At 65.2% G+C, this 56,270-nt stretch carries 58 protein-coding genes (2 of these 58 cut by a window edge); 34 read left to right on the top strand and 24 right to left on the bottom strand.

Features of this window, described 5'->3' with window-relative positions; translation table 11 throughout:
* On the top strand, window positions 1-514 hold the end of the coding sequence (locus tag HGB41_RS15220) for a sensor domain-containing diguanylate cyclase (RefSeq protein ID WP_229423054.1). The gene continues 1,154 nt to the left of window position 1, outside the view; only the last 514 of its 1,668 coding nucleotides appear in the window; the start codon falls outside the window, past its left edge; it ends in the stop codon at window positions 512-514.
* A gap of 43 nt (window positions 515-557) precedes the next feature.
* On the opposite strand, the gene HGB41_RS15215 is transcribed toward HGB41_RS15220, so the two are convergent.
* From HGB41_RS15215 to dusA, 4 genes are all read right to left on the bottom strand, one after another.
* Window positions 558-995, bottom strand: a complete 438-nt coding sequence (locus HGB41_RS15215) for a YXWGXW repeat-containing protein (protein WP_171085895.1) — start codon at window positions 993-995, stop codon at window positions 558-560.
* Between the two features lie 211 nt (window positions 996-1,206).
* Entirely contained in the window at window positions 1,207-1,551 is a 345-nt protein-coding gene (locus tag HGB41_RS15210; protein ID WP_171085894.1) for an energy transducer TonB, read from the bottom strand.
* Window positions 1,552-1,630: 79 nt separating this feature from the next.
* Window positions 1,631-3,406, bottom strand: a complete 1,776-nt coding sequence (locus tag HGB41_RS15205; protein ID WP_229423053.1) for a methyl-accepting chemotaxis protein — start codon at window positions 3,404-3,406, stop codon at window positions 1,631-1,633.
* 340 nt (window positions 3,407-3,746) lie between these two features.
* Window positions 3,747-4,796: a tRNA dihydrouridine(20/20a) synthase DusA gene (dusA, locus tag HGB41_RS15200; protein ID WP_267874200.1), complete on the bottom strand. Its 1,050-nt coding sequence runs from the start codon at window positions 4,794-4,796 to the stop codon at window positions 3,747-3,749.
* Window positions 4,797-5,053: 257 nt separating this feature from the next.
* Here dusA and HGB41_RS15195 point away from each other — a divergent pair, with 257 nt between their 5' ends.
* From HGB41_RS15195 to HGB41_RS15180, 4 genes are all read left to right on the top strand, one after another.
* A complete protein-coding gene (locus HGB41_RS15195) occupies window positions 5,054-7,222 on the top strand; it encodes an O-linked N-acetylglucosamine transferase, SPINDLY family protein (protein ID WP_171085892.1) in 2,169 nt (722 codons plus the stop codon).
* Window positions 7,223-7,440: 218 nt separating this feature from the next.
* The gene (locus HGB41_RS15190; protein ID WP_171085890.1) at window positions 7,441-8,292 is read left to right on the top strand and encodes a flagellin N-terminal helical domain-containing protein; all 852 of its coding nucleotides are present in this window, start codon (window positions 7,441-7,443) and stop codon (window positions 8,290-8,292) included.
* Between the two features lie 112 nt (window positions 8,293-8,404).
* On the top strand, window positions 8,405-9,310 hold the full coding sequence (locus tag HGB41_RS15185) for a hypothetical protein (protein ID WP_212760970.1): 906 nt from the start codon (window positions 8,405-8,407) through the stop codon (window positions 9,308-9,310).
* Window positions 9,311-9,323: 13 nt separating this feature from the next.
* Window positions 9,324-9,929 carry an acyltransferase gene (locus HGB41_RS15180; protein ID WP_229423052.1) on the top strand — a complete coding sequence of 202 codons (606 nt, stop codon included), beginning with the start codon at window positions 9,324-9,326 and terminating at the stop codon, window positions 9,927-9,929.
* 15 nt (window positions 9,930-9,944) lie between these two features.
* Here HGB41_RS15180 and HGB41_RS15175 read toward each other — a convergent pair whose 3' ends face one another.
* From HGB41_RS15175 to HGB41_RS15140, 8 genes are read right to left on the bottom strand one after another with little or no spacing between them, the layout of a single operon-like run.
* A complete protein-coding gene (locus HGB41_RS15175; RefSeq protein WP_171085888.1) occupies window positions 9,945-11,096 on the bottom strand; it encodes a DegT/DnrJ/EryC1/StrS family aminotransferase in 1,152 nt (383 codons plus the stop codon).
* A 44-nt stretch (window positions 11,097-11,140) separates the two neighbouring features.
* A complete protein-coding gene (locus tag HGB41_RS15170) occupies window positions 11,141-13,234 on the bottom strand; it encodes a flagellar biosynthesis protein FlhA (RefSeq protein WP_171085886.1) in 2,094 nt (697 codons plus the stop codon).
* On the bottom strand, window positions 13,231-14,370 hold the full coding sequence (gene flhB, locus HGB41_RS15165; protein ID WP_171085884.1) for a flagellar type III secretion system protein FlhB: 1,140 nt from the start codon (window positions 14,368-14,370) through the stop codon (window positions 13,231-13,233). The genes HGB41_RS15170 and flhB overlap by 4 nt, the downstream gene beginning before the upstream one ends.
* Window positions 14,360-15,139: a flagellar biosynthetic protein FliR gene (gene fliR, locus HGB41_RS15160; RefSeq protein ID WP_171085882.1), complete on the bottom strand. Its 780-nt coding sequence runs from the start codon at window positions 15,137-15,139 to the stop codon at window positions 14,360-14,362. Before fliR ends, flhB begins: the two co-directional genes overlap by 11 nt.
* Window positions 15,140-15,156: 17 nt before the next feature.
* On the bottom strand, window positions 15,157-15,426 hold the full coding sequence (gene fliQ, locus HGB41_RS15155) for a flagellar biosynthesis protein FliQ (RefSeq protein WP_171085879.1): 270 nt from the start codon (window positions 15,424-15,426) through the stop codon (window positions 15,157-15,159).
* A 22-nt stretch (window positions 15,427-15,448) separates the two neighbouring features.
* Entirely contained in the window at window positions 15,449-16,240 is a 792-nt protein-coding gene (gene fliP, locus HGB41_RS15150; protein ID WP_229423051.1) for a flagellar type III secretion system pore protein FliP, read from the bottom strand.
* Complete coding sequence (locus HGB41_RS15145; RefSeq protein WP_171085877.1) at window positions 16,237-16,596, bottom strand: FliM/FliN family flagellar motor switch protein; 360 nt, start codon at window positions 16,594-16,596, stop codon at window positions 16,237-16,239. Before HGB41_RS15145 ends, fliP begins: the two co-directional genes overlap by 4 nt.
* Window positions 16,596-17,510: a FliM/FliN family flagellar motor C-terminal domain-containing protein gene (locus HGB41_RS15140; RefSeq protein WP_229423050.1), complete on the bottom strand. Its 915-nt coding sequence runs from the start codon at window positions 17,508-17,510 to the stop codon at window positions 16,596-16,598. Before HGB41_RS15140 ends, HGB41_RS15145 begins: the two co-directional genes overlap by 1 nt.
* A gap of 326 nt (window positions 17,511-17,836) precedes the next feature.
* Between HGB41_RS15140 and fliE the strand changes: the two genes are divergently transcribed.
* The 17 genes from fliE (at window position 17,837) to HGB41_RS15055 (ending at window position 31,408) form a co-directional block, all read left to right on the top strand.
* Entirely contained in the window at window positions 17,837-18,184 is a 348-nt protein-coding gene (gene fliE, locus HGB41_RS15135; protein WP_171085868.1) for a flagellar hook-basal body complex protein FliE, read from the top strand.
* A 25-nt stretch (window positions 18,185-18,209) separates the two neighbouring features.
* Window positions 18,210-19,925 carry a flagellar basal-body MS-ring/collar protein FliF gene (fliF, locus tag HGB41_RS15130; RefSeq protein WP_171085866.1) on the top strand — a complete coding sequence of 572 codons (1,716 nt, stop codon included), beginning with the start codon at window positions 18,210-18,212 and terminating at the stop codon, window positions 19,923-19,925.
* On the top strand, window positions 19,909-20,931 hold the full coding sequence (locus tag HGB41_RS15125) for a flagellar motor switch protein FliG (protein WP_171085864.1): 1,023 nt from the start codon (window positions 19,909-19,911) through the stop codon (window positions 20,929-20,931). Before fliF ends, HGB41_RS15125 begins: the two co-directional genes overlap by 17 nt.
* A complete protein-coding gene (gene fliH / locus HGB41_RS15120; RefSeq protein ID WP_171085862.1) occupies window positions 20,928-21,617 on the top strand; it encodes a flagellar assembly protein FliH in 690 nt (229 codons plus the stop codon). The genes HGB41_RS15125 and fliH overlap by 4 nt, the downstream gene beginning before the upstream one ends.
* Window positions 21,614-22,930, top strand: coding sequence for a flagellar protein export ATPase FliI (fliI, locus tag HGB41_RS15115; RefSeq protein WP_171085860.1), 1,317 nt, complete (start codon window positions 21,614-21,616; stop codon window positions 22,928-22,930). The genes fliH and fliI overlap by 4 nt, the downstream gene beginning before the upstream one ends.
* On the top strand, window positions 22,927-23,364 hold the full coding sequence (locus tag HGB41_RS15110; RefSeq protein ID WP_171085858.1) for a flagellar FliJ family protein: 438 nt from the start codon (window positions 22,927-22,929) through the stop codon (window positions 23,362-23,364). The genes fliI and HGB41_RS15110 overlap by 4 nt, the downstream gene beginning before the upstream one ends.
* A 63-nt stretch (window positions 23,365-23,427) precedes the next feature.
* Window positions 23,428-24,825 (top strand): flagellar filament capping protein FliD, encoded by a 1,398-nt coding sequence (gene fliD / locus HGB41_RS15105; protein ID WP_171085856.1) that lies wholly within the window; start codon window positions 23,428-23,430, stop codon window positions 24,823-24,825.
* A gap of 38 nt (window positions 24,826-24,863) precedes the next feature.
* On the top strand, window positions 24,864-25,253 hold the full coding sequence (fliS, locus tag HGB41_RS15100) for a flagellar export chaperone FliS (protein ID WP_171085854.1): 390 nt from the start codon (window positions 24,864-24,866) through the stop codon (window positions 25,251-25,253).
* A complete protein-coding gene (locus HGB41_RS15095; protein ID WP_171085851.1) occupies window positions 25,246-25,563 on the top strand; it encodes a hypothetical protein in 318 nt (105 codons plus the stop codon). Before fliS ends, HGB41_RS15095 begins: the two co-directional genes overlap by 8 nt.
* Before the next feature lie 8 nt (window positions 25,564-25,571).
* On the top strand, window positions 25,572-26,807 hold the full coding sequence (locus HGB41_RS15090) for a flagellar hook-length control protein FliK (protein WP_171085847.1): 1,236 nt from the start codon (window positions 25,572-25,574) through the stop codon (window positions 26,805-26,807).
* Between the two features lie 10 nt (window positions 26,808-26,817).
* A complete protein-coding gene (locus HGB41_RS15085) occupies window positions 26,818-27,276 on the top strand; it encodes a flagellar basal body-associated FliL family protein (protein WP_171085845.1) in 459 nt (152 codons plus the stop codon).
* Window positions 27,277-27,301: 25 nt separating this feature from the next.
* Window positions 27,302-28,042, top strand: a complete 741-nt coding sequence (locus tag HGB41_RS15080; RefSeq protein WP_171085843.1) for a FliA/WhiG family RNA polymerase sigma factor — start codon at window positions 27,302-27,304, stop codon at window positions 28,040-28,042.
* Window positions 28,043-28,087: 45 nt separating this feature from the next.
* Complete coding sequence (motA, locus tag HGB41_RS15075; protein ID WP_171085841.1) at window positions 28,088-28,999, top strand: flagellar motor stator protein MotA; 912 nt, start codon at window positions 28,088-28,090, stop codon at window positions 28,997-28,999.
* 2 nt (window positions 29,000-29,001) lie between these two features.
* Entirely contained in the window at window positions 29,002-29,940 is a 939-nt protein-coding gene (locus HGB41_RS15070; RefSeq protein ID WP_171085839.1) for a flagellar motor protein MotB, read from the top strand.
* 4 nt (window positions 29,941-29,944) lie between these two features.
* Window positions 29,945-30,253, top strand: a complete 309-nt coding sequence (gene flgM / locus HGB41_RS15065; protein ID WP_171085837.1) for a flagellar biosynthesis anti-sigma factor FlgM — start codon at window positions 29,945-29,947, stop codon at window positions 30,251-30,253.
* Between the two features lie 5 nt (window positions 30,254-30,258).
* Window positions 30,259-30,678: a flagellar export chaperone FlgN gene (flgN, locus tag HGB41_RS15060; protein WP_229423048.1), complete on the top strand. Its 420-nt coding sequence runs from the start codon at window positions 30,259-30,261 to the stop codon at window positions 30,676-30,678.
* A complete protein-coding gene (locus HGB41_RS15055; protein WP_171085833.1) occupies window positions 30,665-31,408 on the top strand; it encodes a glycoside hydrolase family 73 protein in 744 nt (247 codons plus the stop codon). The genes flgN and HGB41_RS15055 overlap by 14 nt, the downstream gene beginning before the upstream one ends.
* A 2-nt stretch (window positions 31,409-31,410) precedes the next feature.
* On the opposite strand, the gene flgA is transcribed toward HGB41_RS15055, so the two are convergent.
* Window positions 31,411-31,956 carry a flagellar basal body P-ring formation chaperone FlgA gene (flgA, locus tag HGB41_RS15050; RefSeq protein ID WP_371868528.1) on the bottom strand — a complete coding sequence of 182 codons (546 nt, stop codon included), beginning with the start codon at window positions 31,954-31,956 and terminating at the stop codon, window positions 31,411-31,413.
* Window positions 31,957-32,201: 245 nt separating this feature from the next.
* On the opposite strand from flgA, the gene flgB reads away from it, so the two are divergent.
* From flgB to HGB41_RS14990, 12 genes are all read left to right on the top strand, one after another.
* On the top strand, window positions 32,202-32,561 hold the full coding sequence (gene flgB / locus HGB41_RS15045; protein ID WP_171085830.1) for a flagellar basal body rod protein FlgB: 360 nt from the start codon (window positions 32,202-32,204) through the stop codon (window positions 32,559-32,561).
* Between the two features lie 14 nt (window positions 32,562-32,575).
* The gene (flgC, locus tag HGB41_RS15040; RefSeq protein ID WP_171085827.1) at window positions 32,576-32,980 is read left to right on the top strand and encodes a flagellar basal body rod protein FlgC; all 405 of its coding nucleotides are present in this window, start codon (window positions 32,576-32,578) and stop codon (window positions 32,978-32,980) included.
* Between the two features lie 4 nt (window positions 32,981-32,984).
* A complete protein-coding gene (locus tag HGB41_RS15035; RefSeq protein ID WP_171085826.1) occupies window positions 32,985-33,671 on the top strand; it encodes a flagellar hook capping FlgD N-terminal domain-containing protein in 687 nt (228 codons plus the stop codon).
* A gap of 11 nt (window positions 33,672-33,682) precedes the next feature.
* Window positions 33,683-34,873: a flagellar hook protein FlgE gene (locus HGB41_RS15030; protein WP_171085824.1), complete on the top strand. Its 1,191-nt coding sequence runs from the start codon at window positions 33,683-33,685 to the stop codon at window positions 34,871-34,873.
* 19 nt (window positions 34,874-34,892) lie between these two features.
* A complete protein-coding gene (locus HGB41_RS15025) occupies window positions 34,893-35,621 on the top strand; it encodes a flagellar basal body rod protein FlgF (RefSeq protein WP_171085822.1) in 729 nt (242 codons plus the stop codon).
* A gap of 62 nt (window positions 35,622-35,683) precedes the next feature.
* Window positions 35,684-36,469 (top strand): flagellar basal-body rod protein FlgG, encoded by a 786-nt coding sequence (flgG, locus tag HGB41_RS15020; RefSeq protein WP_171085820.1) that lies wholly within the window; start codon window positions 35,684-35,686, stop codon window positions 36,467-36,469.
* Window positions 36,470-37,120, top strand: a complete 651-nt coding sequence (flgH, locus tag HGB41_RS15015) for a flagellar basal body L-ring protein FlgH (RefSeq protein WP_171085818.1) — start codon at window positions 36,470-36,472, stop codon at window positions 37,118-37,120.
* Window positions 37,121-37,166: 46 nt separating this feature from the next.
* Window positions 37,167-38,252 (top strand): flagellar basal body P-ring protein FlgI, encoded by a 1,086-nt coding sequence (locus HGB41_RS15010; protein ID WP_229423046.1) that lies wholly within the window; start codon window positions 37,167-37,169, stop codon window positions 38,250-38,252.
* Window positions 38,252-38,611, top strand: a complete 360-nt coding sequence (locus HGB41_RS15005; protein WP_171085814.1) for a rod-binding protein — start codon at window positions 38,252-38,254, stop codon at window positions 38,609-38,611. Before HGB41_RS15010 ends, HGB41_RS15005 begins: the two co-directional genes overlap by 1 nt.
* A 95-nt stretch (window positions 38,612-38,706) precedes the next feature.
* Window positions 38,707-40,098 carry a flagellar hook-associated protein FlgK gene (gene flgK, locus HGB41_RS15000; protein ID WP_171085812.1) on the top strand — a complete coding sequence of 464 codons (1,392 nt, stop codon included), beginning with the start codon at window positions 38,707-38,709 and terminating at the stop codon, window positions 40,096-40,098.
* Between the two features lie 11 nt (window positions 40,099-40,109).
* The gene (gene flgL / locus HGB41_RS14995) at window positions 40,110-41,021 is read left to right on the top strand and encodes a flagellar hook-associated protein FlgL (RefSeq protein WP_171085810.1); all 912 of its coding nucleotides are present in this window, start codon (window positions 40,110-40,112) and stop codon (window positions 41,019-41,021) included.
* Window positions 41,022-41,027: 6 nt separating this feature from the next.
* On the top strand, window positions 41,028-42,029 hold the full coding sequence (locus HGB41_RS14990; RefSeq protein WP_171085809.1) for a hypothetical protein: 1,002 nt from the start codon (window positions 41,028-41,030) through the stop codon (window positions 42,027-42,029).
* A 45-nt stretch (window positions 42,030-42,074) separates the two neighbouring features.
* Here the strand turns inward: HGB41_RS14990 and HGB41_RS14985 are convergent, their stop codons facing one another.
* The 11 genes from HGB41_RS14985 to HGB41_RS14935 form a co-directional block, all read right to left on the bottom strand.
* A complete protein-coding gene (locus HGB41_RS14985; RefSeq protein ID WP_171085807.1) occupies window positions 42,075-42,269 on the bottom strand; it encodes a hypothetical protein in 195 nt (64 codons plus the stop codon).
* A gap of 16 nt (window positions 42,270-42,285) precedes the next feature.
* Entirely contained in the window at window positions 42,286-44,118 is a 1,833-nt protein-coding gene (gene typA, locus HGB41_RS14980) for a translational GTPase TypA (RefSeq protein ID WP_171085805.1), read from the bottom strand.
* Between the two features lie 383 nt (window positions 44,119-44,501).
* Window positions 44,502-45,422, bottom strand: a complete 921-nt coding sequence (gene truB, locus HGB41_RS14975; RefSeq protein ID WP_171085802.1) for a tRNA pseudouridine(55) synthase TruB — start codon at window positions 45,420-45,422, stop codon at window positions 44,502-44,504.
* Window positions 45,419-45,898, bottom strand: a complete 480-nt coding sequence (gene rbfA, locus HGB41_RS14970) for a 30S ribosome-binding factor RbfA (protein ID WP_171085801.1) — start codon at window positions 45,896-45,898, stop codon at window positions 45,419-45,421. The genes truB and rbfA overlap by 4 nt, the downstream gene beginning before the upstream one ends.
* Window positions 45,899-46,229: 331 nt before the next feature.
* On the bottom strand, window positions 46,230-49,064 hold the full coding sequence (gene infB / locus HGB41_RS14965; RefSeq protein WP_171085799.1) for a translation initiation factor IF-2: 2,835 nt from the start codon (window positions 49,062-49,064) through the stop codon (window positions 46,230-46,232).
* Window positions 49,065-49,110: 46 nt separating this feature from the next.
* Complete coding sequence (nusA, locus tag HGB41_RS14960) at window positions 49,111-50,676, bottom strand: transcription termination factor NusA (RefSeq protein WP_171085797.1); 1,566 nt, start codon at window positions 50,674-50,676, stop codon at window positions 49,111-49,113.
* Window positions 50,673-51,161 carry a ribosome maturation factor RimP gene (gene rimP / locus HGB41_RS14955; RefSeq protein WP_171085795.1) on the bottom strand — a complete coding sequence of 163 codons (489 nt, stop codon included), beginning with the start codon at window positions 51,159-51,161 and terminating at the stop codon, window positions 50,673-50,675. Before rimP ends, nusA begins: the two co-directional genes overlap by 4 nt.
* 325 nt (window positions 51,162-51,486) lie before the next feature.
* Window positions 51,487-53,433 (bottom strand): 23S rRNA pseudouridine(2605) synthase RluB, encoded by a 1,947-nt coding sequence (gene rluB / locus HGB41_RS14950; protein WP_171086333.1) that lies wholly within the window; start codon window positions 53,431-53,433, stop codon window positions 51,487-51,489.
* On the bottom strand, window positions 53,420-54,190 hold the full coding sequence (gene scpB / locus HGB41_RS14945; protein ID WP_171085793.1) for an SMC-Scp complex subunit ScpB: 771 nt from the start codon (window positions 54,188-54,190) through the stop codon (window positions 53,420-53,422). Before scpB ends, rluB begins: the two co-directional genes overlap by 14 nt.
* Window positions 54,191-54,623: 433 nt before the next feature.
* Window positions 54,624-55,652, bottom strand: coding sequence for a glucokinase (locus HGB41_RS14940; protein ID WP_171085791.1), 1,029 nt, complete (start codon window positions 55,650-55,652; stop codon window positions 54,624-54,626).
* Window positions 55,653-55,798: 146 nt separating this feature from the next.
* Window positions 55,799-56,270, bottom strand: partial view of a rhodanese-like domain-containing protein gene (locus HGB41_RS14935; RefSeq protein WP_171085789.1) — the end only. The gene runs 482 nt beyond the window's last position; only the last 472 of its 954 coding nucleotides appear in the window; its start codon lies off the right edge, out of view; the stop codon is at window positions 55,799-55,801.

The raw sequence follows: 56,270 nt of genomic DNA, 5'->3' as shown, positions 1-56,270 counted from the left end.
CCGGCGCCATTTCGAAGACGTCTTCCGGGTGGAACTCAAACGGGCAGCGCGAACCGGTGCGCCGCTCTCCCTGGTGCTGGTCGACATCGATTTCTTCAAGAAATACAATGACCGCTATGGCCACGTTGCCGGCGACGCCTGCCTGCGCCAGGTGGCCGCCACCCTGCGCGACGGCCTGGCGCGGCCGACCGACCTGGCGGCGCGTTACGGCGGCGAGGAATTCGCGATCCTGTTGCCGGGAACGGGCGCGGTCGGCGCCCGCTACGTGGCCGAGCGCCTGCGGCTGGCCATCTTCGAACTCGGCATCGAGCACGCCGATAATCCGGCCGGCACCGCCACCATCAGCGCAGGGGCCGCGACCTTCCATGCTTCCCCTGGCGAAACCGGCGACCGGATTGCCTTCATCACGCGGGCCGATGTCCTGCTCTACCGTGCAAAGGATACCGGGCGCAACCGCGTCTGCAGCGACCTCGACAACGCCGAATCGGCCGACGCGCCGTCGTTCTGCATATAAAAAAACCGCCTGCGGTGCAGGCGGTTCATTTACTTCTTACATCTTAGTAACGGTTCGGGTTGTTCGGGCGGGCATCGTCGCGGTTGCGGATGCCGTCGCCGTCGCGGTCACGGTCGTTGGCATTGCGGACGCCATCGCCGTCACGGTCACGGCGTGCTACGCGTTCGCCACGCTGCCAGCCGCCACGCTCGAGGTACCAGCCGTTACGGTCCTGGCGCCACTCCGGTTGGGCATACGCATAGCCGCTGCGGGCACGTTCCCAATGGCCACGTTCCCAGGTATGGCGGCGGCCGTTCCAGGCCCAGTAGCCAGGGACCCACACATGGCCGCGGCGTGCTGCCGGGATGGCTTCATGGCGTGGCGCCGGCGGCGCCTTCTGGACGATGATTACTTCGGTGCGGCCCTGTGCCTGGGCCTGGACCGGTGCGAAGGCGGCGGTGCTGATGAGGACAGCTGCGGTAGCGGCAAGAATGGTCTTCATGGTGCTTCTCCTTCTGGTTGTGTTGGGTCTACTATAGCCAGCCTCAACCGCGCACGGGAGAAATGATAGAAGTGCTTACAATCGATACATGTCGCTACGAAAGTGTAACGGTGAGTGTGAATGATCTAACGAACAGTCCGCGGCGCTGCCCGACAAAAAAACAGCCGGCGCAATGGCCGGCTGATTTTTTTACAGATGGAAAAAAACCGGATTAGTCCAGCTTCCATGCGTAGTCGACCTTGGTCCAGGTGGCGGCTGGTGCGCCGTCCTTGGTGCCCGGCTTGAACTTGCACGACGACAGGCCTTTGAGGGCTGCCTTGTCCAGGTTCTTGAAGCCGCTCGACTTTTCAAGCTTCGATTCGTTGACGGTGCCGTCAGCGCCGACCAGGAAGGATGCCGAAGTGGTGCCCTGCTCTTCGTTCATCAGCGATGCTTTCGGGTATTCGACTGCGCACTTCTTCGGGTCGAACGATGCCGGCACTTCAGCGGCGAAAGTTGCGCCGGCTGCGGTGGCCAGGGTCATTGCAGCGATCAGCTTCATGGTCAGGTTTTTCATATAATTTTCCAGTAAGGTTTTGATTAAGGTTGGCAGTCTTTACTGCTTGCCGGCCCGCTGGACCGGCGCTTCGTCTCTCTTAGAATTCTTCCCACTCGTCGTTGCCGGCGGTGGCTGCTGCTTTCTTTGGCCTGGCGGCCGGTGCAGCTGCGGCGTCTTGCGCTGCCGCTGCGGGTTTCTTCACGGCCGGCTTTTTCAGGGCCGGGGCCGGGCGCTTGACGGCTGCCGGACGCACCACCACTGCGGTGCTGGTCACGACTGGCGCCTGTGCTTCGGCCTGCTGCTCGCCTTCGGTCAGCTTGAAGATGCTGACGACGCGGGTCAGTTCGCTGGCCTGGTCCTGCATGCTCTGCGCTGCGGCAGCGGCTTCTTCGACCAGGGCGGCATTCTGCTGGGTCATGCTGTCCATCTCGATGATCGACAGGTTCACCTGTTCGATACCGGCGCTCTGCTCGGCGCTGGCGTTGGCGATTTCGCTCATGATGTCGGTCACGCGTTTCACGCTCGCCACCACTTCGTCCATCGTCACGCCGGCCTGGCCGACCAGCTTGCTGCCGCGTTCGACCTTCTCGACGGAATCACCGATCAGGGTCTTGATTTCTTTTGCTGCCGCAGCCGAACGCTGGGCCAGGTTACGCACTTCCGAAGCCACCACCGCGAAACCGCGGCCTTGCTCACCGGCACGGGCTGCTTCCACAGCGGCGTTCAGCGCCAGGATATTGGTCTGGAAGGCGATGCCATCGATCACGCTGATGATGTCGGCGATCTTGTTGGCCGAGGTGTTGATCTCGCCCATCGTGCCAACCACCTGCGACACCACTTCACCACCCTTGAGCGCCACGTTCGAGGCAGTTGCGGCCAGGGCGTTGGCTTCACGGGCATTGTCCGCGTTCTGCTTGACGGTCGAGGTCAGTTCTTCCATCGCCGAGGCAGTCTTTTCCAGCGAGCTGGCCTGCAGTTCGGTACGCGAGGACAGGTCGATGTTGCCGGCAGCGATTTCACGCGAGGCGGTGCCGATGGTCTCGGTGCCGCGGCGCACTTGCTCGACAATGCCGACCAGGCTGTTGCGCATTTCTTTCATTTCCACCAGCAGGCTGCCACGGTCCGACGCATCGGTCTCGATGGCGATCGACAGGTCGCCATGGGCGATGCTGCTGGCGATGCTGGCGGTGTAGGCTGGTTCGCCGCCGAGCTGCTTGCGCAGGCTGCGGCTGATCACCCAGGCTGCCGCGATGCCCATGGCAACGGCGGTCAGGAGCATGACGATCATGAAGTTACGGGCATTGGCGAAGGCGTCCTGGGCATCGGCCGCGGCTTGCGCATTCTGCTTTTCTTCGAAGGTGGCCAGCTGGTCCAGCGCTTCGGTCCACTTCTTCTGCACCGGGCGCACTTCGCGGATCATGACGCGGGTGGCGTCCATCGCGTTATTGGCCAGGTACAGTTCCGAGGCCTTGGCAATCGCCGGCATCGCTGCGCCTTCGAATTCCTTGACCTGGGCCAGCAGGGTCTTTTCCTTTTCGCTGGCGTGGGCCGCGAAGATCGCCGACAGCTTCTTCTGGGCTTCGTCGTACTTGCGGGTCTGTTCCTTGAACTTGACCATTTCCGGTTCCATGTCGGCCGGGTCGGTCATCAGCGTCAGGACGCGCAGCGCGGCGACGCGTTCGCCGACGTTGTTGCGCATGTCGGTGACGAGGCTGGTCGAAACGTTGTTCACGCTCACCACCTGGTCGAGCCGGTCCTGGATCTGCGACATGCGCAGGATGCCAACACCCGTGACGGCGATCAGCAACACCAGCACCAGCGCAAAGCCGAGTGCAAGGCGGGTACCGACCTTCAAGTTATTCAAAAAAGCCATTCTTGTTCTTCCCTGTATCTAATGATCGAATTCGCCCGGATCGCTGCGCCGTGCGACGCGTCATGTTCGTCCATACGACCGCAACATGTTTCCAACAGGATAAATCAAAAATTCTGCTCGGCAACTCGAAATCGACCGTCGCCTGAAGTTTGTTTCGGCTCAACAACAGAATTGATAATGATCAATGCCGTGGGAGCGAGAGAAATTATCCGATTACTCTTGCCGCTCGGCAAGCTTTAGAGTGCTTGTCTATACAATCCGGGGCAATAGTGTGGCAATTTGCCCACAAGAAACAAAAAAGCGTACCGAAGTACGCCCTTTTGGAGAGAAGGAAGACTGTTCAGGCTAGGCTGGGCATGCGCGCAGCGGCTTCCAGCAGCAGTGCCGGGTCGGCGCCGGCCAGCTTTTTGGAATCGGACAGCGTCTGGCGGAATGCGCGGGCGCCGGGCAAGCCGGTCATGATGCCCAGCATGTGGCGGGTGATGCTGTTGAGCTTGAGGCCATGGCTGCCGTACAGGCGCAGCTGTTCGGCGATATACGGGATCATCGCTTCCAGCACTTGCTGGCGGGTCTTCGGCACGGCTGCGTCGCCGTAGAACAGAATGTCCCAGGTCGCCATCACCCAGGGGTTGTGATACGCCTCGCGGCCCAGCATGACGCCGTCCACATGGGCCAGGTGCTGCGCGATCTCGGCATCGGTCTTCACGCCGCCGTTGATGATGATTTCCAGTCCAGGGAACTCGCGCTTGAGCTGGTAGGCCACTTCGTAGCGCAGCGGCGGGATTTCGCGGTTTTCCTTCGGCGACAGGCCCTTCAGCACGGCATTGCGGGCATGCACGATGAAGGTCGAGCAGCCGGCATCGGCGATCGTGCCGACGAAATCGCGCACGAAACCGTATTCCTCGTTGTAGTCGATGCCGATGCGGTGCTTGACGGTGACGTCGATCGACACCGCATCGCGCATCGCCTTGACGCAGTCGGCCACCAATTGCGGCTCGCCCATCAGGCAGGCGCCGAAAGCGCCCTTCTGCACGCGCTCCGACGGGCAGCCGCAGTTGAGGTTGATTTCCTTGTAGCCCCACTGCTCGCCCAGCTTCGCGCTCTTGGCAAGGTCGGCCGGGTCGCTGCCGCCCAGCTGCAGTGCCACCGGGTGCTCGACGCCGTCGTAGCGCAGGTGGCGCTCGACGTCGCCATACACCAGCGCCCCGGTAGTCACCATCTCGGTGTACAGCCAGGTGTGGCGGGTGATCTGGCGATGGAAGACGCGGCAGTGGCGGTCGGTCCAGTCCATCATCGGGGCGACCGAAAGCCGCCTGCCCGTCGCTGGTGTCGATGGCGAAGCGCCGGGCAAGCCCGCGCCGGCTGCGTCAATGCTGATTGAGGAACTCATGCGTGAAGGTCTGTCCGCCGGGCGTTGGAAAACCCGACATCTTACGGCAAACGCGCAGAATCGGCCAAACCCGGCCAGGCCGCTTCCTTGCTTCCGCTTCACTCTTGCACCACTGCTGCAGGAAACCGAAGCCGCTTTGCCAACAAAGGTAAATTTTTTCGCTGTCACCGCAACAATCTCATCCCCTATAGTGCGGTCCCGATTTACAATCGCGGCTATTGCCGCACAGAAACCGGCCACACTGGACCTACTTTCCGATGACCCTGACTGCCCCCACTCCTGCTCCCGACCAGCTCGACCAGCACCGCCGCGCCGTGCGCCGCAATCCGCGCGACAGCAACGCCCATGCCCTGCTCGGCCTGGCCCTCCTGAAAGGGCACCAGCTCGACGAGGGCGTGGCGAGCCTGCGCCGTGCGCTCGAACTGAACCCGAAAGTGCGTGGCCTGCAGCCGGTGCTGGCCGCGGCCCTGTTCGAACTCGGGCGCAATGAAGAAGCGGTCGCGGCCTATCGCGTCGCGCTGCGTTTCCACGATGACGCCGACCTGCACCAGGGCCTGGCCGCTGCACTCCTGCGCCTTGGCCGGGCGGCCGAGGGCGAAGCCGCCGCGCGCCGCGCAGCCGAACTGGCGCCCGCGCACAGTGCGCCGCTGCTGGTGCTCGCCGGCGTGCTCCATTCGCTCGGGAACAGGGATGAGGCCGCGGTTTGCCTGCGGCGCGTGCTCGCCATCGAACCGGAGCATGTCGACGCGCGTGCCGACCTGGGCAACATCCTGTTCTACCAGCAACGCCATGCGGAAGCGGCCGAATATTTCCGCGCCGTCGTCGCGCAGCAGCCCGGCCACGTGGCCGCGGTCCTGCACCTGGCCCATTGCGACCGCGTCCTGAAGCGCCATGACGCGGCTGTCGAAGGCTTCGAACGCGCCATTGCCCTGGCCCCGGGCAGGCCGGATGTCCTGGTCGACCTGAGCAATGCCTTGCGCGCCCAGGGCAAGCTCGGCGAGGCAGCGGCAACCCTGCGCCGCGCCCTCGAACTGGCGCCGGACAACGTCCAGGTGCTGCATGGCCTGGTCGGGATGTGCTTCAACCTGGGCGAATGGCAGGAAGCGCTGCGCCTGGCCCGGCGCGCGTTCGAGATCGAGCCGTCGCCGGCGGCGCACAGCGTGATGCTGTTCATCCTGAGCCACTGCTGTTTCGATCCGGACGAACTCACCCGCGAACACTTCGCGTTCGGCCAGCGCTGGGAGCCCGCACTGCGCGCACTGCGCCGGCCGCACGCCAACGGGCGCGATCCCGGGCGGCGCCTGCGAGTCGGCTTCGTATCGGGCGACCTGTATGAACATGCCGTGGCCACCTTCGTGGCGCCGGTATTCGAGGCGCTCAAGGATAGCGGGCAAGTGGCGCTCCACGTCTATTACAACAACACGGTCGACGACCGCAAGACCGCGGAGCTGCGCGCCTGCACCGCCGGCTGGCAGGTGATCGCGCACCTGGATGATGCCGCCGCCGAGGAGCTGATCCGCGCGGACGGCATCGACATCCTGATCGACCTGTCTGGCCATTCGGCCCTGAACCGCCTGGCGCTGTTCATGCGCAAGCCCGCCCCGGTGCAGGCCAGCTGGATCGGGTATGCCGGCACCACCGGCATGGAAACGATGGATTACTACGTGTGCGATCCGTTCATGCTGCCGGAAGGCCGCTACGACACCCAGTTCACCGAACAGCTGGCGCGCCTGCCGCTGCTGGCGCCCTTCCTGCCGGACCCGGGCGCGCCGCCGGTGAACGACTTGCCGGCGCTGCGCAACGGCTTCCTGACCTTCGGCAGCTTCCACCGCGCGAGTAAACTCAGCCGCGACGTGATCGCCCAGTGGTCGAAGCTGCTGCATGCCGTGCCCGACTCCAGGATGCTGCTCGGCGGCCTGCAGTCCGGCGTGGACGACGCGCTGGTCGACTGGTTCGCGCAGGAAGGCATCCCGCGCGAGCGCCTGCTGCTGCGCGAGCGCACCCACGTGCACGGCTACCTGAAGCAGCATTACGACGTCGACGTCTGCCTCAGTCCCTTCCCCTACAGCGGCTCGACCACGGTCGGCCACGCCTTGTGGATGGGCGTGCCGACGCTGGCCACGGTCGGGGCGACCAACCCGAGCCATGCCGCGGTGTCGTTCATTTCCCATGTCGGCCTGCGCGACTTCGTGACCGATGACGAAGCCACCTATGTACGCCTCGGCGTGTTCCTGTCGCAGAACATCCCGGCCCTGGCCGCGATGCGCGCCGGGATGCGTGAGCGCTTCGTCAACTCGGTGCTGGGCTATCCGGGCGTGACCGCCGCGGGCCTGGAACATGGCCTGCGCCTGATGTGGCAGCGCTGGTGTGCCGGCGAGGCGCCTGCCCCGCTGCGGGTGCGCCTGTCGGACCTGGCTCCCGCCTAGCCCCTCTCTATAAAGGGGCTTGAGCTGCAACGCCGCCGCCAGGCGGCGTTGTCGTTTGTGCATGCAAGGCCATGGCAGTTCGACATCGTTTCATGGGCTGCCAAGAATATTTTAATAAATTTCCGCACGGCACTTAATGCCGGAGTGAAACCTGTCGCCTTGTACTTGTGAGAGCGAGTGACGCACTCGAAACCGAATTCACGATACCAGGAGCTACCATGCTGAGCCTTCACACCAACAACGCTGCACTGTCCGCACAAAACTCGATCAGCCGCACCCAGAGCTCGCTGTCGACCTCGATGACCCGCCTGTCGACCGGCTACCGCATCAACTCGGCAATGGACGACGCTGCCGGCCTGCAGATCGCATCGCGCCTGAAAGCCCAGACCTCGGGCATGACCGTTGCCATGCGCAACACCCAGAACTCGACCTCGATGCTGCAGACCGCCGAAGGCGCGCTGGACGAAGTCAGCAACATGCTGGTCCGCATGAAAGACCTGGCCACCCAGGCAGCCGATGCTTCGTCGACCGCTGACGACAAGGACGCCATGCAGTCGGAATACGACGCACTGGGTACCGAACTGGGCAACGTGCTCAAGAACACCACCTTCGGCGGCACCAAGCTGCTGGTGGGCGGCACCATCGCTTCGTCGATGACCTTCCAGATCGGCGCCTCGTCGAGCGAAACCATGGCCGTCAACCTGGGCACCGACGTGTCGCAAGTCGTGTCGGACGTGACCGCCGTCACCACCAAGTACGCCACCACCGCCGTCGGCACCGAGCTGACCGCTTCGGCCAACGCCACCATCGGCACCCTGGAAACCGCGCTGGCTTCGGTCAACAAGGTCCGTTCGGGCCTGGGCGCTGCCGCCAACCGCCTGGAACACGTGTACAACAACCTCTCGAACATCAGCACCAACAGCAAGGCCGCTGCCGGCCTGATCATGGACGTCGACTTCGCCACCGAAAGCGCCAACATGACCTCGAGCCAGATGCTGCTGCAAGCCGGCACCGCCATGCTGAAGCAGTCGAACAGCATGTCGTCGATGGTCATGTCGCTCCTGCAGTAATCCAGCTTCTCCGGATTCGTCCGGCGTGGAGTAGCCAAAGGCCAGCCGCAGTTTTCGGTTGGCCTTTCTTTATTCCGTCTTATACTTGTCTCTCCCTCACTTGCTCCCGACCATGGTCAGCATCGTCCCGCTCATTCCCGCGATCCTTCCAGCAGCGCAACCCGTGCGCCACGGCGAGCTCGGGGTCATGCCCGCCGCCATCGCCGCCCTGGCCGAGGCCGAACTGGCCCTGCCGGTGTCGCAACCGCAGGCTGCCGCCGCCAATCCTGCCACCGCCATGGACGACGCGGCCGCGCTGCGCCCGGACCAGGTGTTCCTGGCGCGCCACATGGCCTACCCGGCCCTGGACGGCCGCGCGCTCGCTTCCAGCTGGCGCGCGATGGTGCGCACCTATGGCGACCTGCAGGCGCGCCGCGACCTGCAGGCGCGTGCCGGCGCCATGCCTCCGTTGCAGCTCGCGGCCGGCCAGCAGGGGCAAGTGCTCAACCAGCCGCAGGCCCACCTGCTCGCCGCCGACGCCTGGCGCTTCACCGTCCACGCGGGCAACGCGCTGGCCCACCATCTCGAAGTCGTGGCCGAGCGCGAAGATGCGCCGCCGGGGCGCCGCAAGCGCGCCCGCTTCGGCCTGCGCCTGGAATTGAGCCTGCCGGACGGCACCCGCGTGGTGGTGCAGGTCGAACCGGTGCCGGGCGGGATCGCGCTGGAATTGTGCGCGCAAGGCGCCGGGCCTTTGGCGCGCCTGCGCGCGCTGCGGCCGCAACTCGAGAAAGCCGTGGCCGTATCCGGGCTGCAGGTAGTCCGCTGGCGCTTCCGCGATTCGCTCCCGGCGGGGAATGTGCACGCCGCGATGGCGGCGGGCGACGCCTCGACCGCACTGAGCCTGCCGGTATTCCGCGCACTGGCGGAAATGGCGCTGCTGCTTCCGCGCGAACCGGAGCGCCCCGAAGCGCCGGAAGCGCAGGAAGCGCAGCCCGCCGCGGACGCTGGACGTACAATGGAAAACCTTGCAACAAGCTGAAGCGAGACACACCGTGGCGCATCCCTCCCCTCTCCCGAATCCGTTCAACCCGGGCTATTACCGCAGCGAAGAGCTCAGGCAATTCGGATTCGGGCAGGTCGGCGAGAACGTGATGATCGCCAAAAACGCCACCATCATCGGCCTGGAGAATATCTCGATCGGGAACAACGTCCGCATCGACGGCGGCGTCGTGCTGGCGGCGCATTCCGGTTCCCTGGTGGTGGGCGACTACATCCACATCGGTGGCGGCAGCTATCTCGGCTGCGCCGGCGGCATCACGCTGGGAGACTTCGCCAACCTGTCGCAGGGCGTGCGCATCTATTCGAGCAGCGACGACTATTCGGGCGAGGCGCTGACCAACCCCACGGTTCCCCCCGCCTACCTCAAGCTCACGAAGGCGCCGGTCGCGCTGGGCAGGCATGTCATCGTCGGCTCGGGCAGCGTGATCCTGCCGGGCGCGAACATCGGAGAGGGCAGCGCGGTCGGCGCACTGTCGCTGGTCCTGCGCCCGCTCGAGGCATGGGGGATATACGCGGGCGCGCCGGCCAGGAGGCTGAAAGCGCGCAGCCGCGCCCTGCTGGAACTCGAACAGGCCCTGCTGGCCAATAAGGGCTGCTGAGCGCCGGAACGTCCGTCAGGCCGGCAGGCGGCGCTGGTCGGCAATGAGCCCGGCGATGCGTTCGATATCGGCCTGCGCGAGCTCCGGGTACATCGGCAGGCACAAGACCCTGCTTGACGCGGTGGCGGCGGCCCCGAGGTTGTCGCGCCGTGCCGACGGGAGGCCGCGGTACATCGGGAAATCCGAAATCAGCGGATAGAAGTAACGGCGTGCGAACACGCCCTCCCCCTTCAGCTTCTCGTATAAGGCGTCCCGGCTCAGCGGGTAGTCCGGGCCGACCAGGATCGGGAAGTAGGAGTAGTTCGATGAGTAATTCGAAGAGTCATTTGCGCCCGCGTCGAGCGCCTGCGCATGGCAGTCGATGCCGTCGACGCCGGCCAGCAGGGCGCGGTAGCGCGCATCGATTTCCTTGCGCCGTGCGATCGCCCCGTCGATGCCCTTCAGCTGCAGCATCCCGAACGCAGCATTAATTTCGCTCATCTTGCCGTTGATGCCGGGCGCGACCACCGTCAATTCGTCGACGAAGCCGAAGTTCTTCAGGTGGTCGATGCGCTGCTTGGTGCGGGCGTCGGGACAGATGATCGCGCCGCCTTCGAAGGTATTGAATACCTTGGTCGCGTGGAAGCTCAGCACCGACAAATCGCCATGGCGCAGGATGCTTCCCTTTGCATCGCGTACGCCGAAGGCATGCGCGGCGTCGTAGATCACCTTCAGGTTGTAGTTGTCCGCAATGCGCTGGATCGCCTCGACATCGCATGGGTGGCCGTAGCAATGCACCGGCATGATGGCGGTGGTCTGCGGCGTGATCGCCGCCTCGATCTTCTGCGGATCGAGGTTCAGGGTCACCGGGTCGACGTCGGCGAATACCGGCTTGATCCCGTTCCACAGCAGCGAGTGGGCGGTCGCCACGAAGGAGTACGGCGTGGTGATGACTTCGCCCGTGACCCGCAGGGCCTGCAGCGCGGTCACCAGCGCCAGCGTCCCGTTGGAGAACAGCGAGAGGTATTCCACGCCCAGGTAGTCGCACAGTGCCGCTTCCAGCTGCTGGTGGAAAGGGCCGCCGTTGGTCAGGATCCGGTTTTCCCAGATCTGTTCGAGATAGGGATAGAAATCTTCCAGCGGCGGCATCTGGGGCTGGGTAACGTAGATCGGCTTGCGGTTGCTCATGATGGGTCTGTCCCGATGAATGAAAGCGTCAGGCTGGCTGCGGCTTAACCGACCGTGCCGACGATCGACACGTCGTGGTTTTCCGGGATTTCGTTATACGACAGGACGTGCAGGCCCGGCGCGAACAATCTCGCATAGCGCGCCAGCAGCGGACGCACCTGCGGCAGCACCAGCAGCAGCGGCGGCGTGTGCTGCCCCTTCATCTGCTCGCGCGCCACCGGCATGTTGATCTGCAGTTGCGACAGCAGTTGCGGGTCGATCGGGTAGTTGTCGAGGGCGACCTTGCCGCCGCCGTTCTGGCGCGCCTGGTTCAGGGAACCGAGCAGCATGTTTTCCAGCTCGGCCGACAGGTTAAACGCCGGCATGTCCTTCTTCTTGCCATACATGCTCGAGACGATCTGGCGGCGCAGCGCGCAGCGCACTTCGGCCGCCAGCAGGATCGGGTCCTTGGTGGTTTCCGAGCTGTCCAGCAGCGTGGTGGCGACCACCACGATGTCCTTGAGCGACACGCCTTCACCGAGCAGCACGCGGAACACGCGCAGCAGCTGGGTATGGGTCAGCGCCTTTTCCAGCGCGCCGGCCAGCTTCGGCGACAGCGCAGTGAGGCGCTCGATAATCGCCGGCACGTCTTCGTGGCGGAACAGCTCGTGCAGGTATTCGCGCACCACCTTCGAGGTGTGGGTGGCGATGGCGCTCGGCACCTCGACCACCTGGTAGCCCAGGCCCAGCGCATGGCCCTTCTGGTCCGGCGTGATCCAGGTGATCGCCATGCCGTAGGCCGGCTCGATGCCGGGGATGCCGTCGATCTCGCCGTACACGCTCGGCGACGGGATCGCCATCAGGTGCTCGGGCATGACTTCGGCTTCGGCCACCACGGTGCCCGACAGGCTGATCGCGTATTGCGAAGGGCGCAGCGCCAGGTCGTCGCGCACGCCGATGGACGGCAGCAGCATGCCCATCTGTTCCGACAAACTCTGGCGCACGCCCTTGATGCGCTTGGTCAGCGGCTCGCCCTGGGCGCGGTCGATCATGCCGACCAGCTTGTAGCCGACCGAGACCGAGACCGGCTGCACCACGGGCAGCGCCTGCCAGTCGAGTTCCGGCGCGCGCTCGTCGCGCAGCGCCGCCTCGATCGCGGCCACGTTCTTGGTATCCGGTGGCGCAACGCGCTGGTTCAGGCGCCAGCCGACATAGATCAGGGCGCCCGCGAAGGCGAAGAACGGCAGCTTCGGCATGCCCGGCACCAGCGCCAGCACGATCATCACGCCCGCGGCCGAGTACAGCACCGCCGGCTGGGCCAGCAGCTGGCCGCTGACCTGCTGTTCGAAGTCGCCCGATTCGCCGATGCGGGTTACCAGGATCGCGGCGGCGGCCGACAGCAGCAGCGCCGGGATCTGGCCCACCAGGCCGTCACCGATGGTCAGCAGCGCATAGACCTTGAACGACTCGCCAAGGGGCAGGTCGTGCATCAGCGAGCCGATCGCGATACCGCCGACCAGGTTGATGATCAGGATCAGGATCGAGGCGACCGCATCGCCGCGCACGAATTTCGATGCGCCGTCCATGGCGCCGTAGAAGTCGGCTTCGGCCGCCACGTCCTTGCGGCGGATGACGGCCTGCTCCTGGTTGATCAGGCCCGCATTCAGGTCGGCGTCGATCGCCATCTGCTTGCCCGGCAGCGCGTCGAGGGTGAAGCGCGCCGACACTTCGGAGATGCGCTCCGCGCCCTTGGTCACGACCACGAAGTTGATGATCATGAGGATCACGAACACCACCAGGCCGACCACGAAATTGCCGCCGATGACGACATTGCCGAAGGCCTCGATCACGTGGCCGGCCGCCGCCGTGCCTTCGTGGCCGTTGAGCAGGACCACGCGGGTCGAGGCCACGTTCAGCGCCAGGCGCATCAGCGTGGTGCCCAGGATCACGGTCGGGAATACCGAGAAGTCGAGCGGACGCTTGGCCGTCACCGACACCAGGATCACGATCAGCGCCAGCACGATGTTGAAGGTGAACAGGATGTCCAGCAGCACCGGCGGCAGCGGCAGCATGATCATCGCCAGCAGTGCGATCAGGAAGACCGGGCCGGCGAACTTGTGGCGTCGCAGCTCAATCAGGAAGTTTTTCAGGGCATTCATGCGGGAACCTCGCTCAGGTGAGGTGGAACGACCACCTCGTTGGGGAACCGTGGGGGCGCGGGGCGCCGGCCTGCACGGAACGCATTCAGTTGTAGGACGTAATTCAATACCTGCGATACGGCCTGGTACAGCTGCGCCGGAATCTGCTGCTGCACCTGGCTGGTGTTATAGATCGCGCGCGCCAGCGGCGGCAGCGAAATCGTTTCGATCTTGTGCTCAAGAGCGACGCGGCGGATGTACAGCGCCATCTCGTCGACGCCCTTGGCCACCACGTAGGGCGCCTCGGCGCGGTTGGTATCGTACTTGAGCGCCACCGCGTAGTGCTCCGGGTTGACGATGATGACGTCCGCCGTCGGCACGCTCTTGCGCACGCTGCGCTGGGCCAGCTGGTTCTGCAGCTGGCGGATGCGCTGCTTCACTTCGGGCCGGCCTTCGCTGCTCTTGTGCTCTTCCTTCATCTCCTGCTTGCTCATGCGCTGGTTTTTCGTGAACATGAAGGCCTGCACCGGCACGTCCAGCAGCGCGAAAACGATGAATACGGTCACCAGGGCCATCAGCCCATCGAGCATCAGCGCGCTGCCGCCGGCCAGCGCGTCCGGCAGCGGCATGCGCTGCAGTTCCACATACGCCTTCATGCTCGAGCGGCACACGTGCACCAGCACGAAACCCAGCACCACCGCCTTCGCTGCCGAGGTGACGAATCCCACCCAGTGCTTTTGCGTGAACAGGTTGCCCAGGTTGGTCATGGGGCTGAGGCGGCTGAATTTCGGCGCCATGTTCTTGCCTGAAGCGATGAAGCCGCCCGGGATCATGCCGGCCACGATGATCGCAAACGGGATCACTGCCAGCGGCAGCACCATTTTTATCAAGAGCAGCAAGGCGTCGCTGAACACCACCGACATCGCATTCTCGATCGCGCCCGCCTCGCCCAGCGGAACGTAGACCATCCGGAACAGCAGCCGGAACGACTCCAGGTAACCCGGCAGCATCATGGCGAATATCTTCAGGCTGACCAGGATGCCGACCGCAGTTGATAAGTCGCGCGAACGGACGACCTGGCCCTCGTCGCGCGCTTTCTTGAGCTTTTGCGCTGAGGGCTTTTCGGTCTTGTCGCCACCGGTGCCGCTATCGGCCATGCGCCATCCTCATCTGCTCCTGCAGCATCTCCAGGATCTGGTTGGTCATCGAGACGTAATGCTCGGGAATGAAACGCACCAGCTGCACCAGCATCAGCAGGCCAAAGATCGTCACCAGCGAGAAGCCCAGCGAAAACAAATTTAAACTCGGCGCAACCCGGTTCAGGAAACCGAAGCCAATCTGCACCACCATGGTAGAAAACACGATCGGCAGCGCCAGCAGAATCGCCGCCGAAAACACCCAGGCCAGGTTCAGCGCCACCACTTCCAGCAGCATCGGGCCAAAGCCGGCGCCCACCGGCCAGGCCTTGAAGCTCTGGCCGACCACGCCCATCAGCACCAGGTGGCCGTCGATCCCGAAGAACACCAGGATCGCCAGCAGTGACAGCAGGCCCGAAATGACGTCGGACGCCTGGCCGTTGACCGGGTCGTTCATCTGCGCCATCGAGAAGCCCACCTGGCTCGAGGCCAGGAAGCCCAGCATCGTGACCACCGCCATCGCGAACTGCAGCGCCAGGCCGATCACGCCGCCGATGATGGCCTGCTCGACCATCGCGAGCACGCCGGCCAGCGAGAACGGGTCGGGCATCGTCCCGGCTTTGGTCATCGGCAGCATCATGAAGCTCAGGGCCACCGACAGCAGCGCGCGCACCGGCACCGGGACCGAGCCCTCGCCCAGCACCGGGGCGGTCGAGAGCATGGCCATGATGCGGCAGAACGGCCACCACAGCGCGCCGATCAGGGGCATCAGGAAACTGACCAGCTCCATCGGGTACCGGCCCTGCCCTAGCTTGCGAGCGTGGCGGCGCGCTGGAACACCGACACGCAATAGTCCATCAGCGTGGTGGTCATCCAGTGGCCGGCCAGGATCACGGCCAGCAGCGTCACGAGCAGGCGTGGCAGGAAGCTCAGGGTCTGTTCGTTGATCTGGGTGGCGGCCTGGAACAGCGCCACGATCAGGCCCATGACCAGGCCCGGCACCACCAGCACCAGCACCAGCAGCATCACGACCTGCAGGGCTTCGACCACCAGGTCGACAGCGATATCAGGACTCATCTCGGGCAGTCTCTTGTTCTATCTAATAACCGTGGATACTGCCGACCAGCGTGTTCACGGTCAGGGTCCAGCCGTCCACCAGCACGAACAGCAGCAGTTTGAAGGGCAGCGAAATCACCAGCGGCGACAGCATCATCATGCCCATCGCCATCAGCACCGACGATACCACCAGGTCGATGATCAGGAAGGGAATGAACAGCATGGCGCCGATCTGGAAGGCGGTCTTCAGCTCGGACAGTACGAAGGCCGCGAGCTTGGTGGTGAAGCCACGCTGCTGGGGCGCCAGGTTGGCCGGTTCGCCCGCCAGGTGCGCGACTTGCGCCAGCGAGGCCTTGCTGGTCTGGGCCAGCATGAAGCGCGAGACCGGCGCTTCCGCGATGCGCAGGGCTTCCTCCAGGCTGATCTTGTCGCGGTCGTAGGGCAGGAAGGCGTCGCGCCACACGGCCTCGCCCACCGGGCGCATCACCAGGATGGTCAGGATCAGCGCAATGCCGGTGATGATGCGGCTCGGCAGGCCCTGCTGCAGGCCGAGGGCCTGGCGCAGCAGCGACAGCACGATCACGAAACGGGTGAAGCTGGTCATCATCATGACCATCACGGGCAGCAGCCCGAGCAGGGTCATCAGGACCAGGATCTGCGACTTGACCGTCATGCCCTGGGTCGAGCCGGGAATGACGCCCGGCAGGATGCTCGGCTGCTGCTGGGCCGCGGCAGGCAGCGCACAGGTGAGCAATGCGAGAAGCAGCACGCCGGCCAGAACCGGCACTGCACGGCGCAGCAGCGGCAGCTGCGCGCCGCGGACAGGCGACATCATTTAGTCAGCGCGTCCAGGTTCAGGCCATCCAGGTCGATGACCTTCAGTCCGTACTGCTCGCCGGCGACGACGACTTCGGCGCGGCCGATCGGCGCACCGTTGACCTTGATGATCAGCGGCTCGCCGGCCAGCGCGTCGAGCGGCACCACCGAGGATGGGCCGATCGACATCAGTTCCTGCAGCGAGATGCGGGCCGAGCCGACTTCGAGGGTCAGCGTCACCGGGATGCGGCGCATCATCTGCGGCAGCTGGCGCGCGGCGTTCTTGCCGGCGACGGCGGTGGCGGCATCGACGCCGTCGAGGTCGTCGATGATCACGTCGGAGCCAGTCAGTTGCTCATTCAAATTCATATCCATTACTCGGCATCTTCAAAAGAGGTTAAACAGAGCTTGCCCTTGTGTTCGGCCACGGCGGCCGTGAACAGGCGCGATTCGTCCAGCAGCACGTCGGCACGTCCGACCGATACCGGGATGACGTCGCCGACCTTCAGCTCGAACAGCGCGGCCAGCGTGATTTCCTTGCTGGCCAGGCGCCCGTCGAGCTTGACGAACAGCCCGGTAGCCAGGGGCTCCGAGCTGCGCGCCGTGCGCGTGCTGCTGCGCTCGTCCATCAGTCCCTGCAGCACATGCGCCATCAGTTCCTGGTCGAGGCCGATCCAGCAATGGCTGTCGGCCTGGCCCTGGACTTGCCCATGTGCGCAGCGCAGGTCCACGCGGATGACCCAGCCGGCCTTGCCCGGGGCGCTGGCCGCGGCAGGTGCGCCGAGGGTCAATGGATCCACCGAGGATACCGCGTCGAGGCCCGCCGCACCAGCGTCGGCGAGGGCATCGGCGACGCAGGCATGCAGTTGTTCCGCCAGCTGGGCGGCCAGGGTCGCGGCCAGGCGCTCTTCGGTGGCGGTGACGCGCTCGGCAGACGTATCGCGCGGTGTGCCCGGGGTGCCAGTTTGCGGTGCGTTCTTGCGGCCGTAGCGCCCTTCCAGGAGTCCCAGTAGCAGGCTGCGTTCGAATGCGACCGCGGCAGTGCCCAGCGGACCGTCGACTGCCAGCCAACGCAGGCTCGCTTCTTCGGGTGCGCGCTCGAACGACAGGTTCGCCAGCCGGTACGCGCCCCAATAGCGGCGCCCGCCCGGCCCGGCCATGGCCGTGCCCAGGACATCGGCGAAGCGGCGCGCAAATTTTGGCAGCAGGTGCACAGGGCGTCCCAGCAGGCTGGGATCGAGTACCTGGTAGTCGCCCTGGGTGGCCCGCGGTCGGTCTGGAGGATTCATCGGCATGTTAATTAATGACTGGGTAACGGTGAATGTGTTTTTTTCATTCTCCTAGGCAACAATTATACATGGAGATTTGAAGCCGGTACTTTGACATTCACCTTTGATTTCCTACTTGCCGTACGGTAAGATCATATCTATTGCATCGCTTCACCCGGCCCCGCCCCATACGTACAGAGGTAAGTGCAGGCACCAGGGTCAAGAATAAAACGGCCGTTCGTAGATCATTATTTAACAATCGAGGCTTTGATCCGCGCCTCTCGTCGGCAAAATAAGACACATTTTGTCGCTCCCGAACAACACGTACTCGTTAATTGGAATGACGCATGGGAACTGAACTTGCCGGTCTGATCAAAGCTGACCTTGCCGCACTCACCAACGAAGCCAACCGCCTCGCGATCGCCCCCGCCGCCGACCTGTCGGCCCAGGGTGCATTTAACAATTCGCCAAGCGAGTTTTCATTTACCCAAACGATGAAGAACGCCATCGCCAGCGTGGACGGTGAAGACCGCGCCGCCGGCGAACGCATGGCCGCGGTCGACGCCGGCAAGAGCGACGACCTGGTCGGCGCCATGCTGGCCAGCCAGCAGGCCAGCCTGTCGTTCTCGATGCTCATGCAGGTCCGCAACAAGGTCATGGGCGCCGTCGACGAACTGATCAAGCTCCCGGTTTGATCTTCCTTCATAAAGAGACGCATCTGTGATTTCCTCCCTCAAGGCCGCCGTCGCCGGCAAGCTGTCGCTGCCGTCGCTGCCGCCGGCATTGCGCAACAACTTCACCCTGCTGCTGGGCCTGGCGGTTGCCATCACGGCCGCCGTCATGATGGTTTCGTGGCAGGACCAGTCCAACTACAAGCCGGTCTTCGGCGCGCGTGAAAAGGTCGCCGCCAGCGACATGATGACCGTGCTCGAAGCCGAAGCCATTCCCTACCGCATCCATCCGGACAGCGGCCAGGTGATGGTGCCGTCCGGCGAACTGGGTAAGGTGCGCATGCTGCTGGCCGCCAAGGGCGTGACCGCCCAGCTGCCGGCCGGCCTGGAACTGATGGACCGCAACGACCCGCTCGGCGTGTCCTCGTTCGTGCAGGACGTGCGCTTCCGCCGCGGCCTGGAAGGCGAGCTGGCGCAGAGCATGCTGACCATGGACGCGATCGCCTCGGCCCGCGTGCACCTGGCCATCGCCAAGTCGAGCTCCTTCGTGGCCGGCGCCGGCGACCAGTCGTCCGCCTCGGTGGTGGTGGCGGTCAAGCCGGGCCGCTCGCTGTCGAACGAGCAGATCGCCGCGATCGTCAACATGGTCTCGAGCAGCGTCGCCAACCTGCAGCCCGCCCGCGTGTCGCTGGTCGACCAGGCCGGCAACTACCTGTCCTCGCGCGTCGACCTCGCCGACGGCTTCGACGGCCAGTCGCAGGGCGACGGCGCCGCCAAGCGCTATACCGACACGGTGCGCACCAACGTGAACGAACTGCTGGCGCCGGTGCTGGGCGCGAACAACTACAAGGTCAGCGTCACCGCCGACGTCGACAACGACAAGATCGAAGAAACCCAGGAAAAATACGGCGAAGCGCCGAAGGTCACCAGCGAAGCGATGCGCGAAGAGATGGAACGCAGCCGCATGGCCCTGGGCGTGCCGGGCACGCTGTCGAACCGTCCGCCGCAGGTGGCCGACCCGGCCGCAGCGCAGGCCGATGCACAGAATCCTGACGCCGCCGACAAGGACAATGGCAGCGCACGCAAGAACGCCACCACCCGCCAGTACGCCTACGACCGCGCGATCACCCAGATCAAACGCTCGCGCGGCCGCCTGAAGAAGCTGTCGGTGGCGGTGGTGCTGAACAATGCCAGCGCCGCCAATGCCAAGATCGGCTATACCCCGGTCGAACTGGCCAATATCGAGAAGATCCTGCGCGGCGGCCTCGGCATCGATGCCGTACGCGGCGACGTGCTGACCGTGTCCTCCTTGAGCTTCCCGGCCGCCCCGGTGGCCCAGGAATGGTGGCAGGAACGCGACAACGTGGTCGACATGACCGGTTACGGCATGTATGCCCTGGGCGCCCTGCTCGCCTACTTCCTGCTGGCCCGTCCGCTGCTGCGCGCGGTGACCACCCGCCTGGCACCGCAGCCGCCGATGGTTCCGGCACCGCCTGCCCTGCCTGGCATGCCGGGTGGCGCGGCAAGCGCCGCCGGCACCGCGGTCCTGCCGGCGGGCGCACCGGCCGCTCTTGGAGCGCCCGACGCCGCGGCCCCTGGCACGATGCCGGTGGTCCCGCTGTTAGAGAACTACGACCTCCCGCCAGCCGGTTCGGCTGTGGACGTGATGGTCGATCACCTGAAGGTCCTCGCCAGCAAAGAGCCTGAGCGCGTCGCCGAAGTCGTCAAACAATGGGTACAGAAAAAACATGGCCGAGCTGAATAACCCTGAAGGCGCCGAAGGCGCACTGTCCCCGGTCGAGCAGGCCGCCATCGTGCTGCTGTCGATCGGCGAAGAAGGCGCGGCCGCCGTGCTGCGCTGCCTCGAGCGCGACGAGTTGCTGGAGCTGACCCAGGTCATGTCGCGCATGAGCGGCATCAAGGTCGATACCGTCAAGACCGCGGTCCAGAACTTCTTCGACGACTACCGCCAGCAAAGCGGCCTGCATGGCGCCTCGCGCAGCTACCTGAAGCGTTCGCTCGACCTGGCGCTGGGTAACGACATCGCCAACAGCGTGCTGAACACGATCTATGGCGACGCGATCCGCCCGATGATGGCGCGCCTGCAGTACGCCTCGCCGAAATGGCTGGCCGAGTTCATCTCGCACGAACACGTGCAGATGCAGGCCGTGTTCCTGGCCTTCCTGCCGCCCGCGATGGCCTCGCAGATCCTGGAAGCGCTGCCGCTGGACGGCCGCGAACTGGTGCTGCTGAACATGGCGCGCCTGGACGAGATCGACCGCGACGTGCTGCACGAGTTAGAGGAGCTGGTGAACCGCTGCCTGGCCGCCCTGGATACCCAGAGCGCCAGCGTGGAAGGCGTGCGCCAGGTCGCCGAGATCCTGAACCGCCTGCAGGACAACCGTGCCGGGATGGTCGAGCTGCTGCGCGCCCACGATCCGGACGTGGTGTCGCAGATCGAGATGTCGATGTACGACTTCTTCATCCTGTCGCGCCAGACCGAGCAGGTCATCACCCGCCTGCTCGACGAAGTGCCGCTGGAGCAGTGGGCGGTTGCGCTCAAGGGCGCCGAGCCGGCCCTGCGCGATGCGGTCCTGTCCGCGATGCCGAAGCGCCAGGCGCAGAGCTTCGAAGACCTGATGCGCCGTTCGGGCCCGGTCCCGATGTCGCGCATCGAACAGACCCGCCGCGAGATCATGGCCACCGTCAAGGGCCTGGCCGACGCCGGCGAAATCGACATCCAGCTGTTTGCCGAGGCTACCGCCGAATGAAGCAATTCCGGGCTTACCACTTCCCTCCGCTGCACCAGTTCCCCGGGGCCCAGCGCCCCGGCGCGCCCGGCCCTGCAGGCAGCCCTGCCGCGTCGGCCGAAGAATGGCAAAGTGCGCTGGCCGACGGCTACCGCCAGGGCCAGCGCGAAGGCTATGAAGCAGGCCTGGACCAGGGCCGCGCCGACGGCTATCCGGTCGGCCAGAGCGAAGGCCTGCAGCGCGGCATCGAAGAAGGCCGCGACATGGCATTGACCGGCTTCGAGGAGCTGTCCAAGCCGGTCGACGCGATGCTCAAAGCCCTGAAGAAGCTCAAGCTTGAGATGCGCGCCGCCCAGCGCAAGGAAGTGGTCGACCTGGTCGGCAAGATCGCGCGCCAGGTGATCCGCGCCGAACTGGCGCTGCAGCCGGTGCAGCTGCTGGCGCTGGTGGAAGAAGCGCTGTCGGTGATGCCGCCGTCGCGCGACCAGGTCGAGGTGTTCCTGAATCCGGAAGAACTGCGCCGCGTGCTCGAGCTGGATCCGAAGCGCGCCAAGAAATGGACCCTGCTGCCCGACCCGGCGCTCGAACCCGGCGAATGCCGCGTGCGCTCGGGCGACAATGAAGTCGACGCCGGCTGCCAGGGCCGCCTGTCGGCCGTGATGGACCAGGTGCGCGACCAGCTCGGCGACGACGAGGACGGCGAATGACGGCCCTCGCCTCGCGCCTGCGCGCGGTCGAACTCGGCGCGGTGCCGGTCGCCACCCCGACCGGGCGCCTGGTCGGCGCCCAGGGCCTGCTGCTGGAATCGGTCGGCTGCCCGCTGCACACCGGCCAGCGCTGCCGCATCGAGACCGTCGATGGCGGCTGGCTCGACGCGCAGGTGGTCGGTTTCAAGGAAAAAGTCTCCTACCTGATGCCATTCAAGAAGGCCACGGGGCTTGCGACCGGCGCGCGGGTGCTGCCCGCCCCGGTGCAGGCCGACCTGATGATCGGCCCGTCCTGGATGGGCCGCATGGTCAACGGCCTGGGCGAACCGATCGACGGCCTGGGCAAGCTCGGTGGCGACCAGCCGCTGTCGACCATCCCCCCCAAGGTCAATCCTTTAAAGAAGGCCCCGGTCGAGGAGCCGCTCGACGTCGGCGTGCGCGCGATCAATTCGATGCTCACCATCGGCAAGGGCCAGCGGGTCGGCCTGATGGCCGGTTCCGGCGTCGGCAAGTCGGTGCTGCTTGGCCTGATCACGCGCCAGACCGTTGCCGACGTGATCGTGGTCGGCCTGATCGGCGAACGTAACCGCGAGGTGCGCGAATTCGTCGAGAAATCGCTCGGCCCTGAAGGGCTGAAACGCGCCGTCCTGGTGGTGGCGCCGGCCGACGAGTCGCCGATGATGCGCGTGATGGCGACCGAGATGTGCCACTCGATCGCGGCCCACTTCCGCGACCGCGGCCAGAACGTGCTGCTGCTGTGCGATTCGCTGACCCGCTACGCCATGGCGCTGCGCGAAGTGGCGCTGTCGCTGGGCGAGCCGCCTGCCACGCGCGGCTATCCGCCGTCGGTGTTCTCGAACATGCCGCAGCTGGTGGAATCGGCCGGCAACGGCGAGAACCCGAAAGGCAGCATGAGCGCGATCTATACCGTGCTGGCCGAAGGCGACGACCAGCAGGACCCGGTGGTCGACTCGGCGCGCGCGATTTTGGATGGCCACATCGTGCTGACGCGCGAACTGGCCGAACGCGGGCACTACCCGGCGATCGACGTCGCCCAGTCGATCTCGCGCTGCATGGCGCAGGTGGTCGGCCCGGAACACGCGCTGGCAGCGCGCAAGCTCAAGGCCTCGCTGGCGCGCCATGCGCGCGTGCGCGACCTGATCCCGCTCGGCGCCTATGTGCCCGGCGCCGATCCGGAAACCGACAAGGCGGTGCGCCTGCACCCGCATATCGAAGCCTTCCTGTGCCAGGGCACGCGTGAAGAAGCCCCCATGCCGGGCAGCGTCGAACAGTTGAAAGCGATGATGGCATGAGCAAGAAAAACACGATCGACAGCCTCGGCACGCTGGTGCGGCTGCGCAGCCTTGACGTGGACCGCCTGCAGGCCGATATGACCACGCAGGAAGCGACCCGCACGCGCTACCAGAACAATCTCGCGCGCATGGATTCGCTGACCGTGAGCAGCGGCGCCACGGGTGCACTGCCGCCCGTACTGGCGCTGAACTGCGGCGCCTACAAGCAAAACGTGATGGCGATGGCCGACCTGCACCGCACCGACCTGGCGCTGCACGAGGCGAACATGGCGGTATCGCAGCGCAACCTGACCACCGCCTGGACCAAGCGCGAGCTGCTGGGCAAGGTGCTCGAGCAGCAGGAAACCCAGCTGGCGCGCGCGCAGGACCGCGTCGTGCGCAAGCGTGAAGACGACATCGCCACCCAATCGTGGATGGCGGGACGGACCGCTTGAGAACCAAGCGACCAGCAGCACCAGATCAGCAGTACCACAGCAAGTAGAGTCAGGAGAAACGACATGGCATCCGCAATCACCGCACCGAGCTACGACCCGATCACCACCGCTAACTCGCTGGCGGACAAGTACGTCATGGCGCGCCAGAAGATCATCGACGCCCAGAGCGCCGCGGCGAAGGCCACCGAAAAAGGGCTGACCGACCTGGGCTCGGCGATGACCGCGTTCCAGACCAGCCTGGCCGCGCTCACTGGCCTGAACAAGAACCTTTATGCGCAGTCGGCCACCTTCAGCGACACCACGGTGGGCAGCGCCACCGCCGGCGCCACCGCGGCCCCGGGCAACTACTCGTTCTTCGTCGCCAAGCTCGCCACCGCCAGCCAGGTGTCTTACGCCGGCCTGACCGACAACGCGGGCGTGTCCGGTACCCTGAACATCAACATGGGCGGTTCGCTCGCCTTTGCCGTCAACCTGAACGCGGCGGACACCGACGGCGACCTGACGCTGAGCACGCGCGAACTGGCGGCGGCAATCAACAGCGCCACCGGCAACACCTCGATGGTCACCGCCTCGATCGTCACCACCGGCGCCACCTCGGAGCTGGTGCTGACCGCCAAGAACACAGGCCTGGACAGCGCCATCACGATCGACACCACCGGCATCAGCGGCGCGTCCAGCCTGGCCTCGGCCAACGCCGATCCGCTGCGCAGGCGCACCCTGGTGGTGGCGCAGGACGCCGAGATCCGCATCGGCTCCGAGAGCGGCACCCCGATCACCCAGGCCAGCAATACCTTCACCAATATCGCCGGCGTGAAGATGACCTTCACCAAGGCCCAGGCCCCCGGCAGTGCGCCGGTCGCGATCGCGGTCGGTGCCGACAGCAAGAACACCATCGCCAACGTGCAGGCCTTTGTCGATGCCTACAACAAGCTCAAGGGCGTGCTGAACAAGCTGACCGACTCGGGCGACCCGTCCAAGGGTGCGGCCGGCGGCTCGTTCGCCCACGACGGTGGCATCCGCGCGCTGAACGACCGCCTGGTCACCCTGCTGCGCCCGACGACGGTCGGCGATACGCTGGCCTCGTTCGGCATCATCGCAACCAAGGACGGTACCCTCGAACTGAATTCCGAGCGCCTGCAGCGCCAGCTGGCCCTCAAGCCGACCGGCCTGGATACCCTGATCGGTTCCAGCTCGGTTTCAAGCCCGAGCGGCATTGCCGGCGCGCTCGACAAATTCATCAAGGGCTGGAGCAATACCGCCGACGGACAGATCAAGCAACGCAAGGAGCAGACCAGCAACCTGCAGTCGACGCTGGCCGACCGCCAGGCCTTCCTCGAGCAGCAGCACGAGGCAGCCTACAACCGCTACCTGCGCCAATTCACGGCCCTGCAGTCGCTGCAAGGCGCCATGACCAACAACCTGTCGATGTTCGATGCCCTGTTCGGCAACAACAAAGACTAAGCGCGATTGCCGCGATCAACCGACACTACGGGATCCACATGTCCTATCAAGAAGCCTACGGCAGCTACCACGCCGTCAACCTGGATGCGCAGACCTCGCGCGCTTCGCCGGTGGAGCTGGTCCTGCTGCTCACCGACGGCCTGCTCGACGAGCTGGCGCGCGCCCGCGCCCACATCGCCGCCCGCCGGTTCGAAGCCAAGGCAGCCAGCATCGACAAGTGCGTCGAGATCATCAACGGCCTGTCGAGCTCCCTCGACTTCGACCAGGGCGGCGAGACCGTCGCCAACCTGGCGCGTATCTATGATTTCTGCGCCCAGCACCTGCACGGCGCCGGCATCAAACTCGACCCGACCATGGTCGATGAAGTGATCCGCGTGCTGACCACCATCCGCCAGGGCTGGAAAGGCGTGCAAGAGCGTAATGGATAGGACCCGCGCCATCGACAGCCTTGCCAAGGCGCTGGCTGACGCCGGCGCCAGCGCCGACTGGGAGCTGCTGGCCCGCGCCACGCGCGAGCTCGGCCCCCAGCTGCAGGTGCTGGCTGCTACGGCGCCATGGAGCAGCGCCGAGCGCGCCGCCCTCGGCCGCCTGCGCAGCGCGCATGATGGCGCAGCAGGCCAGGTTGCCGCCGCCTCCGGGCAGCTGCAGGCGCGCCTCGACGACATGCGCGTCAACAAGGAGGGCTGGATGGCCTATGCCCTCGCGGGCGAACCCGATTCTGGTAACACCACCACATGAATATCACGATGAACAGCGCACCCCTGCCGGCCGGCGGCGACGCCACCGTAGCCGCCAACGGCACCGCAGCCGGAGCAGCCGCAACCCCGGCCGATGGCCTTCCGCTCGACCCGGCGCAAATCGCCGCCTCGGGCATTCCTGCCGCGATGCCCTTCCTGCAGTTCATGGACCTTAATGCCATCGCCATGCCGGCCGGCGAATTGCCGGTGCCGGAACTGGCCAGCGCCGACCCGGCGCTGCAGGATGCCTCGGCCCCTGCAGCTGCACCGGCGCCTGCCGACGCTGCGGAAGAAACGACCGATACCGGCAATGCCACGCTGCTGGCCGCGATGGCCATGCCGCTGATGCCGTCGATGATGATGGCCATGCCGGCCGCCCTCCCCGCCGGCCTGCGCCTCGCTTCGGGCAAGCCGGAGCAGCAGGCTTCGACGAGTGCCGCGGCAGCGGTGTTCGGCAGCACTGCGGGCAGCACTGCAGCCACCAGCGCCGCCGGCGCCATCGAGCTGCCACTGGCCGCCGCCGCGCCGCATGCCGTCAGCGCGGACGCCGCACTGCCGGCCCAGGCCATCGATACCGCCTCGGCCCAGCTGGCGCGCGCCAGCGCAGCCAGTGCCCAGCCGGCACCGGCTGCTACAACAAGCCAGCCGGCTCCCGCAGCGGTGCAGGCCCAGCCCCGCGACGGCGCCGCGCCTGAAGCAGCCGCCCAGTCGGCAGGCAGCAATGCCGGCTTCGGCGTCGCCGCCCCGGCCGCACCAAGCACCCCTGCGCGCGATGGCGGCACCCTGACCCTGGCTGGTCCGCCGACCGCCTGGCGCCAGTCGCTGCAGGAAGCCCTGGGCGACCGCCTGAACCTGCAGCTCACGAAAAACGCCGAGCAGGCCGTGATCCGTCTCGAGCCGCCGATGCTGGGCCGGGTCGAGATCTCGATCCGCCACAGCGCGGGCGCGCTCGAAGTGAACATCACCGCCACCCACAGCGAAGTGCTGCGCCAGCTGAACACCGTCGGCGACAACCTGCGCAGCGACCTCGCCGGCCGCCAGTACACCGACGTGTCGGTGAACATCAGCCAGGCCACGCCGCGTGCCCAGGCCGCCGCGCAAGCCGGCAGCGGCGCCGGCTTCGGTGCTGATGCACAGGGCCGCGGCCGCCAGCAGGACCAGGAACATGACGAGCGCACTCCCGGCGCCGCCCTGGCCGAGGCCCACCATTCCAACACCGCGTTCTCCCTGAGCGGACGCGCCTGAGCCCACGACCATGAACAGTAAAGCCAAACTGATCGCCGCCTTCCTCGGTGTCGCCCTTCTCGCCGCAGGAGCCGCCGGCGGCGCCATGTGGTACATGGCGCCCGTAGCCGGCGCTGCCGGAGTCGCCGCCAAGCCGGCGCCGGAAAAGAAGCTGACCAAGTACGTCACCCTCGACAAGGTGATCGTCATGCTGCGCCGCGCCCCGAACCAGGCCACGGCCCACTACCTGTCGGTCGACCTGGTGCTGGCCACCACGGCGGAACAGGAAAAGGAAGCCAAGGAACACCTGCCGCTGCTGCGCAGCGTCGCCGTAGCGAGCCTGTCGGCCTACACGGTGGCGGAAGCGTCCAGCATGACGGTGGAACAGTACGCCCAGCAGCTTAACAAGACCTTCGACGCCAGCTATGCCAAGGAAAACCATGAAAAGCCGTTTTCCGAAGTCATGATCGGCAAGCTGATCGTCGAATGACCGTCCAATAGACACCGGGGACATCGTGGCCTATACAGCCGACTATGCCGATTCCAGCGCCGCCGCCTTGTACGGGGAAGCGCCCGCCAACGCGGGCATGACCCCGGGCGAGGAGCAGCGCCACCTGCTCGCATATGCGCCGCTGGTCAAGCGCATCGTGCGCCAGCTGAACTCGCAGGTGTCCGGCGCGGTCTCGCGCGAGGACATGGAGCAGATCGGGCTGATGGGGCTGCTCGAGGCGCTGCGCCGCTATGGCGAGCCGGACAACGGTTTCGGCAGCTATGCGTCCTTGCGCGTGCGCGGCGCCATACTCGATGAGCTGCGCCGGCAGGACTGGCGCCCGCGCGCGGTGCGCCAGGACAGCCACCGCATGCGCGACGAGCTGCGCGCCCTCACCCGCCGCCTGGGGCGCGAGCCGAGCGAGAAGGAGGCCGCTGCCGCACTGGGATTGAGCCCGGACGAATTCCGCCAGCAGGTGCTGGACGACGTCGCCGAAGAGATGCTCAGCTTCGACGAAGTGCTGCAGGAATCCCTGGAGCACGCCCACAGCGCGCCGAGCCCGGAAGAAGGCTATATGGTGCGGCGCAGCCTGGAGCAGGTGCTGGGCAGCCTGAACGAAAAAGAACAGCGCGTGATCCAGATGATCTACGAGTTCGAACTGAGCTACAAGGAAATCGCCGCGGTACTCGACCTGTCGGACGCCCGCGTCTGCCAGCTCAACAAGAGTGCACTGGCAAAAATGAAGGCTGCACTCGGGCGCGCCTGAGTTCACCACACGGAAATAAGCAGGCAACAAGAAAGGCAGTACGTCATGCAGCAATTACTAGGTCTCGCAATCGTGCTCGGCGCCGTCTTCGGGGGCTTCTCCCTGATGGGCGGTACCTTCGCTTCGATCTTCCACCCGATCGAGCTCCTGATCATCGGCGGCGCCGCCTTCGGCGCCCTGGTGCTCGGCAACCAGCGCCACGTGCTGGCCGAGATGGCGCACCAGCTGAAAAAAGTCATGGCGCGCACCAAGCACGACTCGGAATTCCAGCGCCAGCTGCTGCTCCTGATGTACGAACTGCTGCAGACCGCGGCCGGCGGCCTGAAGGCGCTCGACGCCCACGTCGAAGCGCCGTCGGAAAGCCCGCTGTTCCAGCGCTACCCGCGCATCCTGGACGAGCCGAAGCTGCTGGCTTTCATCGTCGACAACTTCCGCCTGATGGCGATGGGCAAGATCAACGCCCACGAGCTCGAAGGCGTGCTGGAGCAGGAACTGGAAGCCATCCACGAAGAACTGACCCAGCCGGCCAAGTCGCTGCAGAAGATCGCCGAAGCGATGCCGGGCTTCGGCATCCTGGCCGCGGTGCTGGGCATCGTGATGGCGATGTTCTCGGTCTCGGGCGGTGCGGATTCGGGCGAGATCGCCGAAAAGATCGGCGCCGCGATGGTCGGCACCTTCATCGGCATCTTCTTCTGCTACGGCCTGCTGGAACCGCTGGCGAACATGATGAAGCAGCTGGTCAATTCGGAAGCCTCGACCATGGAAACCGTCAAGGTGGTGCTGTGCACCCACGTGGCCGGCAAGCCGGCACTGCTGGCGATCGACGCCGGCCGCCGCCTGATCCAGCTGAACACCAAGCCCAGCTTCGCCCAATTAGAGCAGTGGATCAATGCGATGGGCGGCGAGGATGAGTCGCAGAACAAGCGGCGCCGTACGGCCGACCGCATGACGGGGTAATCGTGTCAAAAGTTAACGAAAAGCACGAATCAACCATCGTCAAGCGCGGCGGCGGCAAGCATGCGCATGACGAGCACGGCGGCGCCTGGAAGGTGGCCTTCGCCGACTTTTGCCTGGCTTTGATGGCATTGTTTCTAGTCTTGTGGCTGATTGCCTCACGGGAACAACAGAATCTGAAGAAAATCGTGCGTGATGCAACCGAGAACGGTATGCTCGACGAAAAGGGCCGCAAGCCCGAGATCGCCGCGGAACCGAGCGGGAGCATGATCGAGCGCTTCGAGCTGCCGCTGGCCGGCAGCGCCGGCAACCAGGCGCCCGGCAGCCCGAACGCGACGCGCGTGGCCTACGAATCGCCCGAGGATCTGGCGGCGCTGTCGAAAGCGCTGGGCGAGATGAGTGCGGACGCCGGACTGGCAGCCAACCTGGACACCGTGATCACGCCCTATGGCCTGCGCGTCATGCTGCATGACACCGACCGCCAGGGCATGTTCATGCGCGGCAGCGCCCTGCCCACCGGGCGCTTCGTGCGCCTGCTGCGCAAGATGGGCCCGCTGTTCGCGCAGATGAAGAACCAGATGCTGATCGTCGGCCATACGGACTCGTCGCGTTTTGCCGGGTCCGACAAGGGCGGCTATTCGAACTGGGCGCTGTCGACCGACCGCGCACTGTCGGCGCGCCGCGAACTGCTCGACGGCGGCATGCGCTCCGAGTCCGTGCTGCAGGTGGTGGGCATGTCCGACCGCGCGCCGCTGGAAACGAAGGAACCGCTGGCGGGAGTGAACCGCCGCATCGAACTGCTGATCCTGACGACCGCCCAGTCGCGCATGGTCTCCAGCATGTTCGGCAAGCCCGGCGCCACGACCCCGCTGGGGAAGGACGCGTCGATCAGCATGCCCGACGCGGCAGCACTGGAAAAGCTGCGCAGCCAATTGCCGAAGTAAACCCATGAGCATCCAATCGAAAACCCGAGGTAACCGCATGAAAATCACCGGCGCGATCGCTCCTACCGTGACCCTCGGCACCCAGCGCACCACCGTGCAGGCGCCGGCCGAGACGGCATCGGCGTCCTCCGCCGCGCCCGCCCTGCAGTCGGAAGTGCTGCAGCCGGCCGCGCAGGCGCTGCGCGCAATGCCGGACTTCGATGCCGCACGCGTGGCCGAGTTGCGCGACCAGCTGGCCAAGGGCGAGCTGCCGTTCAACGCAGGCCGCCTGGCCGGCCTGATCGAGCGCTTCCATGGCGGGGGCCGGGGATGAGCCGCATGACCCGCCCACAGGCCAATGCGCTGCTCGTCGACGGCGTGCAGGCCGACGTGCGCGACAGTGCCGAAGTGCTGTCCCTGCTCGAGCGCCAGTTCGACGCCGCGCTGCGCCACCAGACCGCCGAACTGACTTCCCTCGCCGGGCTGCTCGCTCCCCTGCTCGATGCCATGGATGCACGGCGCCAGCAGCGTGTCTCGCTGGTGCGCGCCCTGCTGGGCGAGGAGGCGACCATGGCGCAATTCATCGCGACACTCATTGAACCGGCACAGGGCGCACTGGCCGCAGCCTGGGCCGACCTGGAACACACGGTGCAGGCCTGCAAGGCGGCCTCGACCCGCAACGGCAGCCTGCTGGCCGAACAGTACACCGTGATGCAGCGCGTGCTGCACGGCGAGGAAGGGATTTATGCGCCACGCTGATTTTGCGACCGCGCCGCTGTCGCCGCTGGCGCCGACCGCCGCTACCCGCCCGACCGCCGCGATCGGCGGCGGTAGTGGTTTTGGCAACATGTTCGGCGAGGTGCAGGGCGAAGTGGCCGCTTACATCCAGAATGGTGACGGCGGCGAGAGCGGCGCTGCTGCCCTGAGCGCCGAAGGCAGCATCTGGCATGCGCGTGCGGCCGGCCTGATCAGCGGAGAGAACGAAGTCGATGGCGTTGATGCGGTATCGGGCGCTGACACCACGCCCGAGCAGCAGGCTTTCCTGGACAGCATCGCCCCCTGGGCGCGCCAGGCTGGCGAACAGCTCGGCGTGGCGCCGGAACTGGTCTCGGCCCATGCCGCGCTGGAATCTGGCTGGGGCCAGCGCCCGCTGCGCAACGGCAGCGGCGAGTCGAGCCACAACCTGTTCGGCATCAAGGCCGGATCGAAGTGGGAAGGCGCCGTGAGCGAATCAGCGACCACCGAATACATCGGCGGCGCCGCCATCAAGACCCGCGAACGCTTCCGCTCCTACCCGGATGCGGGCAGCGCCTTCCGCGACTATGCGCAAATGCTGGCCGATAACCCGCGCTATAAAGGCGCGCTGGGTGTCGGCAATGATGCAAAGGCCTTCGCCCAGGGCCTGGCCAAGGGCGGTTACGCGACCGACCCGGCCTATGCGGCCAAGCTGACCCGCCTGGCCACCAAGTTGCAAGGCAGCGACGGCTGAGCTTAGCGACTGATGCCCGGCACGTCGACCGGCTCGACCGTGCCGGCGCCGGTTACCCGCATCCGCACCACCTGCCCGCTCGCCGCGTTGCGCACACGCACCGTAGCGCCGCGCGCGCCGGCATCCAGCGCTTCGCCGCCCATGCTGATTTCAATCCCCTCGTGACGCGCCAGCATCAGTACCTGGTCGCCGCGCTTGACCATCAGCGGCGAGGTGAGGCTGCTGGTTCGCAGGATTTCACCGGCGCGCAAGCTGCGCCGGCTGGTCTGGCCGACCGCCGCTTCCGGCGCGCCGATGGCGTCAGCCACCTGCGTGACGTCGCGCCGCTCGAGCGTAATGTGCTCATCCGTCAATACTTCGTTGTTCCTGAGCGACATCGCGGTGACCGCCACCACGGCCGTAATGCGGGCCCGCACCACGAAATCGTGTTTCCAGCCACGCGGCTCTAGGCAACGTGCCACGAAGCGCATCCGTGCGTACTGGCGGGTGTCGAGCGCCTCGATCGCCACTGGGGCGCTACACGGCGGCGCTGGGCGTGCGCTGACCACGCTGAGCTCGATTTGGGGCTCGGCCAGGCCGCTGGCCTGCAATTGTTTGTCGATTTGTCCACGGGCGGCTTGTTCTATCTGCAAAGAAATAGATTGAGCGGCCTCGGTTGTGGCGCATAAAAGACAGGATACAATGAACGAGGTTGCCCTAGGGAAAGCAATCATTGTTAAATAGAGGGTGGCGGTTGAGAAACGATGAGCGGCCATTCTACCGAAACAACGCAGGAAACCGACAGAGGATCGATATGACGATTAATTTTAAGGAAGCCCTGGGGGTACACGCCGACGCCTTGCAGGTGCGCGCCGAACGTACCCGGGTGCTCGCCGCCAATATCGCCAACGAAAGCACGCCCGGCTACACGGCGCGCGACATCGACTTCGCGTCGGCCCTGCAAGAGCAGATCGCCGCCGAGGCGGGCGAGCCGACGCTGGATAGCGACGGCCCCCTCTACCGCGTGCCCTTCCACCCCAGCGCCGACGGCAACACCGTCGAGATCGGCGTCGAGCAGGCCGCGTTCTCGCAGAATGCCTCCGACTTCCAGACCAGCCTGACCTTCATCAACATGAAGCTGCGTGGCCTGAACAAAGCCATCACCGGCCAATAAACGGGAACTAAGACATGGGTTTCAAGGATATTTCCCAGATCGCCGGATCGGCCATGGCGGCCCAGACCGTGCGCCTGAACACGATCGCCAGCAACCTGGCCAACGCCAACGCCGTGGCCGGTTCGGAAGCCGAAGGCTACCGCGCACGCAAGCCGGTATTCGCCGCCGTCATGGGCGAGTCGGGCGGCGCCAGCGTGCAGGTGCTGGACGTGGTCCAGTCGAGCGAGCCGCTGCGCAAGATGTACGAGCCGGACAATCCGGTCGCCGACGCCGACGGCATGGTGTATTACGCCAACGTCAACGAAGTGGCCGAGATGGCCGACATGATGGCCGCCTCGCGCGCCTTCGAGACCAATGTCGAGGTCATGGGCCGTATCAAGAACATGCAGCAGTCGCTGCTGAAGATGGGCGAGGGCTGATCCGATGGTTACCACTACTAATTCTTTCGGCTTCTCGACGCCGAACACCAGCGCCAACAACGACAAGATCGCCACCAGCACCGCCACCAGCGAGAACAAGGACATGTTCACGAAGCTGCTGGTCGCGCAGATCCGCAACCAGGATCCGCTGGCGCCGTCGGACCCGACCCAGTTCGTGAACCAGCTGTCGCAACTGTCGCAGACCGAAGCGCTGCAGCAGCTGGCCCAGACCACCAGCGCCAGCGCCAGTGTGCTGCAGAGCCTGCAGGTCATGGCGATGGGCGCCCAGGTCGGCAGCGACGTGTCGGTTGCAACCAGCCGCGTGCGCCTGGGCGAAGACAAGATCAGCGGCAACGTGCAGTTGGGCGGCGCCAGCACCGCGACCTCGCTCGTGCTGACCGGCGTCGACGGCAAGCAGCACCGCGTCAGCCTGCCTTCGCACGGCGCCGGCGCCCTGCCCTTCACGCTCGACCCGGCCGCGCTCGGCCTGGCCCCGGGCAACTACAGCATCAGTGCCGAAGCTTCTGATGGCACCAAACCGGCGGTGGAAGTCAGCGGCCGCCTCGACAGCGTGCGCATGTCGGCCACCGGCGGCATCCTGCTGCAGGTCGCCGGCGTCGGCGAAGTCGATCCCTCCAGCGTCACCGGTTTCAACGGCAAGGGCAAGAGCCTGGCCGCCTCGGATATCTAAAAGGAATTCACATGAGCTTCAATATCGCACTGTCCGGCATCCAGGCCATCAACGAGCAGCTGGAAGCCGTCTCGAACAACATCGCCAACGCCGGCACCTTCGGCTTCAAGAGCAGCCGCGCCAACTTCGCTTCGGTGTATGCCGGCGACCAGGCCAATGGCGTGGAAGTGGCTTCGCTGACCCAGAACATCGGCCAGAACGGCAGCCTGCAGAACACCGGCCGCGGACTCGACGCCGCCATCCAGGGCCGCGGCTTCTTTACCAGCCGTGACGCCCAGGGCGTGATGCAATACACCCGCGTCGGCATCTTCTCGGCCAACAAGGACGGCAACCTGGTCGACGCAGCCGGCCGCAACGTGCAGGGCTATGGCCCGACCGTGGGCGGCGTGATCGGCGTGATGGGCGACATCAAGATCCCGACCGGCCAGATCGCGGCCAAGGCCAGCACCGGCATCAACTTCGTCGGCAACCTGTCGGCCGACTGGGCTCCGAAACCGGCAGTCCCCGCCTTCAATTATACGGACTCGTCGACCTACAACATGGTGAAACAGTCGGTGCTGTTCGACTCGCTCGGCACCCAGCACACCGTGTCGCAGTATTTCGTCAAGACCGGCGCCAACACTGTCGCCGTGCATTACGCCATCGACAACGCGGCACCGTCGGGCACCTCGACCACCCTGACCTTCGACACCCTGGGCCAGATCCCGGCCGGCACCAAGAGCGCCACGCAAACCGTGGCGGCTGGCGGCGGCGCGGCTGCCCTGAACTTCACCATCGACTACAGCGGCACCACCCACTTCGCCGGCGAAGCCACCACCACCACCAACCGCAGCGACGGCTATGCCTCGGGCAGCTTCGTGGGCGTGGAACTGGCCGAAGACGGTTCGATCGTGGCCAAGTACAGCAACGAGCAGCAGCAGGTCGTCGGCACCCTGGCGATCGCCACCTTCCCGGACGAAGGCAGCCTGATCTCGACCAGCGACACCAGCTGGGCCGCCAACAACGCTTCGGGCACGCCGCTGTACAGCACCCCGGGCGTGGGCCTGGCCGGCAAGCTGTCGAAAGGCACGCTGGAAGGCTCGAACGTCGACATCACCTCGGAACTCGTCGGCCTGATGACCTCGCAGCGTAACTACCAGGCGAATTCGAAGGTCATCACGACCGAGAACCAGATGATGCAAGCCCTGATGCAGGCGCTGTAACAACTAAAGGCAGACCGGTATGGATAAACTGATCTTCACCGCCGTCAGCGGCGCCGAACGCACCATGCGTGCGCAGCAGGTGCACGCGAACAACCTGGCCAATATCGACACCTCGGGCTTCCGCGCGAACTTAGAGGTTGCCGCTACCCAGGCGCAGCAACAGGGCTACGGCTACGACAGCATGCACCTGGCCCAGACCCAGGCGGATTCGATCTCGACCCGCTCCGGCGCGGTACGCGAAACCGGCCGCCCACTGGACGTCGCCATCAACGGCGGCGGCTACCTGGCGGTGCAGTACGACGGCGGCGAAGCCTATACCCGTGCCGGCGCGATCGACATCGACGCCAATGGCGCGCTGTCGGTGCACGGCCACCCGCTGATGGGCGAAGGCGGCCCGATCACCCTGCCGCCGCACCAGGCGGTCGAGATCGGTACCGACGGCACCATCTCCGTGCTGACCGAAGGCGCGACCGCCATGCAGGCGATCGACAAGCTGCGCCTGGTGAATGCCGAAGGCGCGGAACTGACCAAGAACGAAGCCGGCCTGATCGTGTCGCGCCAGGGCGATCCGCTCGAAGCCGACCCGAACGTCAGCGTGCGTGGCGGCGCCCTCGAGGGCAGCAACGTGTCGGCGGTCGAAGAAATGGTCGCCGTGATGAGCCTGAACCGCAGCTTCGAGATCCAGATGAAGCTGTTCAAGGCCAGCGACAGCATGAATGAAGTGGGTAATCGACTCATCGGCGCCTGATCGGCGCTTACCAGGATTTACCTCGCGGCACGCTGCCGTGAACACCAGATAAGGGAGTACTCATGAATCCAGCAATGTGGATCAGCAAGACCGGCGTCCAGGCGCAAGACGCCAAGCTGCAGGCGATCGCCAACAACCTGGCCAACGTGAATACCGTCGGCTTCAAGCGCGACCGCGTCGTGTTCGAAGACCTGTTCTACCAGGTCGACGCCCAGCCGGGCGCGCAGAGCGCCGACAACACCGTCTCGAACGGCGTCCAGCTCGGTAACGGCACCCGCCTGGTCGGCACCCAGAAGGTCTTCACCAACGGTAATATGCAGACCACCAGCCAGCCGCTGGACGTCGCCATTTCCGGCGCCGGTTTCCTGCAGGTGCGCCGCCCGAACGGCGAACCGGCCTTCACCCGCGCCGGCCAGCTGAAGGTCGATGCCAACGGCACCCTGACCAATGCCCAGGGCCTGGCCCTGGTGCCGCAGATTACCGTCCCGGAGAACGCCACCGCCATCACCATCGGCGAAAACGGCATGGTCTCGGCCACCATCGCCGGCAGCAGCGCCCCGACCGAACTCGGCCAGCTCACGCTGACCAGCTTCGTGAACCCGGCCGGCCTGCTGGCCCTGGGCGAGAACCTGTTCAGCGAAACCGCTGCCTCGGGCACCGCCAACGAAGGCCGTCCCGGCGATGGCGCCATGGGCAAGCTCAAGCAGGGCGCGCTGGAAGGCTCGAACGTGCAGGTCGTGGAAGAAATGGTCGACATGATCGCCGCCCAGCGCACCTACGAGATGAACACCAAGGTGCTGTCGGCTGCCGACAACATGCTGCAATACCTGGCACAGGCTGCACGCTAAATGAAAGTCCTGACCGCGGCGCTGTGCGCCCTCCTCCTGTCCGGTTGCGCTTCTACCGCACCGCGCCAGGCTTCGATCGACGACGACGAAGTGCCGATGGCACGCGCGGCGTCGCGCGGCGTCTCGGGCGGCGTGTTCACGGGTGAAACCGTGTCGCTGACCTCGGACAGCCGCGCCTACCGCGTGGGCGACGCGGTCACCGTCATCCTGCAGGAAACCACCCAGGCCAGCAAGCGCGCCGGCACCAGCTTCTCGAAGGGTTCGTCGGTGGCGGTTGCCCCGATCGCCGCCCTCGGCAAGACCTTCGGCAAGACCGCGCTCGATATCTCGGCCGACCGCTCGTTTGATGGCGACGCCACCAGCACCCAGCAGAACGCCTTGTCCGGCGCGCTGACCGTGATCGTGCAGGAAGTGCTGCCGAACGGCCTGCTGCGCGTAGCGGGCGAAAAGAATTTGATGCTGAACCAGGGCGAGGAATTCGTGCGCCTGAAGGGTTTTGTCCGCGCGGCCGACATCGACAACGACAACCAGGTCTCGTCGCTGCGCGTGGCCAATGCCCGCATCGCCTATTCGGCGCGCGGCGCCCTGGCCGATGCCAACACCCCAGGCTGGCTGACCCGCTTCTTCAACAGCCCCCTGATGCCGTTCTAAGGACGATATGATTCACAATTCTCATGTTGCCCGCGGTTTTCGTATCATGTTGTGCGCCGCCCTGCTCGGCGGCGCAGCCATGCCGGCCACCGCGGCCCAGGCGCTGCGCAACCTCGTCAGCGTTGAAGGCGTGCGCGAGAATCCGCTGGTCGGCTACGGTTTAGTTGTGGGCCTGAACGGCAGCGGCGACTCCAGCCAGGTGAAATACGCGGGCCAGTCGGTCGTCAACATGCTCAAGCAGTTCGGCGTGCGCCTGCCGGACGGCGAAGACGCCAAGAACAAGAACGTCGCCGCCGTCATGGTGTCGGCCGTCTTCCCGCCGGGCTACCGCCGCGGCCAGGCGATCGACATCACGGTCTCTTCGCTGGGCGACGCCAAGAGCCTGCGCGGCGGCACCCTGCTGCTGACGCAACTGCGCGCGGCCGACAATGAAATCTATGCGCTGGCCCAGGGCAACCTGGTGGTCGGCGGCCTGAACGCCACCGGCAAGAGCGGTTCCTCGGTGACGGTGAATACCCCGACCACCGGCCGCATCCCGAACGGCGCCATGATCGAGCGCGAGATCGCCTCGGACTTCTCGACCCGCCCGCACCTCATGCTGCGCCTGCGCCAGCCGCATTTCGAGACCGCGACCAACGTGGTCGAAGCGATCAACAAGCGCTACGGCGCCATCGCGACCACCGCCGACGGCACCAGCGTCGAAGTCATCGCACCGATCAACCCGACCGAGCGCGTGGCCTTCATGGCCAAGCTGAACAACCTGTCGATCGAATCGGGCATCGAAGTGCCGAAGGTCGTGTTCAACTCGCGCACCGGCACCGTGGTGATTGCCGACGGCCTGCGCGTGAAAGCGGCCGCCGTCACCCACGGTTCGCTCAAAGTGATCATCTCGGAGAGCTCGCGCGTGAGCCAGCCTGGCCCGCTGTCGCGCGGCCAGACCGCCGTCACGCCGGAATCGAAGCTGTCGGTTGACCAGGGCTCGGGCCAGATGTTCCGCTGGCCGCCCGGCGCCAAGCTGCAGACCATCATCGACGTGGTCAACAGCTTGGGCGCCTCGCCCGACGACATCATGGCGATCCTGCAGGCGCTCGACCAGGCCGGCGCGATCGAAGGCGAACTGGTGGTGATCTGATGCGTATCGATCCTACCCAGCTGCAGCAGGCGGCCCTCGCGGCGGAAGCACCTGTAGCCCCGGCCGCCGCCCAGCCCGCGGCCGACCCGGTCTATGTCAAGAAAGCCACCAAGGCCGCCGTCGAGTTCGAGCGCTTCTTCATCTCGCACATGCTCAAGGAAATGCGCTCGTCGACCAGGGCCATGGCGACCGAAGACAGCGTGTTCAACAACAAGGTTAACCAGGACATGCAGGACATGGCCGACGACCAGCTCGCCGCGAGCATGGCCGGCAACCGCGCCTTCGGCATCGCCGATGCGATCCTGCGCCAGCTCGTGCCTGCCGCCCAGCCTGCCTCCAAACCTGACACCAAAGCTTAGTCGTTATTCAAACTAAGTACCGAGCAAAACTTAATGCCGGGCAATAAACGGTCGCCTTGTTAGGTTGAACCCTGCCTCTGGAAAGAATCCGCACCATGGCCATCATCAATAACGCATTGTCCGGCGCCCTCGCCGCCCAGGTCGCACTGTCTGCCAGCAGCCAGAACATCGCCAACCTGCAAACCAAGGGCTACACCCGCCAGTCGGCGCTCCTGACCGCCATGGGTCCGGACGCCAGCCCGCGCTCGGCCGGCAATGGCGTGCAGGTCAGCTCCCTGCTGCGCTTTTCGGACAACTACAAGAGCCAGGCCATGTGGCGCGCGGCGGCCGAACTCGGCGCGCATTCGCAGACCCAGCCGTACCTGAGCCAGCTCGAAAACGTCATGGGCGACGAGACCGCCAGCCTGTCGGCCGGCATCGACCAGTTCTTCGGCGCCCTGAATGCCGTCGCCGGCGACCCGGGCTCGACCCCGCTGCGCCAGCAGGTGCTGACCTCGGCCGGCCTGATGGCGGAACGCTTCAACGGCCTGAACAACGTGTTCAACTCCCAGCTGCAATCGGTGCGCAACCAGCGCAGCGCCATCGTGGACTCAGCCAACTCGCAGATCGCATCGATCGCCAGGCTGAACCAGCAGATCAGCGAAGCCCAGGCCGGCGGCCTGAGTGCATCGGCCATGATCGACGCCCGCGACCAGGCCATCGACGACCTGGCCAGCAAGATGGCGCTGGAAGTGTCCGACAACGGCGACGGCACGCGCGACGTCTCGCTGAAAACCGGCCAGGCACTGGTGCTGGGCAGCAAGCACGGCACCCTGACGGCCGCGCCAACCGCCACCTCGCCGCAGGAATTCTCGCTGAACTTCGCCGGCACCAAGTTTGTGCTCGACGCGGCCAAGCTCGGCGGCCAGCTCGGCGGTCTGGCGAAATACGAAACCGAGAAACTGGTTCCGATGCAGGGCGACATCGCCGCCATCGCGGAGCAGCTCGCCAAGAAGGTGAACGACCAGCTGGCAGCCGGCCTCAAGCCGGCCGTGCCGCCTTCCACCACGCCTACCGCCGGCGCCCCGCTGTTCGTATTCACCGCGGGCGGCAATGCCGACATGCTCAAGGTTGCGACTCCCTTTGTCGCGGAGGACTTCGCGTTTTCGAGCGACGGCGCGCCGGGCGACACGGGCAACCTGCAGAAGCTGGTCGCGATCAAGACCCAGTCGATCACGGTCGGCACCATCGGCAACGTGCTGCTTTCCGACGCCGACACCCAGATCGTCGGCAAGCTCGGCGTTGACAGCCAGCTCAACAAGGCGGCCCTGAAGACCACCCAGACCGTACGCACCCAGTCGCTCGACGACTGGCAGTCGACCAGCGGCGTGAACCAGGACGAGGAAGCCGTCAACCTCGTCGAGTACCAGAACATGTACCAGGCGAACCTGAAAGTCATTTCGATCGCCAACCAGCTGTTCGACGCCACCCTGGCGATGATGGGCTAAAGGACACCACCATGCGTATCGCTACCTCGCAGTACCAATCGACGATGAACCAGTCGCTCCAGACCAACCAGGAGCGCATCACCCACCTGACCCAGCAGATGGCGAGCAACAAGCGCATCCTGGTGCCGTCGGATGACCCGGTCGACAGCGTGCGCCTGGCGCGCCTGGCGCGCGAAGAAGCCACCGTGCAGCAATACCGCGACAACATCGGCTCGATCAAGATCCGCCTGACCAAGACCGAAGGCTACCTGAGCAATATGTCGAAGGAGATGATCAACGGCCGCGACCTGCTGGTCTGGGCTTCGGACGGCGGCAATGCGGCGGAAGACCTGAAGGCCATGGTCAGCCCGCTCGAAGCGCTGCGCGAAAGCCTGTTCTACAACGCCAACACGATCGACCAGGAAGGCCGCTACGTGTTCTCGGGCACGCTCACCACGACCGCCCCGATCAAGTACGACCCGGCCGCCGCGCTGGGCTCGCGCTATACCTATGTCGGCAACACCAATTCGCAGAACGTGGTGGTCGGCAACGGCATCACCCAGGCCGGCAACCAGGACCTGAAGGGCCTGGAAAAGCTGCTGAACCAGCTCGACGAGAGCATCGACATGCTCAAGACGCCGGGCATTACCGCCAACAACCCGGCACTGCGCACGGTGCTGGCAAACAACCTCGGTGGCTTCGACGCTGCACTCGACCTGGTCGGCGGCAAGATCGCCACCCTCGGCGGCGCCCAGAACATCATGGCCACGCTCGACGCGAATCACTCGAACGTCAGCCTGTCGAATAGAATGGCGATTACCGATATCGGCGCGCTCGACGTCGGCGAGGCCGCGACCTCGCTCAACGGCTATTCGACCGCGCTGCAGGCCACGTACAAAGCGTACAGCCGCATCGGCACTTTGTCCCTGTTTTCGGTCCTGTAAGCAATTATGGAAGCTGCCCTCCGCCCGGCCAACCCGGCCCTCCCGAATACCACCGCCGGTACCGGCGCGGCAGCGCGTGCGACCGCGATCCGTACGGCGGATCCGGACAGCCGCGTCGTCACGCAGGTCGCCGCCACCGTTGCCCCGCTCCAGCGCGGCATCAAGTGGGATACCCGGCTGCAAGGCGACGTCGCCCGCGCGCAACAGGCGGTCGACTACCTGGAACGCGTCGCGGCCCAGCTCGAAGCCCTGAAAGCCGACCTGAGCTCCAAGATCTCCGGTCGGAGCGACCCGGCGCGCCAGATCGAGATGCGCGCCCAGCAGCTCGCCAGCGTGCTGCAGACGCGTGCAAAGAAGAGCGGTGGCGGCGTCGATGCACAGCTCGACTTCAAGGACGGCCAGGCGGCCACCACCCGTTTCCGCATCCGCGGCTTCGACATGACCGCGTTGCAGTCCAGCGGCCCGCAGACCTATGCATTTTCGGTCGGCAGTTCCGGCGGCCCGCAGCTGACCGCCACCATCGACGAAGGCATGACGCCCCAGGAAATCGCCGCCCGCCTCGACCGTACCCTGTCGCCGGTGAAGGTCCGCGTCTCGCTCGACAACCAGCAGCAGCTGTTGTTCGGCGCACCGGAATCGGAATGGGACGGCATCAAGGATGCGATCGCCATCTCCGGCCGCGGCCGCGTGGATACGGCGGAAGAACCTGCGGTCATCGCACCTGAACAATGGAAGATCGGCAACCCCGACGCCCTGCGCCAGAGCCTGCGCGACGTGATGGCCGCACTCGGCCGCGTGCGCCGCTCGCAGGACGCCGCCAGCGCGGCCCTCAGCGCCGCCATGGCACGCACGCCCCAGCCGGCGATTCCGGAGGCGGAGCTGGCGATCATTTCGCAGGACTTCACCGCGACTGCAGCGGGGCATGATTACCAGTCGCTGCTGGCGATTACGTCGGCGCTGGTGGGGGTGAGCCGGGAGCGGGTGCAGGCGCTGCTCGGGCTGCGTTAAACCTGCTTCTGTTCGATAGAAAAGCTCCTTCGGGAGCTTTTTTTATTAGTAAAGGTCGCGTTGTCGCGCCTCGTAGGGTGGGCAGATTCTGCCCACGCGGTGATTGTTATCGGCTCCGCTCTCGGGCTCGATGATCTTGCCACCAACTATCACCGCGTGGGCAAGGAACTTGCCCACTCTACGATTCTCGACGGCTCGAACGCCCATAAAAAAACCCGCTGCAAGCAGCGGGTTTTTCATTCAACCATCAAAGGAATTAACCTTCGCGGTTTGCCTTCTTGCGCTCGTGCTCTTTCAGGAAGCGCTTGCGCAGGCGGATCGATTTCGGGGTGATCTCGACCAGCTCGTCGTCCTCGATGAATTCGACTGCGTATTCGAGCGACATCTGGATCGGCGGCACCAGGCGCACGGCTTCGTCGGTACCCGACGAACGCACGTTGGTCAGCTGCTTGCCCTTGATCGGGTTGACGACCAGGTCGTTGTCGCGCGAGTGGATGCCGATGATCATGCCTTCGTACACCGGGTCGTTGTGCGACACGAACATGCGGCCGCGGTCCTGCAGCTTCCAGATCGCGTAGGCGACGGCAGCGCCGTCATCCTGCGAGATCAGCACGCCGTTACGGCGGCCGGCCATTTCACCCTTGCTGTTGTCGACTGGTGCGTACTCGTGGAACACGTGGCTCATCAGGCCGGTGCCGCGGGTCAGGGTCATGAATTCGCCCTGGAAGCCGATCAGGCCACGCGCCGGGATCAGGTACTCGAGACGCACGCGGCCCTTGCCATCCGATTCCATGTTCTGCAGGTCGCCACGGCGGCGGCCCAGTTCTTCCATCACACCACCCTGGTTGACTTCTTCGACGTCGACCGACAGGGACTCGAACGGTTCCTGGCGCACGCCATCGACCATCTTGAAGACCACGCGTGGACGCGACACGGCCAGCTCGAAGCCTTCACGGCGCATGTTTTCCAGCAAAATCGTCAGGTGCAGTTCGCCGCGGCCCGAGACTTCGAAGATCGTGTCGTCGTCGGTAGGGGCAACGCGCAGGGCGACGTTGGCCTTCAGTTCGCGGTCGAGGCGCTCGCGCAGCTGGCGGCTGGTGACGAACTTGCCTTCGCGGCCGGCCAGTGGCGAGTTGTTGACCATGAAGTTCATGGTCAGGGTCGGCTCGTCGACGGTCAGCATCGGCAGCGCGTCCGGGGTGTCCGGTGCGCAGATGGTCGAACCGATGCCGATTTCTTCGATACCGTTGATCAGGACGATGTCGCCGGCGACGGCTTCGTCGACCAGCACGCGCTCCAGGCCCTTGAAGTTCAGCACCTGGTTGATGCGGCCCTTGATAGGGGTCGAATCAGGACCGTTCATGACGACGACGTCCTGGCCGGCCTTGATGCGGCCGCGCGAGATGCGGCCAATGCCGATCTTGCCGACGTACGACGAATAGTCGAGCGAGGTGACCTGCATCTGCAGCGGGCCGTCCGGATTGTCGTCACGGACTGGGACGTGTTGCAGAATCGCTTCGAACAGCGGCTTCATGTCGCCTGCGCGGACGTCTTCGGTCAGGCCGGCGTAGCCGTTCAGGCCCGAGGCGTAGACGATCGGGAAGTCGAGCTGCTCATCGGTGGCGCCGAGCTTGTCGAACAGTTCGAAAGTCTGGTTGATGGCCCATTCGGCGCGCGCGCCTGGACGGTCGACCTTGTTGACGACGACGATCGGCTTCAGGCCCAGGGCCAGTGCCTTGCGGGTCACGAAACGGGTCTGCGGCATCGGGCCTTCCTGCGCATCGACCAGCAGCAGCACCGAGTCGACCATCGACAGCACGCGCTCGACTTCGCCGCCGAAGTCGGCGTGGCCTGGGGTGTCGACGATGTTAATGTGGGTACCTTCGTACTCAACGGCGCAGTTCTTCGACAGAATCGTAATGCCGCGTTCTTTTTCGAGGTCGTTCGAGTCCATCACGCGGGTTTCGACGGCCTGGTTCTCGCGGAAGGTGCCCGACTGGCGCAGCAGCATGTCCACAAGCGTGGTCTTGCCGTGGTCGACGTGGGCGATGATTGCGATATTACGAATCGCGCGTTTGGTGTTTGACATGAATTTTCGAGAAGTTGCGTGTTGTACGAAAGTGTACGAGTGCTGCTGACGACTGTTACTGGGGTGCTGCGAATACGGTGTTGCAGATTACTGGAACCGACTAGTATAGCACGTATATCTGCCCGTCCGAGCGGGCTCGGGGGAAAGCGCAGGAATTTCAGTGGCTTGCCGGGCTTGATAGCGTATTTTGGCGGCAGCGCATGACCTGCCGATGACCGTAGGGTGGGCGGCTACACCCAAGCCTGGGAATCATTCGCGTCCCATGGGCCGTCCACGCGTTCAAATCACGGATGAATTGTGGCGCGGGCTTTCTTGCACGGGTTGAACGCGTGGGCGGCGTTGAAACTTCAGGCCGATCCACTCCCGGGTGGAGCCGCACCACCCTACGAGACGGTGGATATCAGCCGCTCCGGGGCCAGGATCGAATACTCCCCCAGCTGGGCGGTGCCGAGCAGGCGGCCGTCGTGATACACGCGCACCCTGCCCTGCTCCGTCGGCACGGCCACTTCTTCCTTGCCGAGCGCCAGCCGCTGCCCCTGCAGGAAGCGCTTCGCCAGCTCGGCCGTCAGCTCGATCGACGGGAAGGTCGACAGCAGCGCATCGACGGGACTGAGCAGCGACAACGGGTCCGGATGGGCCAGCAGCTCGTCCAGCGTCACCATGCCCGCCATCGTCAGCGCGCCGACTCCGGTGCGGCGCAGCGCATTCAGGTGGGCGCCGCAGCCGAGCGCCGCGCCGATGTCCTCGCCCAGCACGCGCACATAGGTGCCCTTGCTGCAGGTGACGCGGATCTTCAGGAAAGGCGCGTCGAATTCCACCAGCGACAAGCCGTGGATGGTCACCGGGCGCGCGTCGCGCTCAAGGGTGATGCCTTCGCGCGCGTATTCGTACAAGGCCTTGCCGTCGCGCTTGAGCGCCGAATACATCGGCGGCACCTGCAGGATGGGGCCGCGGAAGCGCGCCAGCACGGCTTCGATCTGTTCGACCGTCACCTCGACCTCGCGCTGCTCGATCACTTCGCCCTCGGTGTCGCCGGTGGTGGTCATGATCCCGAGATGGACGGTCGCTTCGTAGCTCTTGTCGGATTCCAGCAGGTCTTGCGAGAACTTGGTCGCCTCGCCAAAGCACAGCGGCAGCAGACCGGTGGCGAACGGGTCGAGGGTGCCGGTGTGGCCGGCCTTCTTGGCGTTGAAGACACGCTTGGCCTTGATCAGCGCGTCGTTGGACGACAGGCCGACCGGCTTATCCAGCAGCAGGACGCCGTCGACAAGATCGCGCGGCTTTTTGGCAGGACGCGCGCTCACTCGGATTCTGGCTTCGTATCTGGCGCGGTATCCGACGCGGTATCCGACGCGGTATCCGACGCGGCATCGGGAACCGTAGCGGGCGCCGCATCCGGCTCGGCGTCGGCGGCGCGCACCGCATTGGCCTGGTCGATCAGCGCCGACATCGCGAGGCCGCGGGTGGTCGAGGTGTCGTGCACGAAGTGCAAGGCGGGCAGCGTGTGGATGTGCAGGCGCTTGCCGAGCAGGTTTCGCAGGTAGCCGGCCGATCGCGACAGGCCCTCGAGGGTCATCTTGATTTCTTCCTTGCTGTCTTTCAGCAGGGTGAAGAAAACCTTGGCGTGGGCGTAGTCCGGGGTCAGCTGCACTTCGCTGATCGTGACCATGCCGATGCGCGGGTCCTTGAGTTCGTAGGCGATCAGTTCCGACAGGTCTTTCTGGATCTGGTCGGCGACGCGCAGGCCGCGCTGGGGGATGCTTTTACTATGTTTTGCCATGATTTACTGCCTGTGTTGTTCTTGTGTTTAAGCGGTGATGGTGTGATGACGCTTTTTAGGCCACTGCACCAAGCACCGTCATCCCGGCGCAGGCGAGAACAATGCCACTGGCATTGTTCTCTCCAATTTTCGGTGCCTTAGGGCTGCGCTTGAATATAGCGGCGGCGGAACGAAATTGGGTACCGGCCTTCGCCGGTACGACGGTCTATAAGCTAGCGGGCCTTTGGCACGCTCGCGCGGGCTGGTCGGCCTTTGAATAAAACAAGGGCCAGGCCCCTGCGCGGCATCGCCGCGAAGCGTCCTGGCCCCCATGTTACGCCAAGTGCGTGAATTACAGCGTACGCGCCACTTCGGTGACTTCGAACACTTCGAGGACGTCGCCGACCACGATATCGTTCATGTTCTTCAGCGACAGGCCGCATTCCAGGCCGGCACGGACTTCTTTCGCATCGTCCTTGAAGCGCTTGAGCGAGTCGATCTCGCCGGTCCACACGACCAGGTTGTTGCGCAGCAGGCGTACCGACGACGAACGCTTGACCACGCCATCCGTGACCAGGCAACCCGCGATCGCGCCGACTTTCGAGACCAGGATGACCTGGCGAATCTCGACCTGGCCGGTGATGGTCTCGCGCTTTTCCGGAGCCAGCATGCCCGACAGTGCGGTCTTGATCTCGTCGATCGCATCGTAAATGATGCTGTAGTAACGGATGTCGACACCGTTGGCTTCGGCCAGCTTGCGTGCCTGGTTGTCGGCACGGGCGTTGAAGCCGATGATGACTGCCTTCGAGGCCACTGCCAGGTTGACGTCCGACTCGGTGATGCCGCCGACCGCCGCATGGACGACCTGCACGCGCACTTCCGAAGTCGACAGCTTCTGCAACGAACCGACCAGCGCTTCCTGCGAACCCTGCACATCGGTCTTGACGATGAGCGGCAGGTTCTTGACTTCGCCTTCGGCCATCTGGTCGAACATGTTCTCCAGCTTGGCGGCCTGCTGCTTCGCCAGCTTGACGTCGCGGAACTTACCTTGACGGAACAGGGCGATTTCACGCGCCTTGCGCTCGTCGGCCATGACCATCACTTCTTCACCGGCGCTCGGCACTTCGGTCAGGCCCTGGATCTCGACCGGGATCGATGGACCCGCGGTGGTGACCGGCTTGCCGTTTTCGTCGAGCATTGCACGAACGCGGCCGAACGAGGAACCTGCCAGCACGACGTCGCCGCGCTTGAGGGTACCCGACTGCACCAGGATCGTCGCGACCGGGCCCTTGCCCTTGTCGAGGCGGGCTTCGACCACCAGGCCACGGGCCGGTGCTTCGGTCGGCGCCTTCAGTTCCAGCACTTCGGCCTGCAGCAGGACTTGCTCCAGCAGGTCGTCGATACCGGTACCCATCTTGGCCGACACCGGCACGAATGGCGATTCGCCACCGTATTCTTCCGGCACCACGCCTTCGGTGACCAGTTCCTGCGTCACGCGGTCGGTATTCGCACCAGGCTTGTCGATCTTGTTGATCGCCACCACCAGTGGAACGCCAGCAGCTTTTGCGTGAGCAATTGCTTCTTTCGTTTGCGGCATCACGCCGTCGTCCGCCGCCACCACCAGGATGACGATGTCGGTTGCCTTGGCGCCGCGGGCACGCATCGCGGTGAACGCCTCGTGGCCCGGGGTATCCAGGAAGGTGATCATGCCGCGCGGGGTGTCCACGTGGTATGCACCGATGTGCTGGGTAATGCCGCCGGCTTCGCCCGATGCCACCTTGGCACGGCGGATGTAATCCAGCAGCGAGGTCTTGCCGTGGTCGACGTGACCCATGACGGTGACGACCGGAGCGCGCGAGGTCGATTCGAACTCGGCGTGTTCGCCCTGGTCGGCCAGCAGCGCTTCCGGATCGTCCTCGGCAGCGGCAAATGCCTTGTGGCCCATTTCTTCCACGAGGATCATCGCGGTTTCCTGGTCCAGCACCTGGTTGATGGTGCACATCTGGCCCAGCTTCATCAGTTGCTTGATGACTTCCGATGCCTTGACGGCCATCTTGTGCGCCAGTTCGGCGACGGTGATGGTCTCCGGCACGTGGACGTCCTTGACGATCGCCTCGGTCGGCGCCTGGAAATTGGTTTCGCGGTCGTCGCCATGCGAACGGCGGCCACCACTACGGCCACCGCTGCGCCAGCCGTCACGGCCGGTGCTCGCAGGTGCGCCACGGCCTTTCGGGCCGCTCGGTGCGCCACGCTTCTTGGCGTCGTCCGACCAGGTCGAGGACACATTGGCCGACTTGATCGACTTCTTGTCGCCCGGCTTCTTGTCGTCTGCCTTCTTGACGTCGCCCGGCTTCTTGTCGCCGGTCGCAGGCTTGTGCAGCGTACCGACTGGTGCGGCAGGCGCGGCCGGCTTGGCAACCGGTTCCGGCGCCTTGATGACGCGGCGCGGCTGGCTCATCATGAGCTTGATCTGGGCGACTTCGTCGGCCACGGCCTTGCGGGCCTTCTCGGTAGCGGCGGCACGTTCGGCGGCTTCACGGGTGGCTTCTTCCGAGCGCTTCTTGGCTTCCAGAGCAGCAGCCTGGGCCTTCTCGTCGGCAGCGCCGGTTGCGGCACTGGCGGCGGCAGCGGCGGTCGCAGCAGTCTTGGCAGCAGCGTCGCGCTTGGCCTGTTCGGCCGCTTCGCGTTTCGACTGCTCCTCGGCTGCCTTGGCCTGGGCGGCTTCTTCGGCTTCCAGCTTGGCCAGGCGGTCCTGCTTTTCACGCAGGTCGGCTTCCTGGCGGGCGATCAGCTCGTTCTGGCGGCGCGCGTCTTCTTCGCGGCGTGCCAGTTCGGCAGCGTCGATCACCGGCTCGGCTTCCACCTTCGGTGCCGGCGCAGGGTCGTCGCGCTGCACGAAGGTGCGCTTCTTGCGTACTTCCACCTGGATGGTGCGCGATTTACCGCTGGAGTCGGCCTGCTTGATCTCGGTCGTTTCCTTGCGGGTTACCGTGATCTTTTTCTTTTCCGTCGGTTCCGCCGCGCCGTGGGTACGGCGCAGGTGGTTCAGCAGCTTGTCCTTATCATCCTTTGACAAGGGATCTGACGTCGAACTTTTTTCGACGCCGGCCGAGCGCAGCTGCGTCAGCAGCAGGTCTGCAGGCATCTTCAGTTCGGTGGCAAATTGGGCTACGTTGTTACTCGCCATTCAGTCCTCTTTTCTATGTGTCGCGGAGATGATAAAGATTTGCAAATTACGCCTTGGCCGTTTCTGCCAGGCTCCAGGCTTTCGCCTGCAGCGCCTTGGCGCGGTCATCGTATTTACTGTCGACCAGCTTCATCTCATCGTCGGTCACATCATTAAATTCATTCTTGATCAGTTCACCGGCACGCTCCGACGACAGGGCCAGGATGGCGCCGAATTCGTCGTAGGCCAGGGCCGAAAATGCTTCGACCGTCTTGATGCCTGCCAGGCCAAGCTTGCCGGCGGTGGTACGGTCCATGCCTTCCAGGTTGACCAGCGATTCTTCCATGCCTTCGAGGCCTTCTTCGGAAGCGATCGCTTCGGTCACCAGGGCGTCACGGGCACGGGTACGCAGTTCATTGACGGTGTCTTCGTCGAAGGACTCGATTTCCAGCATTTCGGAAATTGGTACATACGCGATTTCTTCAAGGCTGGCAAAGCCCTCTTCCACCAGGATGTCGGCCACTTCCTGGTCGACGTCCAGTTTTTCCATGAACAGCGTGCGGATCGCCGCGGTTTCCTGCTGCACCTTGCTGGCCGATTCCTCAGCCGTCATGATGTTGATTTTCCAGCCGGTCAGCTCTGCCGCCAGGCGCACGTTCTGGCCCGAACGGCCGATCGCGATCGCCAGGTTTTCTTCGTCGACAACGACGTCCATCGCGTGCTTTTCTTCGTCGACCATGATCGACGAGACATTGGCCGGGGCCAGGGCGCCGATCACGAACTGGGCCGGATCGTCCGACCACAGCACGATGTCGACGCGCTCGCCGCCCAGCTCACCGGTCACGGCCTGCACGCGCGAACCGCGCATGCCGACGCAGGTACCGATCGGGTCGATGCGCTTGTCGCTGGTGAAGACCGCGATCTTGGCGCGCACGCCGGCGTCACGGGCAGCCGATTTGATCTGCAGGAGGCCCTGCTCGATTTCCGGCACTTCGAGTTCGAACAGCTTCATGATGAAGTCTGGTGCGGTGCGCGACAGGATCACCTGCGGGCCGCGCATGTTGCGGTCGACGCGCAGGATGAAGGCGCGGACGCGGTCGCCGATACGCAGGTTCTCTTTCGGGATCATCTGGTCGCGCGGCAGGCGCGCTTCGATCTTGCCCGACTCGACGATTGCATCGCCGCGTTCCATGCGCTTGATGGTGCCGGTGACCAGCGAGTCGCCGCGTTCCAGGAAGTCTTGCAGGATCTGCTCGCGCTCGGCATCACGCACGCGCTGCAGGACGACCTGCTTGGTGTCCTGGGCGAAGCGGCGGCCGAACTCGACCGACTCGATCGGGTCTTCGATGTATTCGTCGACTTCGATGTCCGGGATCTGCTCCATGGCCTCGAAGTGCAGGATTTCCTGGTCGGGCAGCTGCAGGCCGGCTTCGTTCGGAACGACGTGCCAGCGGCGGAAGGTCTCGAATTCGCCGGTGTCGCGATCGATCGCCACGCGAATGTCGACCTCGCCTTCATAGCGTTTTTTGGTGGCTTGCGCGAGCGCGAACTCGAGCGCTCCGAAAACCACTTCTTTATCGACGTTCTTTTCGCGCGCAAGCGCATCCACCAGCAACAAAATTTCGCGACTCATGCTTTGCGACTCCTAAAATCCACCTGCGGCACCAAACGTGCCTTGTCCAATTCGGCCAGCGTAAATTCCAACAACGCTGCGCCATCTTTATTTTCAATTTCCAAACCGACCTTGTCGTTCTCGACGCCGCGCAGGATCCCGGTAAACGTCTTCCGGTTCGCGGTGCCCGGCATCGCAACGCGCAGCTTGACCGTGCATTCGTGCCCGGCAAAGCGCGCAAAGTCGGCGAGCGTCCGTACCGGGCGGTCGAGGCCCGGCGACGAAATTTCCAATCGTTCGTAGTCCACGTTCTCGACCGTGAAAACGTGCGACAGCTGGTGGCTCACCGTGGCGCAGTCCTCGACCGTGATCGGGCCCTTCTCTTCCACGGCATCTGCCGGAAAATCGATATACACGCGCAGGATCCCGCGCTCGCCGCGTTCGACGTCAACAAGTTCGTAACCGAGGCTGGCGACTGTCTTGGCGATTAAATCAAACTGCTGCACGGCACTTCTCCAGGGCGTTAAAACGATTTACCAAACGATTTTCCAAAAAAAAAATGGGCATCTGCCCATCTTTTTGTATTTGCAACCCAACCAGATGAAAGCACTTGCACCAAAAAATAATGGGAAGAACTTTGATTAGGCTGCAAATTATACAGCTTTACTGCTCCTCCCGCAATCACCCGGGTAGCAGTGACTAGCAGAATAGAGCAAAAAGCAACAGTTGGCAGGGTGACCACATCGGGGCCTGCGTCGCATTCTACGGCATTGCGAAATCATATGCCCGGCGACGCGAACCATATTTCGTCACCAGGACATTACTCCTGCATCAGCCGCGCTTGCCGCGGCGCGGCATGCCGTGCTCGGAGCCGCGCGGACCCTGGCCACCGCGACGGCCACCGCCACCGGTGCCGGCAAAGCCGAAGGTGGTCTGCAACGGATCCGGCTGCTTCGGACGGCTGCTGCCGCGCTGCTGGGCAGCACCGAAGCTGCCCGGCTTGCCGCCAGCACCCTTGGCGCCGCCCTGGCCACCGCCTTGCGGACGGCCGCCCTGGCCCCGGCCACCAGGGGCCACGCCAGGCGCGGCCGGACGGCCGGAACCGACGCGGGCTGCCTGCGGGCCGTAAGGGTCGACGTTGCGGTTGGCGTCGGCGCGGTCGATGCGGTTGCCGTCGCTGCGGCGGGCTTCGTCGCCTCGGGGGCCGGCCTGCGGCTTGCCGCCGCGGCCCTTGCCCTGCTCGGCGGGAGCGGCCTTCTTTTCGACCCCGAACGCGTTCATCAGCGAACGCACGTCGTTTTCTTCCAGCTCTTCCCAGCGGCCGCGCTTGAGTGCGGTCGGCAGGGTCATGGCGCCGTAGCGGGTACGGATCAGGCGCGAGACGGTCAGGCCGACCGCTTCGAACATGCGCCGCACTTCGCGGTTGCGGCCTTCGCCGATCACCACGCGGTACCACTTGTTGATACCTTCGCCGCCGCCGTCCTGGACTTTCGAGAACGAGGCCACGCCATCGTCGAGCTCGACGCCGGCCAGCAGCTTCTGGCGCATGCCTTCTTCGAGTTCGCCCAGGGTGCGCACCGCGTATTCGCGGTCGATGTTGTAGCGCGGGTGCATCAGGCGGTTCGCGAGGTCGCCGGAGGTCGTGAACAGCAACAGGCCTTCGGTATTGAAGTCGAGGCGGCCCACGGCCAGCCACTTGCCGGTCTTCATGGTCGGCAGGCGGTCGAACACCGATGGACGGCCTTCCGGATCGTCATGGCTGACGATCTCGCCGGCCGGCTTGTGGTACACCAGCACGCGCGGCGGCTTGCTGGTGTTGACGCGGCGCTGGATCTGCTTGCCGTTGATGCGCACGGCATCGGTCGGCAGGATGCGCTGGCCGATGTGGGCCGGCTCGCCGTTCACCGACACGCGGCCGGCAACGATCAGGTCTTCCATATCGCGGCGCGAACCCAGGCCGGCTTCGGCCAGCACCTTGTGCAGCTTCGGCGCGTCGTCGTCCGAGGTCAGGTCGCGGCGCACGGCCTTAGGCTGCGCCTGGCCACGGCCGCCTTCGCTCGTATCGAAATCGTCCGAGGTGACGAAGGAGAACACGGCATCCGCGTCGCTTGACGGAGCGCCGCCCGGCTTGCCGCCCTTGCCCTGCTGCGGGCGGCCCTGGGCCTGGCCCTTGCCTTGCGGTTTACCCTGGCGGCCGGCCTGCTGCGCACCTGGCTGATTCGGCTGGTTTGGCTGGCCGCGCTTGCCTGGCTTTTGACCATTGCGGCCGCGCCCTTCGCGCTGGCCGCCGGCCTGTGGCTGCTCGCCGTCGGCGGGCGCATCAACACCGGTTTCGCTTGACGCCTCGATCGCCGGCGCGTTTTCCATCTGGCGCAGTTCGCGTTCCTGGCGCTTTTCGCGCATCTGGCGCGGGCCGCGCGGCTTGCGTTCGCCCTGGGCTGCGTCGGCTTGCGGCGCGGCTGCTGCCGGCGCGGCTGCTGGTGCCTCTACCGCTGGCTGGACTTCGGCTGCGGCAGCCCGGGCGGCGCGCGCCTTGGGCGGCTTGGCGGCCGGCTTGATCGCAGGCGCGTCAGGCGCGGCGGCTTCGCCCGGTGCGGCGGCGTCCGCTACAACAGGCTTGCGGGTGCGCTTCGGCTTGGCGGCCGCTTCCGGCGCGGCTGCCACCGCGCCCTCGGGGGCGGCAGCGGTTGCGGCGGGCTTGCGGGTGCGCTTCGGCTTGGCGGCGACGCCTTCGCCTGCGTCGGCAGGGATGGTCTGGTTCGGTTCAGTTGGGTTCATCATTCGACTCTTTATTGTGCTGACCTGGCCCAGCGGCTGCCGCCGTCTCGCGGTCAAAAATCGGGACTTCGACCGGCGCCGCGTCATCCTGGGCGCCCGTCTCGGTAGTTGTCTCGGTGTGTGTTTCGTCGGCGTCCGCTCGCGCTTGCGCCCTGTCAAAATTGTCGTTCAGTGCCGCTTCAAGTGCTTCGAGGCTGCGGCTGTCCGGACCGTCCGCGACCGCCTGCAGCGGCGGCAGTTGCGACAGCGACGCCAGGCCCAGGTCGTCCAGGAACTGCCTGGTGGTGCCCAGCAGCGCGGGGCGCCCCACCACCTCGCGGTGGCCCAGCACGTCGATCCAGCCGCGGTCCTCCAGCATCTTGATCGTCTGCGAGTTCACCGCGACGCCGCGGATTTCCTCGATGTCGCCGCGCGTGACCGGCTGGCGGTAGGCGATGATCGCCAGTGTTTCCAGCGTGGCACGCGAATACTTCGGCGGCTTCTCCGGCGACAGGCGGTCGAGATACGGCTTCATCTCGGGCCGGCTCTGGAAGCGCCAGCCGGAAGCCAGGCTGACGACTTCGATGCCGCGCCCCTGCCAGTCCTGGCGCAATTCTTCCAGCAAAATCTTGATCGTGTCGGACCCGACGCCGGCATTGAGCTGGCGCCCGCCCGCGTCGACCTCGGCGAACAGCTTTTTCATGCCGTGGATCGTCATTGGCTCGCGCGCGCACAGCAGGGCGGTCTCGAGGACACGTTTGGCCTCGTCAGTATTCATGTCGCGGTGTCGTCACGCTTCGAATGCAAGAAAATCAAAAAAATGAGTGCTAATCCGGGGTGCCACCACGGATGCCAGCCGCCGGCCCGATAAGCTGCGGTGCGAAGCTAAACGCGCAAAAAAACTGGAATCCTGGGGGCCCGGGCTGGATGCGCCGGGCTGACAAAGGTGGCAGGCTTGGCGCCCGCCACGACTGCCCGCTTGCCAGGCGGGCGGATAGCTGTTGGTCTTTCGGCCGAAACGGACTCTCGCATTACCTGGGGCAGAGCGGGAAGGCCAGGCTTCCCGGCGCTCGGCACGAGCGGACAAAGGCGAGTGAACTACAGCGTTTCTGACAATTGGCGGCCATTGTACCCGATAAAACCGGCAAACGGACAAGGCCCGGCGCGGCGCCGTGCAGGATGTGCCTTATTTGCCGTCTTATGTGCGTTGGTTACGAAGCAGGCGACAATTTTTCCGACAAAATCGCCGACACGCCGACAAAGGCCGGGTACTCGGCCGTGATGACATAGGTGGGGATCTGCGCCATGTAGCCGGAAAAGCGCCCGCGCTGCTCGAAGCGGCTGCGGAAGGACGAGTCGATAAAGCGCTGGCCCAGGCGCGGCACGATGCCGCCGCCGATATACACGCCGCCCTGGGCGCCGAGGGTGATCGCCAGGTTGCCGGCGGCGGTGCCGAGCATGCCGCAGAAGGCTTCCAGCACCTGGTCGCAGAGCGCGCATTCGCCGCTGAGCGCGCGGCGCGAGATTTCCGGTGCCGTGAGCTGTTCGCCCGGGCGGCCGGCACGGTCGCTTAGTGCGCGGTAGATCAGCTCAACGCCGGCGCCCGACAGCAGGCGCTCGCTGGATACGTGCTCGAATTCGCGCCAGGCGTATTGCAGGATCGCGACTTCCATCTCGTTGACCGGCGAGAAGCTGACGTGCCCGCCTTCGCTGCGCAGCGCGGTCCAGCCGGGCTTGCCGTTGGTCGCCGGGATCAAGCCGGACACACCCAGGCCGGTGCCGGCGCCGAGCAGGCCGATGGCCGCACCGGGCTCCGGCGCGCCCCCACCCACCTGCAGCTTCTGGTCGCCCAGGTGCGGCAGCGAGCGCGCCAGCGCGGAAAAATCGTTCACCACCAGCAGCGTGTCGAAGCCGCACTCCAGGCGCAGCGCCTCGATCGAGAAGGCCCAGTGGTGGTTGGTCATGCGCACCTGGTCGCCGACCACCGGGTTGGCGATCGCAATGGCAGCGTGGCGGATACCGCCATGCAAGACGGCGACCTGGGGCAGCGCCAGGTAGGCGCGTATGGCGTCGGCCAGCGTGGCGTGGTCGTGACAGGACAAGACTTCGATTGCTTCGAACCGGCCGGGTCCGGGCTCCAGCGCGAAGCGGGCGTTGGTGCCGCCGATATCGGCAAGCAGGCGCACGCCGCCGGCATGGGCAGGCGTCGGGGAGGCAGGGCTGGAAGCGAAAGCGGTCATTGCAGCAAGTCAGGATGCGATGACCTGAGCTTACTAAACTTTGTAACGCTATTACAAGTTATTTCTGTAGTTTAGGTACATGTACGTCGCATTCGTTGGATCCTGTGCAGCGCAGCATCCCTGATCGATAAAAGTAGTCGAACTACCTATCTAGCATGGCGACGGTCTGGCTCAATCACCGGTCTGCCACGGTGGTGGAGATGCCAGGCATCGAGGCCGCCTTGCAGCGGCCGCGTGCGGTGGAAACCATTCGCGAGGAATTGCTGCGCGACCTCGGCGGCCGTGACGTCGCCCGGGCAGCTGCAATAGACGACGATGTGGCGGTCCTTGTCGAGTGTGGCCATCAGCTGGCCGGGGGCGCAGGACTGGAACACCAGGGCGCCGGGAATCGCGGTTTCCAGTTCCTGCGCGGTGAGGCTGCGGGCGTCGATGATGAGCGGGTCGTGGCCGCCGTCGATCAGCGCCTTCAGTTCCGCGATGCCGATGCGCGGCACCGCCACCCGGGCGCGGTGACGGCGCCGCTCGACGAACTTGACGCCGATGAACAGCGCCAGCAGGACGGCCAGCACCGACAGCGCGGTGCCGCCCATGGTCTCGAGCAGGCCGAGCAGACCCTCG

Origin of the sequence: Telluria aromaticivorans (assembly GCF_013003915.1) — a bacterium.
Classification (GTDB): domain Bacteria; phylum Pseudomonadota; class Gammaproteobacteria; order Burkholderiales; family Burkholderiaceae_D; genus Telluria; species Telluria aromaticivorans.
This window is presented reverse-complemented; position numbering and strand designations above follow the sequence as displayed.

Coding starts and splice junctions, on each gene's coding strand:
- HGB41_RS15215 (WP_171085895.1), bottom strand. CDS start 995: ATGAAGACCATTCTTGCCGCTACCGCAGCTGTCCTCATCAGCACCGCC.
- HGB41_RS15210 (WP_171085894.1), bottom strand. CDS start 1,551: ATGAAAAACCTGACCATGAAGCTGATCGCTGCAATGACCCTGGCCACC.
- HGB41_RS15205 (WP_229423053.1), bottom strand. CDS start 3,406: ATGGCTTTTTTGAATAACTTGAAGGTCGGTACCCGCCTTGCACTCGGC.
- dusA (WP_267874200.1), bottom strand. CDS start 4,796: ATGAGTTCCTCAATCAGCATTGACGCAGCCGGCGCGGGCTTGCCCGGC.
- HGB41_RS15195 (WP_171085892.1), top strand. CDS start 5,054: ATGACCCTGACTGCCCCCACTCCTGCTCCCGACCAGCTCGACCAGCAC.
- HGB41_RS15190 (WP_171085890.1), top strand. CDS start 7,441: ATGCTGAGCCTTCACACCAACAACGCTGCACTGTCCGCACAAAACTCG.
- HGB41_RS15185 (WP_212760970.1), top strand. CDS start 8,405: ATGGTCAGCATCGTCCCGCTCATTCCCGCGATCCTTCCAGCAGCGCAA.
- HGB41_RS15175 (WP_171085888.1), bottom strand. CDS start 11,096: ATGAGCAACCGCAAGCCGATCTACGTTACCCAGCCCCAGATGCCGCCG.
- HGB41_RS15170 (WP_171085886.1), bottom strand. CDS start 13,234: ATGAATGCCCTGAAAAACTTCCTGATTGAGCTGCGACGCCACAAGTTC.
- flhB (WP_171085884.1), bottom strand. CDS start 14,370: ATGGCCGATAGCGGCACCGGTGGCGACAAGACCGAAAAGCCCTCAGCG.
- fliR (WP_171085882.1), bottom strand. CDS start 15,139: ATGGAGCTGGTCAGTTTCCTGATGCCCCTGATCGGCGCGCTGTGGTGG.
- fliQ (WP_171085879.1), bottom strand. CDS start 15,426: ATGAGTCCTGATATCGCTGTCGACCTGGTGGTCGAAGCCCTGCAGGTC.
- fliP (WP_229423051.1), bottom strand. CDS start 16,240: ATGATGTCGCCTGTCCGCGGCGCGCAGCTGCCGCTGCTGCGCCGTGCA.
- HGB41_RS15145 (WP_171085877.1), bottom strand. CDS start 16,596: ATGGATATGAATTTGAATGAGCAACTGACTGGCTCCGACGTGATCATC.
- HGB41_RS15140 (WP_229423050.1), bottom strand. CDS start 17,510: ATGAATCCTCCAGACCGACCGCGGGCCACCCAGGGCGACTACCAGGTA.
- fliE (WP_171085868.1), top strand. CDS start 17,837: ATGGGAACTGAACTTGCCGGTCTGATCAAAGCTGACCTTGCCGCACTC.
- HGB41_RS15125 (WP_171085864.1), top strand. CDS start 19,909: ATGGCCGAGCTGAATAACCCTGAAGGCGCCGAAGGCGCACTGTCCCCG.
- fliH (WP_171085862.1), top strand. CDS start 20,928: ATGAAGCAATTCCGGGCTTACCACTTCCCTCCGCTGCACCAGTTCCCC.
- fliI (WP_171085860.1), top strand. CDS start 21,614: ATGACGGCCCTCGCCTCGCGCCTGCGCGCGGTCGAACTCGGCGCGGTG.
- HGB41_RS15110 (WP_171085858.1), top strand. CDS start 22,927: ATGAGCAAGAAAAACACGATCGACAGCCTCGGCACGCTGGTGCGGCTG.
- fliD (WP_171085856.1), top strand. CDS start 23,428: ATGGCATCCGCAATCACCGCACCGAGCTACGACCCGATCACCACCGCT.
- fliS (WP_171085854.1), top strand. CDS start 24,864: ATGTCCTATCAAGAAGCCTACGGCAGCTACCACGCCGTCAACCTGGAT.
- HGB41_RS15095 (WP_171085851.1), top strand. CDS start 25,246: ATGGATAGGACCCGCGCCATCGACAGCCTTGCCAAGGCGCTGGCTGAC.
- HGB41_RS15090 (WP_171085847.1), top strand. CDS start 25,572: ATGAACAGCGCACCCCTGCCGGCCGGCGGCGACGCCACCGTAGCCGCC.
- HGB41_RS15085 (WP_171085845.1), top strand. CDS start 26,818: ATGAACAGTAAAGCCAAACTGATCGCCGCCTTCCTCGGTGTCGCCCTT.
- motA (WP_171085841.1), top strand. CDS start 28,088: ATGCAGCAATTACTAGGTCTCGCAATCGTGCTCGGCGCCGTCTTCGGG.
- flgM (WP_171085837.1), top strand. CDS start 29,945: ATGAGCATCCAATCGAAAACCCGAGGTAACCGCATGAAAATCACCGGC.
- flgN (WP_229423048.1), top strand. CDS start 30,259: ATGACCCGCCCACAGGCCAATGCGCTGCTCGTCGACGGCGTGCAGGCC.
- HGB41_RS15055 (WP_171085833.1), top strand. CDS start 30,665: ATGCGCCACGCTGATTTTGCGACCGCGCCGCTGTCGCCGCTGGCGCCG.
- flgB (WP_171085830.1), top strand. CDS start 32,202: ATGACGATTAATTTTAAGGAAGCCCTGGGGGTACACGCCGACGCCTTG.
- flgC (WP_171085827.1), top strand. CDS start 32,576: ATGGGTTTCAAGGATATTTCCCAGATCGCCGGATCGGCCATGGCGGCC.
- HGB41_RS15035 (WP_171085826.1), top strand. CDS start 32,985: ATGGTTACCACTACTAATTCTTTCGGCTTCTCGACGCCGAACACCAGC.
- HGB41_RS15030 (WP_171085824.1), top strand. CDS start 33,683: ATGAGCTTCAATATCGCACTGTCCGGCATCCAGGCCATCAACGAGCAG.
- HGB41_RS15025 (WP_171085822.1), top strand. CDS start 34,893: ATGGATAAACTGATCTTCACCGCCGTCAGCGGCGCCGAACGCACCATG.
- flgG (WP_171085820.1), top strand. CDS start 35,684: ATGAATCCAGCAATGTGGATCAGCAAGACCGGCGTCCAGGCGCAAGAC.
- flgH (WP_171085818.1), top strand. CDS start 36,470: ATGAAAGTCCTGACCGCGGCGCTGTGCGCCCTCCTCCTGTCCGGTTGC.
- HGB41_RS15010 (WP_229423046.1), top strand. CDS start 37,167: ATGTTGTGCGCCGCCCTGCTCGGCGGCGCAGCCATGCCGGCCACCGCG.
- HGB41_RS15005 (WP_171085814.1), top strand. CDS start 38,252: ATGCGTATCGATCCTACCCAGCTGCAGCAGGCGGCCCTCGCGGCGGAA.
- flgK (WP_171085812.1), top strand. CDS start 38,707: ATGGCCATCATCAATAACGCATTGTCCGGCGCCCTCGCCGCCCAGGTC.
- flgL (WP_171085810.1), top strand. CDS start 40,110: ATGCGTATCGCTACCTCGCAGTACCAATCGACGATGAACCAGTCGCTC.
- HGB41_RS14990 (WP_171085809.1), top strand. CDS start 41,028: ATGGAAGCTGCCCTCCGCCCGGCCAACCCGGCCCTCCCGAATACCACC.
- HGB41_RS14985 (WP_171085807.1), bottom strand. CDS start 42,269: ATGAAAAACCCGCTGCTTGCAGCGGGTTTTTTTATGGGCGTTCGAGCC.
- typA (WP_171085805.1), bottom strand. CDS start 44,118: ATGTCAAACACCAAACGCGCGATTCGTAATATCGCAATCATCGCCCAC.
- rbfA (WP_171085801.1), bottom strand. CDS start 45,898: ATGGCAAAACATAGTAAAAGCATCCCCCAGCGCGGCCTGCGCGTCGCC.
- infB (WP_171085799.1), bottom strand. CDS start 49,064: ATGGCGAGTAACAACGTAGCCCAATTTGCCACCGAACTGAAGATGCCT.
- nusA (WP_171085797.1), bottom strand. CDS start 50,676: ATGAGTCGCGAAATTTTGTTGCTGGTGGATGCGCTTGCGCGCGAAAAG.
- rluB (WP_171086333.1), bottom strand. CDS start 53,433: ATGAACCCAACTGAACCGAACCAGACCATCCCTGCCGACGCAGGCGAA.
- scpB (WP_171085793.1), bottom strand. CDS start 54,190: ATGAATACTGACGAGGCCAAACGTGTCCTCGAGACCGCCCTGCTGTGC.
- HGB41_RS14940 (WP_171085791.1), bottom strand. CDS start 55,652: ATGACCGCTTTCGCTTCCAGCCCTGCCTCCCCGACGCCTGCCCATGCC.